The sequence below is a fragment of the Vibrio sp. TRT 2004 genome, assembly GCF_050113735.1.
Lineage (GTDB): Bacteria > Pseudomonadota > Gammaproteobacteria > Enterobacterales > Vibrionaceae > Vibrio.
This window is the reverse complement of sequence record NZ_JBNJOH010000031.1, coordinates 1-53,083: the sequence shown is the minus strand read 5'-3', so window position 1 is coordinate 53,083 and position 53,083 is coordinate 1. Positions and strand designations below refer to the sequence as shown.

The window sequence follows — 53,083 nt, the reverse complement described above, 5'->3', positions numbered from 1 at the left end:
GCTACGACGATTAATGGATGTAGCCGATCAGATCGTAGCTTCTTGATTTAGTTCCATCGATTTAAGCAACAAAGCCATTTCTCTGGCCAATTGCTCAGGTATTATTCCTTTTGAATCTTCAATCTTTAGTAGCTCAGGTCTCTTTTCAATTAATAGTTCAATTATAGGCAGATCGCCCATGCGAGTAGCCGTATGTAACGCTGTTGCACCTTCTTCGTTAATTAACGTTGCATCACAACCATGCTCTAGTATTAGATAAGCTGATTTTAAGCATCGACTAGCTGCTGCTGCATGAAGGGCTGTTCTACCCGTGAAATCTTGAAGATTCGGATCTGCGTTTGCTTTTAGTAATGCTTCTACCGTTTGATGATCTCTGTTGTTTGCAGCTAACATCAAAGGTGTCTGGAGTTTAAAGTCAGTTATATTAACGATTTCTGGCCATAATTCGATGATTTTCCTGATGCCTGTAACCATTGCACTAAATACATTACTAATTTCGTTAGCAATATCGATTTGTTTATAAGAATTTAATTTAGTACGCATTTCATAGCTCATCTTCATCATTAGAAAAATGATGCTATCTGCTTGTGGATATTTCAGTTGTTTCTTTTTTAAAGCTTTGTGTTTTTTTAGTACTAGCTCAATAGAACGTCCATTTTTTATACACTCTACGAAATCACGACTAAACTTTTCCATATCGCTAGAACAAGAAGCAAAAAGCGGTTGATAGTTAGGATAGCATTGATATAACTTTTCCCAAAAATACTCATGTAACCCACGCGAAACGTCATAAATATTAGATTCTCCTTTCAGCCCCCCCCAGTAGTACATGTCTCTAAAGTACTTTTCGTGATTATTAGGAATGAGTTTTTGGTTTGCTATAGCCAATGCGAATGCATCTCTAGCTAACAATCCTCTAAACTTTCCAAAGCTGTATTTCTTACATTCATCGATAGCCAAATTTAGATTTTTTTCTGCTTCTTTAAGCTTGTTCTGCGCAATATAATGAAGTGCTTCATAACGTAGTATATTTGCTTTTGAAAATTCAAAATCATCACAGTTTTTCGCCTCATCGAGTAAAGCAGATACCTTTTCTTCGGTTTTTGAATCAAACTTCTTAAGGAGTAGATGAGCTTCTAGTTCAAATAATATTCGCTTCATCGACTCAGTAGGTGTGGCTTCTAGAAATTTTAACCTTTCAACAATCATGTCAACTATATTAGGATTTGAATATTGATTCACCTGAATAATTCTAGCTCCATATACCACCTCAAAATCATCAATATCCTGCAATTGTTTAAATGGAGCTTTATTTTGTTTTAGCTTATCTATCAAAACATCTCTACGCATAAGGTAATTATTTGAATAATCGCCTTCTTCTTTTATAAGTTTATTTATTTTTTTAAATTCATATTCAGACGTAGGAAATATATTATCTAATATATCCTCTTCTCCAGAACGGCTAAAAATATCATTAATTCTATCTGTAGTGCTCCATGGAATACTGTGGTTATTGGCTGAGGTAAAAATTCGCAATAAATCGTACCTTAAAAAAGAAGGAAGTTGTTCTTCAAAAAACTTATTTTCCTCATGGTGTCCTAAATTTCCCTTTTGAATATGAGCCTCAAAAGTCAGGTTATATACATAGTCGTAAAGTTCAACTAACTGAAGTGTTTTATTTTCATTTAAGTCAAAACATAGCTTATCAACTTCAGGTGTTAAATACTTAACTAATTGCTCATATCCCTCTTGAATAGCTCTGGCTATCAGCAACCTCATACGTATCACTTTAGAGCTTGGTGCCTGATATCGTACTTTTAGTTTCTGTACAAAATCTTGCTGCTCCGCTGCTGAGCATTCACTCCTTAATATTAGCTTTAAGTCTTCACAATCAATAGCTATTTCATGCTGTAAGTCATCATAAGACAAACCTTTTTTTTCAATAAACTCCAGAGCCTGTTCAAATTGCGAAGACTTTTCATCAGGCTCAAAGCAGCCACAAAACTGTATATTCACTTTGTCCGAAAACGTTTTCTCGATACTTGATATTTCAGGGGTGCTCGTGCCTTTTTGCCAGTTGTAAAGATTCCTTAATACTTTCTCGTATTGATCATCACTATCTAGATCGTTGTCTAAATTATTAGCAATAGATGTTTTGGTGTTTTGGATTAAGTCGATAAGCCAATTCAAGACTTGCGGTACAGGGAGAAGAAGCTGCGTAGGTTCAATCGTAGAGTCTACGGCAGGAAGATACCAAAACCGTCCGCCAGGCATACCCTCATCCATTTTTGATTCAATTTGCCAAAATACCGTATGTCTCGCTAGAGCTGGTATGATAACCCTGGCTAAATAATGCCAAACGATTTTTCTTTGTGACGCCTTTGAAGAATAAACATTGAGTTCGATGTTCTTATGCATCAAGTAATCATCTGCAACATTGGAGATCAGGTCTTCTTTCGCTCTTTCATCAAGCCCTAAAGCATCCGCTATATCACCCAAAATACTTTCCCAAGTATTAGATAAATTATCCATCGTCATCTCGACATATTTAAACGTGCTTTTCGATTTTGAAGTCATCTGACTATTAGCGCCAAGCGCTTTAGCAATTTGAAGAAGTACCGATTCGAAGGTTGGAAAAGTAGCCACTGAATGTCCTTTTATTGTTTCGTTTTCCGCTAGAAAAAGAAATTTGATGGGGGGGGATGTTGCTTTTCATTTTTCTACAGAGCCGATTTTATCATACTGAAGCCATCTGAATACCTGAGTATAAAAAGCATGACAACAACACAATCTAGAAAAACAAAAGAACTCGTAATCAATTGGCACATGACAGAGGTCTGCAATTACAGTTGTAAATACTGTTTTGCAAAATGGGGCCGCCCCAAAGAACTCCATCGTTCAGAACAGGCAATCGCTAACTTATTGGATAAGCTAGCAGACTACTTCATCAAAGGCACTCCAGTCTTAAAAGAAAAGCTGGGGTACGAAAGTGTTCGTCTTAACTTTGCAGGAGGGGAACCAATGATGTTAGGAAATACGTTCGTTACCGCTTTGGTTCTTGCAAAACAAAAAGGATTTAAAACCTCAATCATAACTAATGGACATTACCTAATTCATGGAAAATCACCGTTGCCGAAAGATACTTTAGACATGATTGGAATCAGCTTTGACAGTCAGTACTTAAGTACACGTATGAAAATAGGAAGAAACGATCGAAAAGGGAACTCTTTTGGTGTTAATGATTTAACACATGCTCTAGCGAACCTTACACAGTCACAAACAGGAATCAAAACAAAGATTAATACTGTAATTAATAGTCTTAATTGGGAAGAGGATTTCTCTAATTTAATTTCTAGTCTAAAACCATACAAATGGAAAGTATTACAGGTCATGCCTTATGGTGATAATGAAATACTAATTTCCAAAGAACAGTTCGATAATTTTGTTCAAAGACATAGTGGATTAGGGTTACCTATGTATTCTGAGTCTAATTCTACTATGACAGAATCATACTTAATGATTAGTCCAGAGGGTTGCTTTTACCAAAATACTGCCAATAAACCTGGGTATAAATATAGCGAATGCATTAATTCATGCGGTGTGGAAAAAGCTCTTTCTCAAATAGAGTTTAATCCAATTACGTTTGCTTCAAGATATAAAGAAACCAATATAGATATTGTAGAAATCTCATAAATCTACTAACAAAAAATAAATCTAGGTTCCTTATTATAGGAGCTATAAATAATCACAAAATACTAGATGAGGAACAGATGAATAAATTTATCGTTTTTGAAGGGTTAGATGCATGTGGAAAAACAACATTAAGCTCTCTATATGCGAAAGAAATGAATACTATCGTTCATAATGCGGTAGTCCCTGAAGCTCATGATCTAAGAAAGGTCATTGACTCCTATGAGTCAAAAGAGAGTGCATTTCTATTTTTTTTGTTAAATAATTTATTGAAGAGTAACGAGGTTTCTAAAGTATTAAACGATGAAGATATCATATTAGACAGATATATATTTTCAACTTTGGCTTACCAAACAATTATGCTTGGAGAAGATATTGTCAAAAAAATTTTTGACACACTTAGAATTAATAAAAAAATACTTCTTCCAGAAGTGATCATTTTTGTTAAAGCCGATATTGAAACAATAAACAACAGAATAGAGACCAGAGGTGGTACAGTTCAGTGGTACGGCGATGCGGTTACGCAAAATAATAGTGTTGAATCAGCATATCACAAAGTTTTTGAATGGTTTGATATTCCAATTGTAGAGGTCGATACATCAGAAAAGCATGGCCGTTCGGTAGAAGAAAATTACCAACTAATGAAAGATCGGGTCGAGCACGTTCTTTCGGGAGGGAATAATTTGTACAGTTTCTAGTTCGATATCTCTCGGTGATATTGCATTAATATGCGGACACAAACGGCTCGTAAAGAAAGCCGCTTCTGCTTATGTTTGGGAGAAAATGAGCACTACTGCTCCGTGATGCGACATAAGCAAATGTAAGGTGACATTCTGGCTAGATTGAACAGCGATTTATTGCGCAAACTCATAAAGGGGCAGAAACGTGTTTGTTATACTCGCTCACTTCGCATCTGCTAAGTGGACTGACAGAGATAAAGTGACAGACTTTATTGGATTCGAACGATTATTGCTTTCCGACAGCTATTCGTTAGTTACTAACGAATAGCCAAATCACTTACGTCTCTCTAGCTTTTCAAATTCATAAAGTTTGCCAAGCTAAAAGGTGAGAATCTTGAGGGAAGTAATTCACACCTTTAGGCGGATTTTTCGTACAATTACGTGAAAATGTGAGAATGGTGAGGGATGCGTTGCTATGACTACTATCTCACACCAATTTTAAGAAAAGAAGTGTAAGGGTGTCAGGTGGTGAAGACGCACTTTACCCTGATGAAGATGACGACGACGAAGAGTAATCTCTGACATCGCACCGAATTTAAATACCAGCCACTAGGCTGGTATTTTTGTTTTGTCTCAAAGGCTGAGTATCTTTTGCCTGTTGATTCGCATTATAATCAGGCAACTTTGATCTAGGACAATATTTGCACCGATGAAACTCTCCCTTGCAGGCCTTTGGCAAGTTTCCCCACTGACTGATTTATCTATTCCACAAGATGACATCACGTTTCCAGCCCCTTTAAGTCAGGTTTTACCTAACACCTTATCGGAAGAAGACATTGCGGAGCAGGAATGGCACTTGATGCACGATATTGAAGTCGATGAAACAATGCTGAACTTCCCATCGGTAGACTTGATCATAGCAGGTGTTGATTATCACGCTGAAGTGCGCCTCAATGGTGTTGCAGTCTTCGACTGTGATAAATCTCAGCCAGTCTACAAAAAAGATATTCGTCCTTATCTGCAAATGGGTCGTAACCGTTTTGAAATTCTGTTTCTTCAAGACGAAGACGATTGGTTACTCGATGAAGAAGGCAGCAATGATCTTTGCCATTTAGGAGCCATTGACACACACAAATTTGATGAACGCATTGGCATCTGGAAGGAACCGTATTTGCAGTTCATCCGCAATGTCCGTTTGGAACATGTGGCCACTGAACAGATTTGGCATCACGGCGGAGGTTGTGAGTTTTTGGTTGATCTGCACTACAAAACCTATTTGCCTGGCTTAGTATCCGCATCGGTGAAGTTTAACGGCATGACGTATAACCTGCCCATTGACGTGCGTGATAACCATGCGAGCGCACTGTTTCAAATTGAAGCCCCGATTTATGCCGATAACGTTGCTCCAAAACTTGAGGATCTTTATTTGCTCGAGGTGACGCTAGACGGCCAAATCCAACGCTTTCACGTTGGGCTGAGTAAAGAGATGTGTGTATCCCACTATCCGCTTTAGGCGTGACTGCAATGCCAGTTAAGGGTAGCGTCCTGTTTGCGCTGCCACACCTTCTCATGGAAGTAGTAAGCGAAGGTATTAATGGTTGGCTCTATTGAGGCCATGATACCTCCAACAAATGCATCCCCAGTCATTACATAAACCACACCAAATGCGACACTAAAATGCACAACTGCAAAACTGGTTGTCTTGATTTTTGCTGAGCGCGAAAAAGATTTCAGTAACTGGCTTTTTGTCCAGATCTGCTCGTGAAAATAGAAAGCGACAGTGTTTACTGAAGGCTCGATCATCGCGATCAGGCTACCGATGATCAGATCACCTGTCAGCAGGTATGCCACTGTAAATGCAATCGTAAAGTGAAGAGATGCGAATGTTAGTGTCTTTTTCATCTTGATAGCTCGATGTTGTTGTCGATGGAGCTATTATTGATAACTATTCGCATTAATTAAATTGGCTTGTTTCGATATATTTAATAGGAAAAACCTATTAAAAAAGGGTGCCAACACGGCACCCTTTTGAAACACATAGCCAAGGTTGTTAGCCTTGTGGTTTTACTACCAATACATTGATCGGGGAGTTTTGAACCACTTTACTTGCGACAGAGCCAAGTACGACTTTGTCGATCTTCGAACGTTTGTGGCTTGGCATGACGATAAGATCGGCACCAAGTTTCTCTGCGAAATCAAGAATGGTTGAGTAAGGCTTACCTTCCGCAACATGAACTTTGTAGACGATATCTTCAGAGATGTGCTCTACCGCGAACTTTTTGAGCTGATTTTCAACATCGGCTTTCATCTTCATGGCTGCATCTTTAGGGAAGTAGCTAGCCACCATTGACATGTGAATGCCAGGCAATACATTCAAAAGGTGAACCACCGCATTTGAGTGTTTTGCGTGCCAAATAGCAAGCTCGACAGCTTTATCGGAAAAGCCTTTGTCGTTCAGATCGACAGGAACAAGAATTTGCTTATACATTATTGATTCTCTTCATTGTTACGCGCTCAGTTGTTCCTTTCGAGCTCGTCGTTTTTGGTTTAATGCAAGACCAATTAAGAGGATCAGTGCAGGTACGAACACCCACTCTTTCATTGGTCGATCCGCGGCCACGACAACCGAAGTTATCTCCCAGTCGAAATCGATCCCAGCCGCTTCGGCAGGGCTACCAAACTCAACCATATCAACAACCATGCGGCTGTCGGTGTTGTTGAGCATCAAGCCCATCGAACTGATTCTCTCATCGGCGGTGGTGGCATTATCTTCAAATGGAAGACGTACCGTTTTCGAAATGAAATCACCCTCAAGGTTTTCACCCGATACGATCAGTTCAATACTTTCGCCAACATTCAACTGCTCGGTAATTTGAGAAATTTCAGTACCTGGGTAAAGTTCTTTAGCTGGGTAAATCTGATCCCACCAATAACCCGGACGGAAGAAAGTAAAGGTTAGGAAAAGCAGCAGCACAGTCTCCCACCATTTGTTCTTGGTAAACCACCAGCCTTGTGTTGCCGCTGAGAATATCAGCATTGCTATCACAGACGATATGATCGTAAGCAATAAATGCCACCAACTATCAATTCCCATCAATAATAGCTGGGTATTGAAGATGAACATAAATGGCAAGATTGCTGTACGAATATCGTAGGTGAAACCTTGGATACCGGTTCGAATCGGGTCTGACTTTGCTATTGCAGCAGCAGCGAAAGCCGCTAAGCCCACTGGTGGAGTATCATCTGCCAGAATACCGAAGTAGAACACAAATAGATGGACAGCAATCAGTGGAATGATGAAGCCACTTTGAGCGCCTAACGTCACGATCACGGGAGCCATCAGAGTTGAAACAACAATGTAGTTTGCTGTTGTTGGTAGACCCATACCTAAGATCAAGCTGATCACTGCGGTGAACACCAGCATCATGATGATATTGCCGCCAGAGATAAACTCGACAAAGTCAGTCATTACCAAACCGATACCAGTTAGTGTTACGACGCCAACAACGGTACCCGCTGCCGCTGTCGCGACACCGATACCGATCATGTTACGTGCACCTGAGACCAGGCTTTCGGCAAGATCAACAAAACCGACTTTAGTCTGCTCAGCCACGTCGCCCTCTTTCGATAATACGGCGATTAGTGGACGTTGAGTGATCAAGATAAAGATCATAAATACCGTCGCCCAAAACGCCGATAGACCCGGAGAGAAACGTTCAACGGTTAAACACCAAACTAATACAACGATAGGAAGTAGGTAGTGCAAACCTGATTTGATGGTAGGCCCTGGATCTGGAACTTCCGTTAGTTCAGCATCAATCTCGATCGCCCCTTCTTTCGCATAGCTTGCAGATATCTTCACTAAAGCCACATAAGCAATCAGAAGTGCAACAGTGACAATTGGTGTTGCGGCATCACCAAATACATCTTTAGTCCAGCCAACACCGTAATAGACAGCCCCACTGATCACGCAAAGACCTAAGATGGTGCCAGTAAAAGAAAGTAGGCTATTAATAAATTTAGGCGTATGACGACGAGGCAGACCAGTCATGCCCGCTTTACAAGCTTCAAGGTGAACAATGTAAATTAGGGCAATGTATGAGATCAGAGCAGGCAGAATCGCGGCCTTGATCACTTCGACATAGGAAATACCCACATACTCCACCATAAGGAAGGCTGCGGCACCCATAATCGGTGGTGTTAGCTGGCCATTCGTTGAAGCGGCAACTTCAACGGCACCCGCTTTAGTACCTGGGAAACCAACACGTTTCATCAAAGGAATGGTGAATGTACCGGTTGTTACTACGTTAGCAATCGACGAGCCTGAAACAAGTCCAGAGAGACCTGATGCAACGACGGCGGCTTTCGCTGGACCGCCTCTCATGTGACCAAGTAGAGAGAAAGCGACTTTAATGAAGTAAGCGCCCGCCCCCGCTCGCTCAAGCATTGCTCCAAAGAGTACAAACAGGAAGACAAACGAAGTTGAAACACCCAGTGCCACACCGAATACCCCTTCGGTAGTCAGCCACAAGTGAGACATTGCTTTGCCAAGACTCGCACCTTTGTGAGCGATAACGTCAGGCATGTAAGGGCCGCCAAAGGTGTACAATAAAAACACAGCAGCAACGACCATCAACGGGGGACCGAGTGCACGACGAGTCGCTTCTAGAAGTAGCAGCATACCTGAGATAGCGATAGCGATGTCAAACGTGGTAGGTGCACCAGAACGGCCCGCGAGTTCGGTATAGAAAATATAGATATAGGCAGCGGAAAAACTACCCGCTAGCGCAAGCAACCAGTCAACAACTGGAATGCGATCACGTGGTGAATTCTTCATTGCTGGGTAGGCTGTAAACGCGAGAAATACAGCGAACATTAAATGAATAGAACGTGCTTCGGTATCGTTGAGTACGCCAAAGTTAAAAATGAACGGCAGAGGGGATGCGTACCAAAGTTGGAACAGTGACCAACATAGCGGCACAAACCATAGGATGCGACCTGACAGTCCAGCAGGAGCACGCGCACCAGTATCGGATTGAGCTACCATTTCTTGCACATCTTGAGACGGAGTTGTTGTCTTCGACATGTACTTAATCCTTATTATAAATGGTCCGTATATTTATGATTATGAGAACCTTTATTTTGCATCTTTCATTGTAGTGAAAAGATGAAATATTGCTCAGTTGTATGGTTTCTTGGGTATATAACGAGGTAGAGCTTCTAGAGAATGAAACTCAAAATAGAGTCTAGTATTTTAATGAATACGAGTTTTAACCAAGGAGGCGAATACCTCCTTGGTTTTCAAAGAGGGCTTACTTAAGTAGGCCGATCTCTTTGTAGTACTTCTCTGCACCTGGGTGTAGAGGGATAGAAAGACCTGATTTAACCATGTCTTCTTTCTTCAAGTTTGCAAACGCAGGGTGTAGGCGTTTGAATGTATCGAAGTTCTCGAATACAGATTTAGCAACGTTGTAAGCAACTTCGTCTGACACTTTTGTCGAAGTTACCATTGTTGCCGCAACACCAAAGCTGTTTACGTCTTTGTCTGTACCACGGTACATGCCAGCAGGAACTGTGCTGTATGCGTAGTAAGGGTTGTTTGCAACGATTTCATCGATCTTCGCACCAGTTGCTGAAACGAGTGTCGCATCACATGAAGTTGTTGCTTCTTTGATAGATCCATTTGGGTGACCAACTACGTATACGAACGCGTCGATCTTGTTGTCACAAAGAGCTTGGGAACGCTCAGAACCTTTAAGTTCAGAAGCCAGTTTGAAGTCTTCGTTAGTCCAACCCATTGCTTCCATAACCACGCCCATAGTTGCGCGGTCACCAGAGCCTGGGTTACCAATGTTTACACGCTTACCTTTAAGGTCAGTAACATTTTCAATACCAGCATCGCTACGAGCGATGATGTTGAATGGTTCTGTGTGTAGAGAGAATACAGCACGTAGCTCTTTGTACGGGCCTTGCTCAGCAAACTTACTTGTACCGTTGTAGCCATGGTACTGCCAGTCAGACTGAACGATACCGAAGTCTAGTTCACCAGCACGCATCGTGTTTACGTTGTAAATAGAACCACCAGTTGATTCTACAGAACAACGGATGTTGTGTTCTTTACGGCCTTTGTTGACTAGCTTACAGATAGCACCACCAGTTGGGTAGTAAACACCCGTTACAGAGCCAGTACCAATAGTGATGAACTCTTGAGCGTTAACTGCGCCAGCGCCCATAACAGCAGCTGCAATCGCACCAACTTTAATAAGTTTGTTCAATGCCATGAATTTCCCTTCCTTTATTCATTATTAACCCTAAGCAATTGTAGTTGCTGTGGGAGTTTCCTATAAACGGAAACGGCACCTTTTCCAATCCGTATGTTGAAAAAGCGGCTGAATAATATCAAAAAATTGGCACATAATTACACGATTGTTAAAGAATATAGACAATATGCCTAGTTGTTCTAACAATGTTTAGTGAATATTTCGAGATTAAAATCTTTTAAAATCATCGAGTTATACTCTGGCCTAAACAAAAGAATGATTTATTTAAGATGTGATCTAAATCACGCCGCTAAATTGGCGGCGCGATTTATATTTTGCTGTTTTATATGAAACTAGCCTGTGTATTCAAACAGATCACACACAGAGGCAAAGAGTTGCTCTGTAGTAATTGATAACGTTGGCGTAATGAAGATGGTATCGTCCCCAGCGACAACACCTAAAATGCCTTCTGATTTGCCCAGTGAATCGAGTAAGCGAGCAATTAACTGAGCGGCTCCCGGGCCTGTGTGAATCACAACGAGTGCATTGTTGTGGTCGATATCTAAAACCAGCTCACGCAAAGAGCTTGAAACTGTAGGCACACCAAGCTCTGCTGGAAGGCAGTAAACCATTTCCATTTTTGCATTGCGAGTACGTACAGCACCGAACTTAGTCAGCATGCGTGATACTTTTGACTGGTTGATATTCTCAAACCCTTCGTTTTTAAGAGCTTCCACAATGTCGCCTTGGGAGCCAAAACGTTCTTCTTTTAGCAGGGCTTTGAAAGCGCGAACGAGGTTATCTTGTTTTTCTGAATGGCGCATGGTTCTCTTTCTATGTTGGTGAATATAAAAAGCAAGTGAATATTCTCGCATAGCTATGCACATAGTGCCAACTTCAAGCCCAATTTCTGTCTAGCATATCACTGTAAACTTCAAGGTTATTTTCCGTAGAAATGCCTCTTAAATCTTTGTCATCAAAGGTAAAGCAGATCATAATAGCCGCAATGTGTGTAGCACGCTTTAGTTGCATTGCGCAAGGTCGCAAAGCTGACGTTAATTGATTGTAATCAGGTTGTGATTGGTTTAGCTTGAACGCAGCTGATTTTAAATCGCCCTACAAAACATATATAAGAGAATCTTCTCAAGGAGAACTACGATGAAAGTAGCTGTTATTGGTGCCGCTGGTGGCATCGGTCAAGCCCTAGCCCTTCTACTTAAAAACCGCCTTCCTGCTGGTGCAGATCTCGCTCTGTATGACATTGCGCCTGTGACTCCGGGTGTTGCAGCAGATCTAAGCCACATCCCAACACCAGTATCAATCAAAGGTTATGCTGGTGAAGATCCAACGCCTGCACTCGAAGGTGCTGACGTTGTACTGATCTCTGCGGGTGTGGCACGTAAGCCAGGTATGGACCGTGCGGATCTATTTAACGTAAACGCGGGCATCGTGAAGTCTCTTGCTCAACGCATCGCAGATGTATGTCCAAAAGCAATGGTTGGTATCATTACTAACCCTGTAAATACCACTGTGCCAATTGCAGCTGAAGTTCTTAAGCAAGCTGGTGTTTACGACAAGCGTCGTCTTTTCGGTGTAACTACGCTTGACGTAATTCGTTCAGAAACGTTTGTTGCTGAGCTGAAAGACAAAGATCCAGGCCAAGTACGTGTACCCGTTATCGGTGGTCACTCAGGTGTTACGATTCTTCCTCTACTGTCTCAAGTTGAGGGTGTTGAGTTTACGGCTGAAGAAGTAGAAGCACTGACTAAACGTATTCAAAACGCAGGTACTGAAGTTGTTGAAGCTAAAGCGGGTGGCGGTAGTGCGACTCTATCTATGGGTCAGGCGGCATGTCGCTTTGGTCTTGCTCTAGTTAAAGCACTTCAAGGTGAAGAAGTGATTGAATACGCATACGTTGAAGGTGATGGTGAGCACGCACCATTCTTCGCACAGCCAGTGAAACTAGGCAAAGACGGTGTAGAAGAAGTACTAAGCTACGGTGAGTTGAGTGACTTCGAGAAATCTGCACTAGATGGCATGCTTGAAACACTTAACGGCGACATCCAAACGGGTGTTGACTTTGTAAACAAGTAATCCAATTTGAATAATGATAAAGCCGACTTTTGAGTCGGCTTTTTTGATCCTTTTGTTTTTCCTGCTGTACTTACTGAGTAGCAGAGGAGAAAAAAGATGGATATTAGGGAGCTAGAAAAGGGCATGCTAGTTGAATGCCGTCAGGGAGTTGGAGTCGTGGTCGAGACGGATGAAAGTACGCATGCGGTCGTGATCGAAGACCGAAGCTCACATCAAAAGTTTGAAGTTGATGTTGAGGATTTGATTGATGAGCCTCAGCTTCATCATGGATGTGAACGTTACTATTAGCGAAAACAAAAAAGCGAGCATTAGAGCTCGCTTTTTTGGGGATGGCTTCGATTACTTACGTACAGCGATGGCTTCGATTTCGATACCAACATCTTTTGGTAGACGAGCAACTTCTACGCAAGAACGTGCTGGGTAGTGAGCAACATTGTGCTCATCAAAGAACTTACCGTAAACCTCGTTTACTGTGCCGAAGTCATTTAGATCTTTTACAAACACCGTTAGTTTTACGATGTCTGATACAGATAGGCCAGAGGCTTCAACTACTGCTTTTACGTTTTCTAGAGACTGACGAGCTTGTTCTGCGATGTCAGATGATACTTCACCCGTAGCTGGGTTTACTGGGATTTGGCCTGAAGTCAGTACCATGTTACCAAGGTCAACACCTTGCACATATGGGCCGATAGCTGCAGGAGCTGATTCAGTGTGAAGTACTTTAGTCATTGTTATATTCCATCTGTTTAGGGTTACTGGAAGAAAACTCAGTTTGCCGCGAATCTCGTGCTTCGTAAAGGTAAAAATCCCTGCTTGAGTTAAGCAGGGACAAATTCTTACCTTAAGTTAACTCTCAAATATTCATTAACGCTCAGTGACGATTTCACGAGAGAAAACTTTCTCACAGTACTTGCACTTCAATCGAATATCGTTGTTTTTCTCGAATACTTTAAAGCTACTTTCTACTGGCTCACCGTGTGTGATGCAGTTGGTGTTCGGACACTCAAATACATTATTCACTTGTTCTGGTAACTCGAGAGCCAGCTTCTTAACAACCTGATAGTCTTCAATTTGGTTGACCGTGGCATGCGGTGCATAAAGCGCTAATTTGCTTGCCTGCTCTTCAGTGATAAACACATTTTCGATCTTGAGTAGGTCTTTATGACCTAGGGCAGATGAAGGCAGGTTTAAGCCCACGGTTACGCGCTGTTGTGATTTATGCATTGAAAACAGCTTGAGCACCTTAATGCCAATTTGTGCTGGAATGTGGTCGATTACGGTGCCATTTTTAATCGCTTCAACCTGCAATTGAGTTTCTTTGTTCATGGTTTTTTCTCCTCGATTACAGTGTTTCATTTAGTACAAGTGCAAGTAGAGCCTGACGTGCATATACGCCATTTTCTGCTTGTTCGAAGTAATAAGCGTGTGGGGTTTTATCAACATCCACTGTGATTTCATCGACACGTGGAAGTGGATGAAGCACTTTAAGATTTTCACGTGCACCTTCTAGCATGGCTGCCGTAAGAATGTATGCGGATTTAATATGTGCGTATTCAGATTCGTCGAAACGCTCTTTTTGAACACGAGTCATGTAAAGAACGTCTAGGTCTGGAATAACACTTTCCATATCGGTGTGCAAACTGTATTGGATGCCAGCTTCGTCGAGTTCTTCGCAAATGTAATCTGGCATTGCAAGCGCCTCTGGAGCGATAAAGAAGAAGCGGATGTTGTTAAATTTTGCCAACGCTTGGGTAAGTGAGTGGACAGTACGACCATATTTAAGATCACCTACGAAAGCGACGTTAAGCTCATCCAGTCGACCTTGCGTTTCTGCAATAGAGAAGAGGTCCAGTACGGTTTGAGTTGGATGTTGATTTGCTCCGTCGCCACCGTTAATCACTGGTACACCATTAGAAAACTCAGCAGCTAGGCGCGCTGCACCTTCTTGAGGGTGGCGCATAACAAAGGCATCAACATACGAAGAGATAACTTGAACGGAATCCGCCAATGTTTCACCTTTCTTCGCCAGTGAAGTATTACCGCCATTATCGAAGCCAATGACATCACCACCAATGCGTTGGATTGCGGTTTCGAAAGAGAGACGTGTACGGGTTGATGGTTCGAAGAAGCAGCTTGCAACCACTTTGTTTTTAATTAACTCAGGTTGCGGCTTAGCCTTCAGCTCTCCAGCCGTTTTGACAATCAATTCCAGCTCTTCACGTGAAAGCTCAGGAATTGAGATAATATGCTTGTTATAAAGCGTGTTTGTCATAATCATCTTCCCAGTCATGAATTTTAGGCACAAAAAAGCCCCCCATTAAGGGAGGCTTTAGAAATCGGTGAAAATAGAAAAAACAAGTCCCAGTAAGCGTGTTGGCTTACTCACTGTAATACGCTTTTTAGAGCACGAATTACGTGGCATTGTTTTACTATCTCCAGACAAATTGCCGAGCATTATACGCTGAAGAATGGTGAACGCAAGCGATTACATCGACGGTTTTAGTGTCGAATCTTACCTAAGATTAACTACCGAGTGTGGCAACCATCACAGCTTTAATTGTGTGCATTCGGTTTTCCGCTTCATCGAAAACGATAGAGTGTTCGGACTCAAACACGTCTTCCGTCACTTCCAGTCCTTTCATTCCGTATTTCTCAGCGACTTGTTTCCCTACAGTGGTTTCATCATTATGGAACGCAGGTAGACAGTGCATAAACTTCACTTGTACATTGCCGGTTTTAGTAATCACATCCATGTTGACTTGATAGGGGGTCATCATTGCGACACGTTCATCCCAAGCTTCTGGTGCTTCACCCATGGATACCCACACGTCTGTGTACAAGTAGTCACAACCTTTTACGCCTTCTTCAACGTTTTCGGTTAAGGTGATTTTTGCGCCCGTCTGATCTGCGATCTGCTGGCAAGTGGTGACCAATTCTGCTTCTGGCCAGAACGCTTTTGGTGCGACAAGGCGGATATCCATCCCCATTTTAGCCGCGCCTACGAGTAGGGAGTTGCCCATGTTGTTGCGTGCGTCACCAAGGTAAGCGAACTTAATCTCATGCAGTTGTTTTCCACGCCCATGCTCAAGCATAGTCAAAAAGTCCGCCAGAATTTGTGTCGGGTGAAACTCATCCGTCAGGCCATTCCAAACCGGCACACCTGCGTACTGACCGAGTTCTTCAACAATGGATTGACCAAAACCACGGTATTCAATGCCATCGTACATTCGGCCAAGGACTCGTGCGGTGTCTTTCATCGACTCCTTGTGTCCGATTTGAGATCCAGATGGACCGATATAAGAGACCTGTGCTCCTTGATCAAAAGCGGCAACTTCAAAAGCACAACGTGTGCGAGTCGAGGCCTTTTCGAAGATGAGCGCAATGTTCTTACCGACCAGTTTCTTCTGTTCGGTGCCAGCATATTTGGCTTTCTTCAGATCCGCAGAGAGATCAAGCAGAAACTGAATCTCTTTCGGGGTGAAATCGAGTAGCTTTAGGAAATTTCGGTTACGTAGATTGAAGGCCATACACCAGTCCTGAATGTTGATTCGGTTTAATGGCTTTAGTTAAACATATTTAACGGCTATTTGTGAATAATTATCTTAAACAAATGCCGAGATATGAATTATATCTCGGCAAAAGTGACTATAAATTCTCTTCGGCGTATTCGGCTAGTCGGCTGCGAACCACACCATTGAGGTGAATGTTGGCACTTCCTTCAAAGTTTTTAAATCGCTCGACCATATAGGTTAAGCCAGAAGTGACGGGGGTTAGATAGTGAGAATCGATTTGTGCTAGGTTACCTGAGCAGACGATCTTAGTCCCTTCACCACAACGGGTTATGATGGTTTTGATCTGAGAAGCGGTCAGGTTCTGACACTCATCGAGCAAGACGAAGGCATTTTGGATCGAACGTCCGCGCATAAAGTTGATCGATTTGAACTGAATATTGGCTTTGTCGCAGATGTATTTCAATGAGCCTTCAGTGCAGTGATCGTTTTTATGCAATGCTTCTAATGTATCAGTGACGGCCGCAAGCCATGGCATCATTTTCTCTTCTTCACTACCCGGTAAAAAGCCGATCGCTTCACCTATGTCTGGGGTGTTTCGAGTGACGATGATTTTGTCAAAGATGCCTTTTTCTATGGTTTGCTCTAGTGCAGAGGCGAGAGCGAGTAAGGTTTTACCACTACCAGCAGCCCCAGTTAGGATCACCAGATCAATGTCTGGATCGAGTAGGGCATCTAGCGCCATTCCTTGATAGATGTTTTTTGGGGTGATATCCCAAGCGCGTCGATGCATCATTCTTTCACGGCTGAGATCTTTAATCGTGATCGTATCTTGGTCAATCTCCTCTACGCGCCCTGCGAAGTCGCTGTCCTCATCGATCATGTATTGATTGATATAAGTAGGCTCAAAGGGTTCGCGTGCGATGGTGTGATAGGTTCTGCCTGCAAGGGTTTTACTTTCGACATTTTGGACGTTGTTCCAGAACTCTCCTTCAATTTGCTGGAATCCTTTTGTCAGGTATTGCACGTCATCAATGAGCTGATCTGTGCGGTAGTCTTCAACAAACCTAACCCCAGCCCCTTTTGCCCGTAAGCGCATGTTGATGTCTTTGGTGACTAAGATGACTTCGCGCGGTGCACGTTTGTTTTGCAAATAGAGCACACCATTTAAGATGCGGTTGTCACCGGCTTTGTCGGCAAAAGCTTTGACGGTCTCTTGCAGCTCAAAGTCAGCCAGAATGGCAATGTGTCCGGTATTCTCTTTCTCTTTGTTGGTGGGGATGCCTTCGGATATCTCATCTGGAGTGGCATCTTTAAACATCGCTTCTAGTGCACGTATTGCGACACGCGCATCGCGAGCAACATCGCGTTTACTGTCCTTGATTCGGTCAAGCTCTTCAAGAACAGTCATTGGGATAACGACATCGTGTTCCTTAAATGAGTAGATGGCGAGTGGTTCATGAAGAAGAATGTTGGTGTCTAGGACAAAAATTTTCCGGTCTGTATCACCCATAAGCGTCTCCTTGCCAGTTGGCGGCCTGCTTACTCTTCAAGCTTTGCTATGAAGAGGATCTCTGCGGTTGGTTGCAGCGATGTAGCCAGGTAATCAGAGTTCGCTGATGGTTTGACTACAAAAACTGCAAACCCGTGTTGAACGTCATCCTATTTGAATGCATCAGTTGTGCCAGTCAGAAACTTGACGTGAAATGATGCTGCTCATAGATAAGTATAAACAGCTTTTTCAACACGCTCTTTTAGAAGTGCCACTGATTTCTTACACTTTGATGTCACACTCAGCTTGAGTAAAAAATTGTTGGTTTTTGAGGCCTTTGTACGTGACCAATGTCACAGCTTCAAGTAAGATTAGCGACCTTTTTCGGCGTAACGACTGACCTATTTTTCCTCGTCAGTTTCCTTTCAAGTTGCGCAAGAGTTACTAAAATAAATAGACCCATTTTCGAACAAATTTAGATGAGGTAGTCGATTCATGACATTTGCTTTGGGCCAGCGCTGGATCAGCGATACGGAGAGCGATTTAGGTTTAGGAACCGTTGTAGCATTGGATGCTCGTACTGTGACATTAATGTTTGCAGCTTCTGAAGAAAACCGCGTTTACGCTCGAAACGATGCGCCTGTAACCCGAGTGACCTTTAACGCTGGCGATGTGGTTGAAAGTCAGGAAGGGTGGTCTCTTAAAGTTGAGCAAGTTGTCGAAGACCAAGGACTACTAAGCTACATAGGTTCACGTGAAGACAGCGGTGAAGACGGTATTGTTCTGCGTGAAATTATGTTGAGCAACCAGATTCGTTTTAACAAGCCACAAGATAAGTTGTACGCGGGTCAAATCGATCGTATGGATAATTTTGTGCTCCGTTATCGTGCATTGGTGAACCAATACGAACAGCACAAGAGCCCAATGCGAGGTCTGTGTGGTATGCGTGCAGGCCTTATCCCTCATCAGTTATACATTGCACACGAAGTGGGTCGTCGTCATGCGCCACGCGTACTTTTGGCGGATGAAGTCGGTCTGGGTAAAACCATTGAAGCTGGTATGATCATTCACCAGCAAGTACTGGCTGGCCGCGCTGAGCGTATTTTGATTGTTGTACCAGAAACGCTGCAACATCAGTGGTTGGTCGAGATGATGCGTCGATTTAACCTGCATTTCTCCATCTTTGATGAAGAGCGCTGCATTGAAGCATTTGCTGACTCAGAAAACCCATTTGATACTCAGCAATATGTACTCTGCTCGCTCGACTTCTTGCGCAAGAGTCGTAAACGTTTTGAACAAGCACTGGAAGGTGAGTGGGATCTACTGGTTGTCGATGAGGCGCACCACCTAGAGTGGAGCCCAGAGAAGCCAAGTCGCGAATACCAAGTGGTTGAAGGTTTAGCGGAGCGTACGCCAGGTGTTCTATTGTTGACGGCGACACCTGAGCAGCTAGGTCGTGAAAGCCACTTTGCTCGTCTTCGCTTACTGGATTCTGATCGTTTCTTTGACTACCAAGAGTTCATCAAAGAAGAAGAGCAATATGCGCCGGTTGCTGATTCTGTTAGTGCGCTATTCTCTGGTCAAAAGCTGGCAGACGAAGCGAAAAACCAAATTACTGAATTGCTCTCTGAGCAGGATGTGGAGCCACTTTTCCGTATTATCGAAAGTGATAGCGACGAAGAAGCCAAAGCCGCTGCACGCCAAGAACTGATTGATAACCTAATGGATCGTCACGGTACTGGTCGCGTACTTTTCCGTAATACACGTGCTGCAATCAAAGGGTTTCCAACACGTAACGTTCACCTTCTGCCGATGCTGATCCCACAGCAGTACACGACCTCTATGCGTGTGTCGGGCATGATTGGTGGCAAGATGAGTTCGGAAGCTCGTGCGTTAAAGAACCTATACCCAGAAGAGATCTTCCAAGAGTTTGAGGGGGATGATTCAAGCTGGTGGCAATTTGATAGTCGTGTTAACTGGTTACTTGAAAAAATTACCGAAAAGCGCAGTGAGAAAATTTTAGTTATCGCTTCTCGTGCGAGCACTGCACTTCAGTTAGAACAAGCTCTGCGTGAGCGCGAAGGCATTCGAGCTACGGTTTTCCATGAAGGTATGTCGATTCTAGAGCGCGATAAAGCGGCGGCTTATTTTGCCCAGGAAGAGGGCGGTGCTCAGGTACTGATTTGTAGCGAAATTGGCTCTGAAGGTCGTAACTTCCAGTTTGCTAACCAACTGGTGATGTTTGACTTGCCGTTTAATCCGGATTTGCTTGAGCAACGTATTGGCCGTCTTGACCGTATTGGTCAGAACCGCGATATCGATATTCATGTTCCATACCTACAGGGTACGTCACAAGCCATTTTGGCGCGTTGGTTTGATGAAGGCCTTAACGCTTTTGCAGAAACCTGTCCGACAGGTCGCACGGTTTATGACAAATTCGCAGATCGCCTCATTGAAATGCTTGCGTCAGGCGACACGAGTGATTTAGATGATGTGATTGCTGAATCAGCGGTAATGAACAAAGAGTTAAAAGCTCAGTTAGAACAAGGTCGTGACCGTCTATTAGAAATGCACTCTAATGGTGGTGAAAAGGCGCAAGCAATCGTCGATAAGATTGCAGCAACCGACGGCGATACTAACTTAGTGACTTTCGCTTTGAGCCTGTTTGATACGATTGGTCTCGATCAGGACGACAAAGGTGAAAATGCCTTAGTCGTGACGCCATCAGAGCATATGTTGGTTCCGAGTTATCCAGGTCTGCCTTATGAAGGTGCCACCATCACATTTGACCGTGAAACTGCACTGTCTCGTGAGGATATGAACTTTATCAGTTGGGAACACCCAATGATTCAGGGGGGCATTGACTTACTGATGAGTGAAGGCGTAGGTACGACGGCGGTTTCACTACTGAAAAATAAAGCATTGCCAGTTGGTACAATGCTACTAGAACTGGTTTATAAGGTAGATGCTCAAGCGCCTAAGCGCAGCGGAATCAGTCGTTTTCTGCCAACGACGCCAATTCGCTTAATGCTGGACGGAAAAGGGAATGACCTCTCTTCACAAGTTGAGTTTGAGAGTTTTAACCGTCAACTAAGCCCAGTGGGTCGTCATATCGCAACTAAGCTGGTTTCATCGGTACAGGCACAAGTACATCAGATGATTGAAGCCGGCGATAAGCTAGTGGTAGAAAAAGTCGACGCCATTCGCAGCCAAGCTCAGCAAGAGATGCAAGCGAGCCTCAATGCAGAATTAGAGCGCTTACAAGCATTGAAAGCGGTGAACCCCAATATTCGTGATGAAGAACTTGAAGCGATTGAAGAGCAGATTAAGTTACTCACTGGCTATATTGGCCAAGCTCAGTACCAACTAGACTCGTTACGCATGATTGTGGTCTCTCACAACTAATTGGCGTCCTTTAATTGATAAACCCAGCTCTGAGCTGGGTTTTTGTCGGGTATCATTTATGGCAATGACAGAATACAACCCACCACGTGAACCGTGGGTTGAAATCGTGTTTGAAGACGAGCACATCTTAGCGGTGAATAAGCCGTCTGGTTTGCTTTCTGTTCCGGGGCGAGCAGCAGAACATTATGACAGTATGTGGTCTCGCTTGATGGAAAATTACCCTGATGTTCAGGTGGTTCATCGCTTGGATATGGATACATCCGGTCTGATGGTTTTCGCAAAGCATAAACATGCTGAAAGGGCGTTAAAGAAGCAGTTTCAGTATCGACTGACGCACAAAGTCTATTATGCGCGAGTCTGGGGGCATGTCGAGCAACAAGAAGGAGTGCTCGATTTCCCATTGATTTGTGACTGGCCGAATAGACCGCGACAGAAGGTTTGCTATCAAGATGGTAAACCATCGAAAACCATTTTCCAGGTGGTGAAACGAGAAGAGAAAACCACCATCGTTAGATTGCTACCTGTGACAGGTCGCTCTCATCAACTGCGCGTTCACATGCAAGCTTTAGGACACCCAATTGTCGGAGACGAATTTTATGCGGAGCAAGAGGCGTATGAATACTCAAATCGCCTAGAGTTGCATGCGGCGGAGCTCAGTTTTTATCATCCGCGCAGTGAATGGCTGCGTAGTATTTTTGTACCGTGTGACTTCTATCTTGAAGCAGAAGAGATGATCTTTGATTATTTTGATCCTGTGCGAAAATTACCAGACTACAAAACGCTGCCACACCAATAACTGTTTATAAGGCAGCAACAAGGAGGTTATATGTCGCTGCCAACGGTTGTTTTTCTTGATCGAGCAACCATCCCTACGCAAATTGAATTGCCATCTCTTCCATTTCCGCATCACTGGGTTGAGTACGATTTCACCACCCCAGCGTTGGTGGTTGAACGTGCTCACCAAGCAGAAGTGATCATTACGAACAAAGTAGTGCTAGATAGCAATATCTTGAGTCAACTAACTAACCTTAAATTGGTCGCTATCTCGGCTACTGGATTTAACAATGTTGATATCGACTATTGTCAGCAACATGGTATCGCTGTGACCAATGTGCAGGGGTATGCCACTCAGTCTGTACCAGAGCATGTGATTGCGATGATGTTTGCGCTTAAACGCAATTTGAAAGGCTATCACAATGATATAGCGGCAGGAGAGTGGCAACGTAATAAGCAGTTCTGTTTCTTTACTCATCCCATTAGCGATACAGCTGGCTCAACGATGGGGGTGATTGGCAGTGGAGCATTAGGGCAAGCGACAGCAGCTGTGGCTAAAGCGTTGGGGATGCATGTTGTCTTTGCGGAACGCAAAGGGATTTCTCCGTGTCGAGAAGGTTATCTGCCGTTCGAACAAGTACTCGCACAAGCTGATGTGTTAACCCTACATTGCCCGTTAAGCGAAGAGACACGTCATCTTATCGGTCGCAATGAACTGGCTGCGATGAAATCATCCAGTATCGTTATCAACACTGGTCGAGGTGGTTTGGTCGATGAAGAGGCGCTGGTGGATGCCCTAAAACAAGGTGTCATTCGTGGCGCGGGCGTCGATGTCTTTACCGATGAGCCAGCGGATGAATCCAACTCACTTATTGCCAATATGCACTTGCCAAACTTATTACTCACGCCACATGTTGCTTGGGGGAGTGATTCATCAATCCAAAATCTTGCCAATATTCTTATTGATAACATCAGTGCATTTATGGATGGGCGTGAACAAAATCGAGTTGTATAGCGCCCAATTCACTGCCCGGTTGACACCATTTGTTTCAGTCCTTGGTTGAAGAGTTTCATCAGCTCTTCGGCCTCTGGATGTGCTTTGGAAAACAATAAGTAACTGTCATTAGTGAGAAACGGTTTGGGGTTGTATGTGATCAACTCTTGGGTCTCAATTGGCATTTTGCCTAATGTGAATAGACCAATATTTTTCTCTTCAGGAACGAGCTCAACCCTTCGATATTTGAGTAACTGGAAGGCCTTATTGGGGGTTTCAACTCGGTTTATTGTAATCTCTTCATCGGCTAACATTTTGTCGAGATTGACACCGTAGCTATAACCGAGTCCCCCTCCCAAATGTTTACCTTTGATATCCGCTAAGCTCTGCCATTGGAATGGATAATCTTTACGATGGAAGAAGACAAACTGCTCTTGAGCAACGGGATCACTAAACAGAAAATACTCGGTACGCTCCTGAGCAAACATCCACACAGCCGTTGCAACAAAATCGCCTTCGCTGGCCTGTTTGTATGCGCGTTTCCAAGGGAAAAAGTGAAATTCGACCAGATAACCTTGTTTGGCAAATACGTCAGTAATTGTTTTCCCAACATACCCATAATCTTCAAGCTGTTCTCCGATAAAAGGTGGCCAGTTTCCGGCTGCAATTTTGATGATTTTTGGCTCATCAGGTGTCGATGCTTGGGATGAGAAACAGGCCAAAAGAGCACCAACGAAAGCTAAGTAGTGTTTCATGTTCTGGTCTATCCGAGTTGTTCGTCTCTTAAAATTAGAATAATAATCGAAACAAACCAAGCCCATTCAATAATATAGATGTAAATAAAAAGGCTGGTCGTTGAGACCAGCCTTGATGTTATTTAATCTAAGAGAACAAACTTATAGCGCTGCAATTGTTGCTTTTTGCTCTTCTAGCTTACTTAATGTCTCTTTGTAGCCTTCTAGTTTCTCACGCTCTTTCGCAACAACAGCTTCCGGTGCTTTAGCAACGAAGCCTTCGTTACCTAGCTTACCGTCAAGACGTTTGATTTCGCCTTGAGTCTTCTTGATTTCACCATCGAGACGAGCAAGTTCCGCATCTTTGTCGATAAGACCAGCCATTGGGATCATCAGTTCAGATTTAGCAACGAGTGCTGTTGCACACGCTGGAGTTTCTTCGCCTGACTCAAGAACACGCACTGACTCAAGTTTCGCTAAAGAAACTAGAACTTGTTTGTTTGCTTCTAGTCGAGCTGCATCTTTTTCGTTTGCCGCTTTTAGCATAACTTCAAGTGGTTTACCTGGATTGATGTCGTACTCAGCACGTAGGTTACGAATGCTGGTGATGAATGACTTAACCCACTCGATGTCATCAAGAGCTTCTTGGTTGAAGTTTGCTTCATCAAACTGAGGAAGCGCTTGAAGCATAATGGTGTCACCTTCAACGCCGTCAACAAGAGGCTTGATGCTCTGCCAAATAGTCTCGGTGATGTAAGGAATCACTGGGTGTGCTAGGCGAAGCGTCTTCTCTAGAACTGTGATTAGCGTGCGACGTGTACCACGTTGCTGAGCTTCATTTCCTTTCCATAGAACAGGTTTGGTTAGCTCTAGGTACCAGTCACAGAATTGGTTCCAGATGAACTCATAAATTGTGTTCGCTGCCATATCTAGACGGTAGTTATCTAGGTGGGCGTTGAACTCTTGCGCTGCAAGCTCAAACTGAGATTCGATCCACTTGTCTGCAAGAGAGTATTCAACTTCACCAGCACCAAAGCCACAATCTTGCTCTTCTGTGTTCATGAGTACGTAACGGCTCGCGTTCCATAGCTTGTTACAGAAGTTACGGTAACCTTCTAGACGTTTCATATCCCAGTTGATGTCACGACCAGTAGAAGCCATTGCCGCGAGAGTGAAACGCAGTGCGTCAGTACCGTATGGTTCGATACCGTTCTCAAATGTCTTACGTGTGTTCTTCTCGATCTTCGCTGCAAGTTGAGGCTGCATCATGTTGCCAGTGCGCTTCTCAACAAGAGACTCTAGGTCGATGCCGTCGATCATATCGATAGGGTCAAGAACGTTGCCTTTAGACTTAGACATCTTGTCGCCGTTTTCGTCACGGATTAGACCAGTAACGTAAACCGTTTTGAATGGTACTTGTGGTTTACCATTCTCATCTTTACAGAAGTGCATCGTCATCATGATCATACGAGCAACCCAGAAGAAGATGATGTCAAAACCCGTAACCAATACATCTGAAGGGTGGAATGTCTTCAGGTCGTCAGTGTTTTCTGGCCAACCTTGAGTACCAAACGTCCATAGTGCAGAAGAGAACCAAGTATCCAGTACGTCGTCGTCTTGGCGTAGAACCACGACTGGCGCTAAGTTGTTGTTAGCACGAACTTCTTCTTCAGAGCGACCTACGTATACATTACCGTCATTGTCGTACCATGCTGGAATGCGGTGACCCCACCATAGCTGACGTGAGATACACCAGTCTTGAATGTCACGCATCCAAGAGAAGTACATGTTTTCGTATTGCTTAGGAACGAATTGGATTTCGCCATCTTCAACCGCTTTTGTTGCCGTTTCAGCTAGAGGCGCTGTGCGAACGTACCATTGGTCTGTCAGCATTGGTTCGATAACCACACCGCCACGGTCACCGTAAGGAACCGTTAGGTCGTGATCTTTCACTTCCTCAAGCAGGCCCAGTTCGTCAAACTCAGCAACGATAGCCTTACGCGCAGCGAAACGCTCCATGCCACGGTATTTTGCTGGGATATCTGTAGAGTAAGCATCGCTTGCTTCACCGTTTGTCGTGAAGACTTCAGCCGCATCACGGATATCAGCGTTGAAAGTTAGGATGTTGATCATTGGTAGCTGGTGACGCTTACCTACTTCATAGTCGTTGAAGTCGTGAGCTGGTGTGATCTTCACACAGCCAGTACCTTTTTCCATATCCGCATGCTCATCGCCTACGATAGGGATGCGACGATCAACGATTGGAAGGATGATCTCTTTACCGATAAGATCTTTGTAACGAGGATCTTCTGGGTTAACTGCAACACCAGTATCACCAAGCATTGTTTCAGGACGAGTTGTCGCAACAACAATGTAGTCTTTGCCTTCGGCAGTTTTGACGCCGTCCGCTAGTGGGTAGCGGAAGTGCCACATATGGCCTTTTTTGTCTTTGTTTTCTACTTCTAGATCAGAGATCGCAGTGTGTAGCTTTGGATCCCAGTTAACGAGACGCTTACCGCGGTAGATAAGATCTTCTTCGTATAGACGAACGAAAACTTCTTGAACGGCATTTGATAGACCGTCATCCATTGTGAAACGTTCACGATCCCAGTCTACAGATGCACCAAGACGACGGAGCTGTTTAGTGATCGTACCGCCAGATTCACCTTTCCATTCCCAGATTTTGTCGATGAAAGCATCACGGCCATAGTCGTGTTTTGTTTTGCCTTCTTCAGCAGCAATCTTGCGCTCCACAACCATTTGAGTCGCGATACCAGCATGGTCAGTACCTACCTGCCAAAGGGTATTTTTACCCTTCATACGTTCAGCACGGATAAGTGTATCCATGATAGTGTCTTGGAACGCGTGGCCCATATGTAGGCTACCAGTGACGTTCGGTGGCGGGATCATGATGCTGTAAGCTTCTTTAGTCGTGTCACCGTGTGGCTTGAAGTAGCCTTTCTCTTCCCAAGCTTGATATAAAGCCTGTTCAATTGAAGTTGGGTTGTATGTCTTTTCCATAATCGCCTTTTTTCTCGTCATATTTGGGCTGATCGCTGTGTTAACTGCACTCGCAAACCCTAATCAAATACTTAATGTATATTCATAGGGACTTACTCACTGTTGCCTTGCTTTTCGCCCAACTATTTAGAGAAAATCTTATCTGGTTGATGGTAAATCTTAGTCAATCATTATAAGTGAACTCTCTAGAGTGGAGAGCTTAACTATAAGGATTGACCGTTAGTTGTGTTTGATTTCGATCGTTTGTAGCTGATAACCAGCTTGGCGGTAGATTTTATATCTTTCTCGCGCCAGTTGCTTGGCTTTTTCCTCGCAAGAGACGAAGTCTACCACCTCAGCAAACTTGTTCGCAAAGGTTGTCTCATTTTCAGCCAAATTTATTACTAATTGTCTGTTCCATGAAGGCTTGACCCCCTGATAGCCAATCTCGATATTGGTTGCATATCGCGGACCTTCACCGACTAGATTATGAGCCATAAATTCGCTGCTATCGACTTGCCAAAATCGTTCTGCTAACTGTTCTGCATGTGATTTATTATTGCAGTTAAGGTAGACCTTTGCTCCTTGCTTAGCAAAGTGACGAGTAAGAAACAGAATGTACTCTTCGAATCCATCAGGGGTAGCCTGATGAGATTGTTCAGCAATGAGATAAAATGTAGCGTTCGCCATGTTCTGATCCTTTTGCACACAAAGGCAGAAAATAAAAAAGGGCCTGTCGGCCCTTTTAAAGATGTTGAGGTTTATTCCTCTGTCTCTTGGCCACTGCGATTAAGCAGGAATTGGACAAGCATCGAGACTGGACGGCCCGTTGAGCCTTTTGCCGCACCTGACTTCCACGCAGTACCTGCGATATCAATGTGCGCCCAGTGGTACTTCTTCGCGAATTTAGACAAGAAGCAACCCGCAGTAATCGTGCCACCAGGGCGACCACCGATGTTTGCCATATCCGCAAATGGGCTCTTCAATTGCTCATGGTATTCATCAGCCATTGGTAGACGCCATGCACGGTCACTTGCTTGCTCAGAAGCGTTGACTAGCTCGTGAGAAAGAGGGTTATGGTTTGAGATAACACCGCTGATATGGTGACCTAACGCAATCACACAAGCACCGGTTAGCGTTGCAACGTCAACGACACAATCTGGCTCAAAACGTTCAACGTAAGTCAGCGCATCACAAAGAACGAGTCGACCTTCCGCATCGGTGTTTAGCACTTCAACCGTTTGACCGGACATCGTTGTTAGGATGTCACCTGGACGGTATGCATTGCTGCCTGGCATGTTTTCACAACCAGCTAAAACGCCGATAACGTTGATTGGCAGGTTCAGTTTCGCCAATGCCTTCATGGTACCGAATACTGAAGCCGCACCACACATGTCGTACTTCATTTCGTCCATGCCTTCGCCTGGCTTAAGTGAGATACCGCCAGAATCGAAAGTTAGACCTTTACCAACAAGAACGATTGGTTTTGCTTCTGGATCTGGGTTGCCCTTGTATTCCATGATAGACATCATAGATTCATTTTTAGAGCCACGGCCTACTGCTAGGTATGAAGTCATACCCAGTTTTTCCATCTCTTGCTCGCCAATGATTTTAGTCGTAACGCTTTCGTAATCGTCTGCTAGGCGACGTGCTTGCGAAGCTAGGTATGCAGGGTTTGCGATATTTGGTGGCATGTTGCCAAGATCTTTCGACGCTTTAACACCAGAGGCAATCGCTAGACCATGTGCGATCGCTTTTTCACCGAGGTTGAGTTCGCGGCGTGTAGGTACGTTGAATACCAGTTTACGCAGAGGGCGACGTGTTTCTGGTTTGACACTCTTGAATTGATCGAAGGTGTAAAGACCATCTTTCGTTGCTTCTACCGCTTGACGTACTTTCCAGTATGTATCACGGCCTTTAACGTGCAGTTCCGTCAGGAAGCAGACGGCTTCCATCGAACCCGTCTCGTTAAGTGTGTTGATGGTTTTTTGAATGATCTCTTTGTATTGACGTTCGCCAAGCTCACGTTCTTTACCACAACCAACGAGTAGTACGCGCTCTGATAGCACGCCTGGTACTTGATGAAGTAGGAGCATTTGCCCCGGTTTTCCTTCCAGATCACCACGGCGAAGTAGTGAACTGATATAGCCATCGCTGATTTTATCTAGCTGCTCAGCAACTGGAGAAAGGCGACGTGGCTCGAACACGCCCACAACGATACACGCGCTGCGCTGCTTCTCTGGACTGCCACTTTTTACACTGAACTCCATGCGTACTCCTACATCCTGAAGACAAATAGAACTAAATGTTAGATAATGCCGTCTTACTTGTTGATTCCTTACTCGGAACTATCCTTAAATAAGCGCATTAACAGTTAGCCAAAAAATTTAAAAATAAAAGGTTCAACGGGAAATTATAGTGATTCAATTAAAAAAACAAGTTTTGTATAGGTAATTTCAGCGTGATTATTGTTAGATATTTGATCCGCGAGACACTCAAAAGCCAATTAGCGATATTTTTCATCCTGTTTTTAGTGTTCCTCAGCCAAAAACTGATTAAGGTTTTGGCTGATGCTTCGGATGGGGATATCCCCGCGAGTTTGGTCATGCATTATGTTGCCTTGAGCATGCCGTCGATGGGCCTACTGATGTTACCTCTGAGCCTGTTCTTAGGTATTTTGCTGACTTTCGGTCGCTTATATGCGGAAAGTGAAATTACGGTTATGAATGCTACTGGCATTGGTAACAAATTCTTGATCCGTGCGGCTCTGTACCTTGCTGTCATTACCGGAGTTATTGCTGGTTTTAACTCATTTGTCTTTTCACCCTACAGCCAAGACAAATTGGTTCAGCTTCAAGAAGAAGTTGAAGCGGAAAACAGCGTCGATCTGCTTAAAAAAGGTCACTTCCAAGGCACGCCTGACGGTTCATCGGTGGTTTTCATCGATGATATTGATGGCAAACAACTTAAGCATGTTTTTGTCGCGCAGATGAGACCGCGTGACTCTATATTGCCGAGTGTTTCATTCTCGCAATCAGGTGAAGTTAAAGAGCTAAGCGATGGGCGTCAGGTTATTCGCATGTATGATGGTACTCGCTATGAAGGTGTGCCAACGCGAGTGGATTACATGGTGACGAAATTTGATCAATACGAAGGTCTGATTGGTCAACGAGATGTCAAACGTAAAGGGCGAGATTGGGAAGCGATCCCAACGCTAGAATTGATTCAAAATCCAGATCCAAGAGCGCAAGCAGAATTACAGTGGCGTATTTCTCTCGTGGTTTGTATCCCATTACTGACCATGTTGGTCGTACCTCTATCGGCGGTTAACCCTCGTCAGGGGCGTTTTGCCAAAATGGGACCAGCGATATTAATTTATTTAGCGTACTTCCTTTCGATTAGTGCAACCAAATCTGCGCTTGAAGATGGATCTATTCCAGCATTTATTGGTATGTGGCCAATCAATGCTGCACTACTGTTAACTGCAATCGGCATCAACTCGATGGACAGCATTCCTGTTCGCCGCTTTAAAGATAAATTAAGACAAAGAAAGAAGGCAGCGTAAGTCGTGTTTAAAATTCTCGATCTCTATATCGGCAAAACCATCATTGCCACGACCTCTCTAGTGCTGGCTACGTTTGTTGGCCTGTCTGCCATCATCAAATATGTTGAACAGCTGCGTAAAGTTGGCGAAGGTTCTTACGATCTTATTCAAGCACTGTTTTTTGTGCTGTTAAGTATTCCTCGTGATATTGAAATGTTCTTCCCAATGGCGGCACTGTTAGGGGCTCTAATTGGGTTAGGGATGCTGGCTTCAAGCTCAGAACTTGTGGTGATGCAGGCCGCGGGTTTTTCTAAGCTTAATATCGGTATGTCCGTGCTTAAAACGGCAGTGCCTCTAATGGTATTGGTGACATTGCTTGGTCAGTGGGGCGCCCCACAGGCTCAAAAAATGGCACGTGATTTACGAGCTTTTTCTACATCTGGTGGTGCGATCTTATCGGTGCGAACGGGTGTGTGGGCGCGTGATGCCAACGATTTTATCTTTATTGGTAAAGTCGAAGACGACAAAATCTATGGTATGAACATGTGGCGTTTTGATGCAAACAAGCGTCTCGAAAGTGTCGTCCATGCTGCGACGGTAGAGTATGTTTCTGATAATACTTGGACCATGAAGGATGTTGAGCTAACTGAGATGGTGGATGAAGTAGAAATTTCGAAGCAAAGCCTACCTGAGTACAGTTGGACGACCTCGCTAGCCCCAGATAAGTTAGCGGTTGTAACGGTAAAACCAGAAGAGCTTTCTTTGGGCGGACTTTATGATTATGTCAGTTATCTCAAGGCATCGGAGCAAGACCCTTCACGCTATGAGCTAGCGTTTTGGCGCAAGGTCACTCAGCCGTTTTCTATCGCGGTGATGATGCTGATGGCGCTCTCTTTTATCTTTGGTCCTTTGCGTAGTGTGACTATGGGTGCTCGGATTCTTTCGGGCGTTATTGCCGGATTCACTTTCTATATTTCGAGTGAGTTCTTTGGTCCTCTTAGCTTGGTTTACAACATTCCCCCAGTATTTGGTGCGGTCATGCCAAGCGTGGTATTCCTGACCATCGCATTGATGTTATTGCGTCGAAAACTGTAGTGCGAAACATATTAATAAAGGCAGCCAACTGGCTGCCTTTTTCATACCTAAAGAAGTTTCTTTAATCGATACAGCTCTTCAAGAGCTTGTCTTGGGGTGAGCTCGTCTGGATCGATGTTCGCAAGCGCTTGCTCAACTTCGCTTGGCTCTGGGATCAAGCTCAGTTGATTGGCGATGTCGACAGCAGGAGATTGGCTTGGTTTTTCACCGTTGAGGCTGAGTTGTTCGAGCTGAGTGAGTTTCGTGCGAGCATTTTTAATTACGCTCTTCGGTACGCCTGCAAGTCCAGCAACGGCAAGGCCATATGACTTACTTGCTGCCCCTTCTTGCACAGCATGCATAAATGCAATGCTGTCACCGTGTTCTACGGCGTCAAGGTGGACGTTCGCCAGATGTGGAATTTGATTCGGCAACTCAGTCAGTTCAAAGTAGTGCGTGGCAAACAAGGTCATTGAACCTAGCTGTTTTGCTAGCCACTCTGCACTGGCCCAAGCCAGAGATAGACCATCGTATGTACTGGTGCCTCGACCAATTTCATCCATCAACACTAGGCTGTTTGCGGTTGCATTGTGAAGAATATTGGCGGTTTCTGTCATTTCAACCATAAAAGTCGATCGTCCTGAAGCCAAATCATCAGATGCACCAATGCGGGTAAAAATACGGTCGATTGAGCCAATTTGTGCAGATTCAGCCGGTACGTAAGAGCCGATATGAGCCAGTAACGCAATCAAAGCGGTTTGGCGCATATACGTGGATTTACCCCCCATGTTAGGGCCTGTAATAATCAGCATCTTGCGCTTTGAGTTGAGCTCAATCGGGTTGGCGATAAAAGGTTCATCCATTACTTGTTCAACGACAGGGTGACGACCATTCTGAATGTGAATACCCGCCTCTTTTGTTAAGTTAGGGCGGCAGTAATCTAAGCTGTCGGCTCGTTCGGCAAGGTTCTGAAGAACGTCAATTTGCGATACTGCTGAGGCGAGATTCTGCATCTGTTCTAGATGAGGTAGTAATAGGTCAAATAACTCTTCCCAAAGTTGTTTCTCGACCGCGAGTGCTTTTGATTTCGAGTTTAAAACCTTGTCTTCATGCTCTTTTAGTTCTGGGATGATGTAGCGCTCGGCATTCTTTAACGTTTGGCGGCGCACATAATGGGGTGGCACAAGGTGACTTTGCCCGCGGCTGACTTGGATGAAGAAACCATGAACATTGTTGTAACCCACCTTTAGGCTGTCAATGCCGTGGCGTTCGCGTTCCTCTTGTTCGAGTTGATCAAGAAACTCGGTTGCACCATCAGCGAGTTTTCGCCATTCGTCGAGTTCCTCGTTGTAGCCAGTCGCAATAACACCACCATCACGAATAACAACGGGTGGATTCTCTTTAATTGCACGTTCGAGCAAGTCACAAACATCGTCCATTGGTGCGGCAAATTGTGCCAGCTTAACCAAATAAGGGTTGGCTAGGCTGCCCATGTTTTCTGCTAACTCTGGTAACTGCTGCATGGCAAATCGGAGACGAGCCATATCACGAGGTCGTGCACTGCGTAACGCAAGTCGTCCTAAGATACGCTCAATATCCCCGATTTGTTTGAGAACAGGATGGAGTTCAGAGTAGACAGCCTGCTCTTTGAGTTCCGTGATAGCGTTGAGACGTTGGTTGAGTGTCTCGATGTCTCGCATTGGCTGGTGTAACCAGCGCTTGAGCATGCGACTGCCCATGGCTGTCGCGGTATGGTCGAGCACTCCCGCCAATGTATTGTCTGTACCACCGGCAAGGTTATGGGTGATCTCTAGATTGCGACGTGTCGCTGCATCGAGGATGACTGAGTGATCTTGACGATCAAACGTTAAAGAGCGGATATGTGGCAGTGCGGTACGTTGGGTATCTTTTACGTACTGGATAAGACAGCCCGCAGCACACAAGCCGAGTTTGGCGTGTTCAACACCAAAGCCAACCAGATCTTTGGTACCAAACTGTTGGTTGAGCTGTTGCTTTGCCGTGTCGAGCTCAAACTCCCACACAGGGCGACGGCGGTTACCATTACGGCCGTTCATCAACTGAACAGGTTCAAAGTCCTCGGGGAATAGTAGCTCACGGGGTGCGGTACGTTGCAGCTCTGCGGCCATGGCTTCTTCGGTTTCTGGCTCCATTAACTGGAAGCGTCCAGAGGTAACGTCAAGTGTTGCGTATCCGAATTTACCGTTGTGATGGTAGATGGCAGCGATTAGATTATCTAAACGCTCAGAAAGCAGAGCCTCGTCAGTCACTGTACCCGGAGTGACAATACGCACCACGGCGCGTTCGACGGGACCTTTGCTTGTTGCGGGATCGCCAATCTGTTCACAAATAGCGACGGATTCACCAAGCTGAACGAGTTTTGCTAAGTACCCTTCGACAGCATGAAAGGGCACACCAGCCATAGGAATAGGCTCACCAGCGGATGCTCCACGCTTAGTCAGCGATATGTCTAATAGCTGAGATGCGCGCTTGGCATCATCGTAGAAGAGTTCATAGAAGTCTCCCATTCGATAAAACAGCAAAATATCTGGGTTCTCAGCTTTGAGCTTGAGATATTGCTGCATCATAGGTGTGTGTTTTTGTTCAGCTTTCACGGGCAACGTCTTTCGTTTATTTCTATTGCGGCTTAGGATACGTGAATAGCCATTCTGCGAAAAGAGAACCGAACACTTTATCTTGGCCCAGTGCCAATAAGTTAGTGAACTAACGAGTTTTTATGAAGTAGATCATATTAATGTGTAAATGGTTTCTAATTGTTAAATTGATTATGTAATCTGTGTGGTATGGTTTAAATTGTTGATATTTATATTTTTATGATTAAATTATCAATAGTTTAATTGGTATGAGTGGTGGTATAAGGCACTATTCTATAAGACTGTACACATAAATAAATATAATGAACCTAAGTGAATTTTTCTCAGTACTGACTGCATTTCCAACCAATGTTTTCTTCGTCCCTTTGGTCTTTATTTCCCTAGTGATGTTGGTTGATTTGGTATTTAACGTTGTCGAAAGCACAGTACTATCTGAGTTTGATCTTTTTGATATTGACAATATTCCTGGGGCGGGACTTCTTCTTCCTCCTCTACTTTCTAAAGTGCCATTGATGGTGGCGTTGAGTACGAGTTTTTTCATCGCCACAGTGATGTCATTTTACGTATCTCACTACAGTCAAAATTGGTTGAGTGGCGTTCTTTTAGAGGGGCTGAACGTCCTTTCTTTGCCTGTTATCGCTTATTTTTCTTTAGTCATTGCCGCTTGGCTTTTAAAGCCGTTGAGTCCACTGTTTGATAAGAAGAAGGCTTTTGCTCATGTCGAGTTTGTCGGCCTTAAGGCTCGAGTTCACAGCAGTTTAGTGACTACGGATATGGGAGAGGTAATGGTTATGCAAAATGGTAACGAGTATCTACTCGATGCGATTTGTAATCAGGGCGCTGAGTTCAAATATGGTGATGAGGTTGTGATAGTAGCTAAAACAACAGAGCCTCGTCGCTACTTAATAGCAGAAAAATAAATAGAGTTTTACAACAGGAGTTGGCTAATGGAAATTTCTCCAAGTATGGTTTTTATCGCGGTTGGCATTGGTTTAGTAATGCTTATTCTTATATTTCTTACCACGCGCTATAAGAAAGTTAGGGGGGAAGGTGATGCGTTGATTGTCAACGGCTTAGATCGTACGCGAGCTTCTTTAACTGGTACCTTTGTTTGGCCAGTAATCAATCAATTTGAATATATGGATATCACGCGTAAGAAGATCTCAGTGATTCGAAGTGGTCGTAAGGACCAAGAAGGTGAAGAGTACGAAGGGCTGCACTGTAGCGACAACATTCGAGCTGACTTGAAAGTTGACTTTTATATTGGCGTTAATCATGAAGAAGAAGATATTGTTCGAGTTGCTAAGCTTTTTACTGCTCATGAAGCATCTAACTTGGAGCGCTTGAAAGAGCATTTTCAACCAAAGTTCTCAGAAGCTCTTAAAACGGCAGTGAAGCAATTTGAATTTGAAGAGCTCTTGACTAATCGCCGTGATTTTCGCGATGCGGTAGTTCAAGTGATTGGCAGCGAGATGGATGGCTTTAAGATCTATGATGTTGTGATTGATAAAATCGATCAGACCGCATTAGATGCACACAACCCAGACAACATCCTTGATGTTGAAGGTATTCGTAAGATTTCAGCTATTACAGCACAAAAAAATACCGAAACGAATGCTATCCGTCAGGATGAGCGTACAACGATTAAAAAGAAAAATGTTGAAGCAGAAGCGAACCGTCTACAGTTGGACAAGCAAGAGCAGGAGAGCATTGCTCGTGCACAGCGAGAAATTGAAATTATTAAGGCGCAGGAAGAAGCGCTTTCCTCTGAAAAGAAAGAAGAATATCAGCGTGTTACAGAGCTGGCTAAGTTAGAGACCGAGGAAGAGGTCGCTAAAAAACGCGAAAGTGTTCAGATGGAGGTGGAGATGACTCGGATTGCGAACCAGAGACAAGTTGCCATTCAAGAAGAAGAGTTAACTCGTTCTGTAGAAACTGAAAAAGTTCGCACAGCGACAGAAGTTGCAGAAAAAGAAATGCAAAAAGAGACCACTGTGGAAGAGTCTCTTAAATCTGTAGCAGAAACACGCTCACAACGTGTCGAGATTGAACGTAAGATTGCTCGTGAAGAAGAAGAAACAGAGAACTTACGTGTCAATGAGCAGGTAAATCGTAAGAAACGCGTGACCATGGTTGAAGCTGAAGCTGCAGCTGAAGCGGCGCAACTGGAACTGCTTGTTGCGGCTCGTGCGGAGAAAGACGCAGCGAAAGAGAGAGCAGAGCGTCTATTAATTGAAAATGAAGCCAAATTGAAAGTGAAAACTCGTGAAGCAGAGAATGAGTTAGCGGTTAAGTCACGTGAAGCGGAGGCCGCATACGTTGTTGCTGTTAAACGAGCAGAAGCGGAATTTATTGCTAAAGATAAAGACGCTGCAGCAAAAGAGCGAATGGCACAAGCAGAGAAAGAGTTGATTAGTGCAACGGGTCTTGCGCAGGTTGAAGTCGATCGTGAGCGTGCTCAGGCGATTCGTGAAACGGGTGAAGCGGAAGCATACACCTTGCAAAGTGCAGGTGAAGCTGAGGCTCAGGCGCTGCGTGCTAAGGGATTAGCGGAAGCTGAGGCGCAGTCAGCTCGTTTTGAAGCGGCGCAGCAGTATGACGAACATACGCGTGAGCACGACAAGTGGGTAATGCAACTGCAGCAAGAGAAAGACTTAGAGCTGGCACGTATCGATGCACAGAAATCGATAGTGGGTGAAAATGCACAAGCGATCGCTCAGGCATTGTCACAAGCTGATATCAAGTTGTTTGGTGGTGAAGGTGTTGAACAGATTCGCCGTACTATTTTGGATGCCGCAGCGATGGACAGCAAGTTCGAAGAATCCAAAGTACTTAAACCTCTTGTTTCAGACTACATGGAGGGCAATCGTAGTTTACCTCAAGATATTAAAGATATTCTAGAAAACACCGACCTTAAAAGTAGCGATTTAAGCAATGTTGCTCTAGCGAGTTTGCTCAACTCTCAAGGTGGTGCCGCTGAACTGATGAAGAAGATTCAAAGTTCGCTTGATGTTGCTCCTGATAGCAAAGCCTAACTAAATAAACCCACTCCCGCAAAAAATCCCGCTTCGCTGTAAGCGGGATGAACAGGTATAACTATGTCAGATTTGACTCAGAAAGCTGTGAGTGAAGGTGGTGCTTATGAGGTGCTTAAATCTCGTTTGTCTCAGCAAGGTCAGCAACTAAAGTCACTCGCACACTCTTTTAATCAGCAACGTCAACAAGTATTTGGTGCCCAGGAACTAAAACTGGTTGGCAAGACCAATGTTCAAACCGATGCTCGCTGTATTCCTATCGATATGGCACAGGTGAATCAGCAATTGTTGTTTGGCTATCAAGTGCATGTCGGAATGAAAGCAACCCCAGCACTGCAAGATGTGTTTGGTTTATATCAATTACATGAAAATGAAGGAACTTTTCGTGTTGAACCTCTCCCTCTCGAGGGAAGTTTTTTGCATGACCCTCGCTTTTTACATGAGTTCTCAGAGCTATTTACCTATTATCGAGATGCTCGTTTATCGCAGATCTCTCGGCAAGAGAGTACGCTATATATCGCTTTTCAAATAGGTATGCGTGTTGAAGACCGCAAAGTCTTCCGCTTTCAGATCAACGCCAATTCTATTGAGTACCTCGATTCAGCAGGACACGCATCTTTAACGAATCCAGTGCAGCATGACTTTGACTGGATTACGACCACTCGTGATGATCATATTGTGGGTAACCATTCTCATGTTTCTATCGCTGATAAACTGTTTGTTGAATGTATTGGTGGAGACCTGACGATTAAAGTTGAGGACAATACGGAAGATGGTAAAGGAATTTACAGCGAAGAAGTTGAAGATCATCACCAAAGCGTCGCAGATGCTCAGATCCATTACGCCTTTGCGGGTGAGTTAATTGTTCTTAAAATTCGTCCCAACCGAGAGAGACAAGATCGATATTTTATCTACAATCCGTTGAATCAAATTGTCGTTAGGGCTGATGCTTTAAGCCAAAGCGCCAAATTTCTTCCTGAACAGCATGGCATTCTATACTCGCATGGTTTCATGCTCGCTAATGGTGAACATAAACAGTTTGATATGCCATGGCAGCACTTGCAGTTCTTCCAGAAAGTAGTTTCTCCCAATGGAGAAGATGTTTTGTATTTCTTTTTCAACATGTTGGAAGGCTATTACCTAGTGTTCACTTATAACATGATTGAGAAACAGTTTGCTGCTCCAATGGAAAGCCATGGTTTTAGTTTGTACCCTGATGGGCGTATGTTGGTCTTCCAGTTGTCTGAGAACACAGAGGCATCAACAATTCACCCACTACGAGTTTGGGACACGCCTTTCTCAACACCTGAGCATTACGCCAACAATAATGCGTTAGTTGATGGCTCTAACCCTTTATTTAGCTTGGGCAATGCCGAGCTCGTTCGAGCTTTATCGTCAGTCCTTTCAGTGTGTCAGTTGGCGCAAACTGAAGAAGTGACTCAAACAGCGTATGAAGTGCTGCTTAAGCAATGTCAAACGACGTTGGATCATTATCATTGGCTGAGGCAGGACTATGCACAAGGTATAGGGGAAAGAATCAGTGAGCTGATGGAGACAGCCGATAAAATCATTGATGAATTTGCGAAAGTTCAACAACTGCAAAGCCACGCTTTTCAAAGCTTAGAACAGCAACAAGTCGCCATTAATGAATTGGTAGGAAAGATTAAGCTAGCACCCAAAGAGCAGGCAAATGTATTGCTTGGTGTGCTTGCTGAAGTGAAAGGCTTAGTTGGTTCGACAATGGCTTTGCGTCAGCAACACTATGTAGATGTGGCCAGCGTAGATGAAATGTTGGTCACTTTACAGCAGCAGCGTGAATTACTTAACACGCAATTGCTCACCTTACTTCAAGATGAAAAGGCCTATCTGCCCTTCAAGCAGCAGATTAAGAAAATTGAGGCAGACTTAGAGCAGAGTGACAAAACGTCTTATCTGACGAAGCTGCAACAGCAATTAGATGGACTTAGAAGTGACCTTCAATTAGTCACCGAAGAAGTTACCGACATTGAAACGGATGATCCGACTCAGGCGACAAGGATCCTTGACCTCACTACAGAGATTTCAACCTTACTCAATAGCGTTTCTGCAAAACTGCGAAATCGAAGCAAAGGTCTTCAGAGCGAAGAAGCTCAAGCTGAGTTTAGTGCTCAATTTAAGTTGCTAGGTCAATCTGTGAGTAGTGCTATGGAGCAAGCTAACTCACCGGACGACTGTGATACTCAGCTGGCAAAACTGATTAGTCAACTGGATAAGCTCGAGTCCCGTTTCGCCGATTTTGGTCAATTCCTCGTGGAGATATATTCGAAGAGAGATGAGATTCAGTCAACGCTAGATAACCACAAACAGCATTTGATTTCCGCGCAGCAGCGTCGAGTGCAGAATTTGCTTCAAGCAGCAACAGTGACTCTAAAAAGTATTGAAAAACGAGTGGCTAAGTTTGAGGATGTTGCAGGGTTGAATAGCTATTTCGCAACCGATGCTATGGTTCTTAAGCTTCATCAGTTGTCAGAATCAATTCGTGAATTAGGTGACAGCGTAAAGTCAGACAGTTTAGATGCGAAACTGAAATCATTACAAGACCAGTCACTACGTGCATTGCGTGATAACCAAGACATCTTCGAGCAAGGCGGGAAAATATTAAGACTGGGTAAGCACCGTTTCAGTGTAAATCTGCAGGCGCTCGATTTAAGTCTAGTTGAGCAGAGCGATCAGTTATGTACTCATATATCGGGTACTGATTTTTACAACCCAATCGAGGATGAAGCCTTTCTCAAGTTGCAAAATGTCGCAAGGTTAGAGGTCGCTTCTGAAAGTGATACAGTTTACCGTTCTGAGTATCTATCTTACCTGATACTTCACTCTGCGGAGCAAAATTTGTCAGGTTTAACTTTAGATTCTTTATACAAAGCGCATACAGATAATCGATTAATTGAGCTTGTACAGCGTTTTGCTGCGCCTCGTTATCGTGAAGGGTACGTAAAAGGCATTCATGACAGCGATGCTGTACAAATATTGTCGCAATTGTTGCCAATTTATAAGAAGGCGGGATTGCTTCGTTTTGGTCAAGCTGCTAGGGCTAAAGCACTCCTATGGTTGTTAGAGCAAGAAGACGAACGACTGAATGAGATTCGCCAAAAAGCAATTAACGCTGAACTGCTGCGCGAACATTTAAATGCTTCTGAGGCTTTCAGTGCCTTGAAAGAGCATTTAGAGACTGATTTTTGTCAACAAGACGCCGGTGAGAGTGCTAGTTATCTGATTGGTGTTTTGTCACAAAAAGAAACGGGTATTCAAGTTAGCCAAGATGCCTTGGTTCTTTGTGAGGACTACCTGCAATTTCGTCGAAGCTTAGGCTGGTCGCCGACAGAGCAAACGCTTAGAGAACAGCTCAGTGATCATATGTATTGGTTGAGCGCCTACACTGATAAGAATCAACACAGCCAAGCTTTCGTTACGGAAAGTGCAATAATTGCATTGTGCAAAACGCTGTCACAGTTGCCGCTTCAAAGTGTCGATTTTTCGTTGCAATGTACAGTGTCCGGCCTGTTAGGAGAGCATGAAAGCGTCAAAGATGGTCAACTTGACTTAGTGCTGGATGATTTTCTTCAGCGTAGTGAGCGTCATCATAGTACGGTTGTACCTCAATATGAGGCCTACCTTAAGCAAAGATCCGAATTGTTAGCTGAGGCTAAACAGCAGTTTCGTCTCGAGGAATTTAAGCCGCGCCCTTTAACTTCTTTCGTACGTAATAAGCTGATTAGTGACAGTTACTTGCCACTCATTGGTGATAATTTTGCCAAGCAAATGGGCACAGTCGGTGACAATAAACGAACAGATCTTATGGGGATGCTGTTATTGATTTCACCACCTGGCTACGGAAAAACGACACTGATTGAATATGTGGCTCACAAGCTAGGGTTAGTGTTTATGAAGATCAATGGACCTTCTATTGGGCACCAGGCTACATCGCTCGATCCTGCTGAAGCCCCGGATCAAAATGCGGCTCGCGAAATCGAGAAAATTAACTTGGCATTTGAAATGGGCAACAACGTGTTGCTTTATTTAGATGATATTCAGCATACCCATCCAGAATTACTCCAAAAATTCATTTCATTGTGTGATGGTACGCGTCGAATTGAAGGGACTTGGCAAGGAAAAGCGAAAACTTACGATATGCGCGGTAAGAAGTTCGCTGTCGTAATGGCGGGCAACCCATATACAGAAACGGGTGAAGCTTTCCGTATTCCTGATATGTTGGCCAACCGAGCGGATATTTACAACTTGGGTGATATGTTGTCCGACCAAAAGCAAGCCTTTGAATTGAGCTTTATTGAAAACTCATTGACTTCAAATTCAGTGCTGGCACCGTTAGCAACACGTGATCTAAACGACCTATACCGTTTTGTTCGTATGGCTGATGGAGAAAACATTGCATTAAGTGACATGAGTTACTCGTATTCGGCAACGGAAGCAAACGAGATTGTCAGTACCATACAAAAACTGACACTGGTTCGGCAGACGGTGTTGAAGGTGAATCAACAGTATATTCAGTCAGCAGCGACAGCGGATCAATATCGAGTAGAGCCAGCATTTAAGTTACAAGGCTCGTATCGAAACATGAATAAACTGGTCGAGAAAATCTCGTCAGTGATGACTGTCGATGAGATCAATACATTACTTCAGGATCATTACCAAGGAGAGGCGCAAACTCTTGCTAGTGGAACGGAAGAGAACCTATTAAAACTGGCCGAACTGAGAGGTGATATGAACTCAGAGCAGGTTGAGCGATGGCAAGAAATTAAGCTAAATTATCAACGTCAGAAATTAATGGGAGATTCTGAAGATAGGGCCGGTCAGGTGGTTCAACAATTAGCTATGCTGAACCAAAATGTCGCCCGAATTGGCCTGGAGAGCAGCAATGAAACGTAGCCAATGGACAGAGTGGTTAGAGGCATCTTTGTCAGACTATCGCTTAGATGATAGTGAGAGAAATTTTCTTCAGAGTGAGTTAGCTGAGGGCGTGATAAATGACGAAGAGCGCTCCTTTCTACGTAATCAAAGTTTTAAACTTGCCAAAGCTGCTATGGCAGAAAACTCGGAGCCAGAAGGGGTTTTACGCTGGCTTGAGCGTGTTGTGCGGGTGCTAGACAACGTTAGCACCAATCAATCAAGCCAAGTAGCGACAAGCTGGTTCTCTCCAGGAAGACGTTGTGTATCGGGAATTATTGAGCAGCTAAAACTTGCTCGATCTTCAATTGATATCTGCGTCTTTACCATTGCTGATGACGAGTTAACCAAGCATATTCTCCAAGCGCACCAGCGTGGTGTTATGGTTCGCATCATTACTGATAATGACAAAATGTATGATAAAGGCAGCGATATTGAGTACTTAGCGCAACAAGGTGTCCAAGTGAAAATTGATACTACGCGTTATCATATGCACCACAAATTCGCTATTTTTGACCAGAAGAGATTGATTAATGGAAGCTTTAATTGGACGAGGAGTGCATCCCAATACAATCAGGAAGATATCACTTTGTCGGATGATGCACGCTTTCTAATCTCGTTTTCGAGGCAGTTTGAACAACTTTGGCAGCGCTTTCCCTGTCATCAACCTTCACAAAATTAAGGAGCTCATATGAGTGAACTAGCTACAGCTCAGGCAGAGGGGATGGAAATAGAAACAACACCGGAGGTTGTTGCGATTGCTGATCGATTTGACCCCTTTGATAGCGTGGCAACAATTACGTTTGGCCGTGAATCCTTGGAGAAAATTACTGCGTTCTCGGATTCAATTTTAAATCAGGTTCGGGTTAGAGATAGCGGAGAGGCTGGCGACATTTTACAGGCAATGGTTTCTTCGATGGACAGTAGTGCGTTTGAGCAACTTGGCGAGCGCAGTTTTCTTTCACGGCTTCCTCTGATTGGAGAAATGTTTGACTCGTTCAAAAAGTTCTCTACCAGTTTTGACTCAGTAAAGAATCAGCTGGATAAATTGGCTGACCGTTTACAGGGGCAAGAAGTGAAATTGGCTCATGATATCAACCAGCTTGATGAGCTTTACCAACATAACTTGGAGTTACTTCATGGGCTAGAGCAATATATAGCGGCAGGTCGATATAAGTTAACTCAGCTTAATGAAGAGGTATTACCTAACCTGTTAGCTAAATCTGAACAGAGTGCAGATGCCTTGGATGCTCAGCGCTATCGTGATGCGACACAAGCCGTCGCAAGATTAGAAAAGCGAGTACATAACTTGGAACTGACACGACTGGCCGCTATTCAAACAGCACCTCAGATCCGCTTATCTCAAGAAGGGAATAAGATGCTGATGGAAGATATTCAAGATATCGTCCATAACACTTTCCCACTATGGAAACGCCAGTTCTTAATCGCGATTTCTAACTATGAGAAAGAAAAAGCTCTGCAAGTAACACGTGCAGTGAAAGACTATACCAACAAACAGTATGTGAGAAATGCTGAGAAGCTTAAGGTGCTAGAAGAGCAAATTGCTGAAAACTATCAGCGTGGTATTTTGGATTTAGAGTCATTACAAACCGTCAATAAACTCACCATAGAAACCTTGAGCAATACGCTTTCTAGAGTAAAAGAGGGAAGGGAGCAGCGTGAGAAGGCTCAACGTGTTATTGAGCAGGCAGAGCAAGAATTGAAATCTGCTCTACAACAATCACTCGAAAGCTAACTATAATGAGCCACACTAGTTAATCGCTGTTGAATTTTTTTCAACAGCTGTATCACCAGATCAGGAAATCGAACATGAATCTGAGTGCCGAATTAGGGGCTCTTTTAAAATCTCAGGGTTTAGTCATTACAACTGCGGAGTCATGCACTGGTGGAGCTGTCTCCGCGGCGATTACCGACATAGCCGGAAGTTCAGGTTGGTTTGACCGTGCTTTTATCACCTATAGTAACGAAGCCAAAATGGAGATGCTTGGGGTAAAGGAACAAACGCTTGAGTCCCATGGCGCTGTCAGTGAGCAGACGGTTGAAGAAATGGTAAAAGGTGCGTTGGCCAATTCGAATGCCAACATTGGCGTATCGATCAGTGGTATTGCTGGGCCAGGAGGGGCGACAGAAGGTAAGCCTGTCGGTACAGTCTGTATTGGCTGGGCAGACAAAAGTGGCTGGTTGAAAGTGGCGACCTATTACTTTGCTGGCAACCGTTCTCAAGTGCGTCAACAGGCTGTCGAAGTGGCTTTGAAAGTACTGTACGAACAGTTGAAAAGTGACAGCTAATGATTGATCGAGTAATTTAAAGTGATTAAAAATCAGATGGATATCATCAAATTTCAAAAAAAATCCCCATAGCTATGGACACTGTATGAATCAACAGTATAATGGCTTTCATTGATTGCTTAGCAAAAAAGCTGAGCGGAAGAATTTGATTGATATTCATCAGCATTAGATGAGTCATTTGGAGAAAGTGATGGACGAGAACAAACAGAAGGCGCTCGCCGCTGCGCTAGGTCAAATCGAAAAGCAATTCGGTAAAGGTTCGATTATGCGCCTTGGTGACAACCGTGCAATGGACGTAGAAACAATTTCTACCGGCTCACTTTCTTTAGATATCGCTCTTGGTGCTGGTGGTCTGCCTATGGGTCGTATCGTAGAAATCTACGGTCCGGAATCTTCTGGTAAAACAACACTAACTCTTGAGCTAATCGCTGCTGCACAACGTGAAGGTAAAACTTGTGCGTTTATTGATGCGGAGCATGCGCTCGATCCTGTATATGCGAAAAAACTCGGCGTAGATATCGATGCTCTACTTGTTTCTCAGCCTGATACGGGCGAACAAGCACTAGAAATCTGTGATGCGCTAGCGCGTTCAGGTGCTATCGACGTAATGGTAGTGGACTCGGTTGCAGCACTAACACCTAAAGCTGAAATTGAAGGCGAAATGGGTGACAGCCACATGGGTCTACAAGCACGTATGCTTTCTCAAGCAATGCGTAAGCTAACAGGTAACCTAAAGCAGTCTAACTGTATGTGTGTTTTCATCAACCAAATCCGCATGAAGATTGGTGTGATGTTTGGTAACCCTGAGACGACTACTGGCGGTAACGCACTTAAGTTCTACGCTTCTGTACGTCTTGATATTCGCCGTACTGGTTCAATCAAAGAAGGTGACGAAGTTGTCGGTAACGAAACTCGCATTAAAGTGGTTAAGAACAAGATTGCTGCACCATTTAAACAAGCTGAGACGCAAATTCTATACGGTCAAGGCTTCAACCGTGAAGGTGAGCTAATTGATCTAGGTGTGAAGCATAAGCTGATTGAAAAAGCGGGTGCTTGGTACAGCTACAATGGCGACAAGATTGGTCAAGGTAAGGCAAACGCAGGTAAATTCCTACGTGAAAACCCTCAAGCCGCGAAAGAAATTGATACTAAGCTACGTGAAATGCTGCTTTTACCGGCAGAAGAACAGCCTGTTGAAGCTGAATTAGGCCAGATGCCAGAGCAAGAAGAATTTTAATTCTGTTTAAGTGAAATCAAAGCCCTGCGAATGCGGGGCTTTGTTATATCTAGAATTTGAAAATAAGTAAGTTATGTTTCAAAGAAAACCACCCACATTATCGAGTAAAGAAGCGGCTATGCAGTTGCTAAGCCGCCGTGATCATGGTGAGTATGAGCTTTATCAAAAACTGAGCTTAAAAGGCTATGAGGATGAAGCGATTCAAGAGGCCATCAACTTTTGCCTCGATCACAATTATCTTGATGATTTGCGTTATGCCAAAAGTCAGATACGCCAGCATGTTTATAAAGGACATGGCGAAAGAAGGATTCGCCAAGAGTTAAATCAAAAGCGTGTCGCCGAGGCTACGATAGAAAAAGCGATGCAGCAAGAGCCTCAAGATTGGTTTGAATTGGCAAAAGGTGCAGCAGAGAAGAAATTTAAAGGGATTAAAGCCAAAGACGCAAAAGAGTACGCCAAACAAGTCCGATTCCTGCAATATCGTGGCTATAGTTTTGAACAAATTAGCTATGCTTTAAATCATGAGGCGTAAGAAATTTTTTCTAATTCGAGTTCCGGTAAGAATGCCTATCCATAATGTAGCCACTATTGTTCCAGACATACTGAGCCGCTTTTTCACGCGCAATAACACCGTCTCTGAGAATGAACGTTTAAGGCAACCAGACTGCTTTTTCTACTGCTTATTAAAGCCCTATAACTTCCGATAACCGACTGTCAGGTTGTGAGAGTGCTATTGCTCTCGAGGGCTCCCCGTTCCTACAGAATAAAGAGCAAAACAGCTTGCTTGATGTAGGAATGCTCCTGAATGCACTGTATCGAATTGACAACATCGTAGCCTACATTTAACCATACGCTTTAAAGGGGAATTGGCCATATTTAGCAAAGGAGTGATGTATGCCGCAACCATGCTATTTAAAGATTATTGGCAAGAACCAAGGTTTCATTACCCACAAAGTAGGTACAGCTGACTCTATCGGGGATAGTTTTGTTGAGAATCATCTCGACGAAATTATGGTTCAAAGTGTCAAACACGTTGTTATAACTCCGACAGATATCCAAAGTGGGAAACCTAACAGTAAACGTATTCACGGTGCACTTAAAGTTACATGCGAAATAAACAGTGCTCTGCCATTACTTTATAATGCACTTTGTCAAGGTGAAACATTAGAAACCGTATCTCTTGATTGGTATCGAATGTCCGTAATAGGTAGGCAAGAAAAGTTCTTCAATACAACTCTTACCAATGCTCGATTAAGTAAAATTCAGTTGTTTTTACCTGATTCTAGGGAAACCAAAGCGAAAAGAATTCATCAGCTAGTCAATCTATTCTTTAATTATCGAAAAATAGAGTGGACGCATTTGGTGGCAAACACACATGGTTTAGACGATTGGCGAAAACCTGTAGAGGGTTAGATTATGATAAACATTACTGAATGTGAGATAGACTCAGATCGCTTATCCGTCGAAGGAGTAGACACTTTACAGCAGATAATCGATAAAATAGATAATGCAAACCTACTTACAAAAGTCATGGGTGTTATTCCTTTTATAGATATATTTCTGAAAGGGAAACCTCACGAAAAGCTTACGAATATAGCGGCATACGACTGGAAAGAGTTTTCTAGAGTGATGCGGTCTATCCACGCGGTTGAACGCAAAGTAATAGCTAAGTTAGCGTTTGATCAAGCTTTAGAAAGCACAGGAAAAGAACATGAATTTTGGAAGTGCGTTTACAACGCTATGTAGTCTAACGTTTATTTTAATTTGTCCACTAGTTCATGCGACAGTGGAGGTTGAACAGCAAATAATTTCAACTGAATCCAAAAATGCCTACAAGATTTTTTTGCAAAAAGTGGATGAATGTTCTGATAAAAAAACTCGAAATATAAATCCATACCCAATTAGCTCTTGGCTAATATCACTACCAAGAAAAAAACAGATATCTACGCTTTCATATCTACATCACTTGGCACAATATAATTGTTCAGCAAAAGAGCAAGCTATCTTAGTTGATTCATTACAAAGAAATAATGAAAAGAAAGTGATTTCAATAATGACAGAAAAAGGTTGGTTAGACGCTCCAGTTTTGAAATATGAAGCTGAGTTCACAGAGAGTGATAAGAGGTCACTACAAATATTAATTGATAAAAACTACCTCCCATTTAACGGGGTTGAGCTTGATTCAATAATTAGAAAGCTAAGACCTGAAATTGATGAAAAATGAAATGTACTAACTCCCCTGATTAAATCAACACCTCATAGATAGGCTTATGTAGCACTACTCATGAAAGCGAGCTGTGTCTGTAGCTCGTTTCTCATACGTGTTTAATTGTTCAGATATGTTTTACTGTATTCACTTAATAATCAACCGCTGGTTTCATCTCAGACCAGCCCATTACATGTGTTTGTACTATAGATGCGTTAGCCGTGTTATTCGGCTAAAGAAACGACTAAAGACACAAAAAAGTACGCTAAGTAAGTCCGATACCTGCAATTCGTGGTTATAGTTTTGAATAAATTAGCAATGCTCTTAACTCAAACGATGAGGACAAATCACGAACTAACACCTTAATCTGCGGATTTGTCGCGATTTATCGAATCAGGAGCCTCTTTTCTGCGAGAAAACTAGTCGTAGCGTGAACCATGATCTACAATAGCGCAAAAATTTCACTCGACTATTTTTCAGGAAGAGCTGCATGTACATGAGCACTGATGAGGTTCGTAACGCGTTCCTTAAGTTCTTTGAAAGCAAAGGACACCAAATCGTAGACAGTTCATCGTTGGTTCCACATAACGATCCAACCCTGCTATTCACAAACGCAGGTATGAACCAATTCAAAGATTGCTTCTTAGGCGCAGAAAAGCGTGCCTACACACGAGCAACTACGGCTCAGCGTTGTGTACGTGCGGGTGGTAAACACAACGACCTTGAAAATGTGGGTTTTACAGCTCGTCACCATACTTTCTTTGAAATGCTAGGTAACTTCAGCTTTGGTGATTACTTCAAAGAAGATGCGATTGCGTTTGCATGGGAATTCCTCACTGAGACATTAAAACTGCCTACTGATCGTCTACTGGTAACGGTTTACGAAACAGATGACGAAGCATTCGAAATTTGGAACAAGAAAGTAGGTGTTCCCGCTGATCGTATTATCCGTATCGGCGATAAAGAAGGCGGTAAGCAGTACGAGTCTGACAACTTCTGGACTATGGGTGACACAGGTCCTTGTGGTCCATGTACTGAAATTTTCTACGATCATGGTGAGCACATCTGGGGTGGCCGTCCAGGTACACCTGAAGAAGATGGTGACCGTTTCATCGAGATCTGGAACAACGTATTTATGCAGTTCAACCGTCATGCTGACGGCACGATGGAGCCGCTACCAAAACCTTCGGTAGACACGGGCATGGGTATCGAGCGTATCTCTGCAATCATGCAAGGCGTCCACTCAAACTACGAAATCGACGTATTCCAAAAACTAATCAAAGCAGCCGCTGAAACCATCGGTTATGAAGATTTGTCTAACCAGTCTCTACGCGTGATTGCTGACCATATCCGTTCTTGTTCATTCTTGATCGTTGATGGTGTCATGCCTTCGAATGAAGGGCGTGGTTATGTCTTGCGTCGTATCATCCGTCGTGCAGTTCGTCACGGTAACAAACTTGGTGCGAAAGGCGTATTCTTCCACAAACTGGTAGGTGTTCTTGCTGAAGTCATGGGCAGTGCTGGTGAAGAGTTGAAGAAACAACAAGCGGTTGTGGAAAAAGTTCTACGTATCGAAGAAGAGAACTTCGGTCGCACGCTAGAGCGTGGTATGGCGATTCTGAATGAAGCGTTAGATAACCTAGAAGGCAAAGTGCTAGACGGTGAAACCGTATTCAAACTTTACGATACTTACGGTTTCCCTGCTGACCTGACAAACGACGTTGCACGTGAGCGTGATTTCGCTATCGATGAAGAAGGCTTCGAGAAAGCGATGGAAGAGCAGCGTCAGCGTGCTCGCGAAGCCGGTCAGTTCGGTACAGACTACAACGCAACCATCAAAACGGAAGCAGAAACAGAGTTTTGTGGCTACGCTGGTACTCAAGGTGAAAGCACTGTAGTAGAAATTTTTGTTGAAGGCGAAGCGGCTGATACTTTGTCTGCGGGTGACAAAGCCATCATCGTTCTTGGTGAGACTCCGTTCTATGCTGAATCAGGTGGTCAATGTGGTGATGCTGGTCTTGTGAAGACGGAATCGGGTCTATTCAAAGTTGAAGACACACAAAAACTCGGTAATGCGATTGCTCATCATGGGGTCATGGCTGAAGGCGTCCTAGCTAAGGGTGACCAAGTTGAAGCGGTTGTCGATGCAGAGCGTCGTGCAGCGATCTCACTAAACCACTCGGCAACGCACTTACTGCATGCAGCACTAAGACAAGTTCTTGGCGAGCACGTAACGCAGAAAGGTTCTCTCGTTAAGCCTGAAAACCTACGTTTTGACTTCTCTCATCTTGAAGGGGTAACAGCGGCTGAACTTAAAGAAGTTGAGCGTCTAGTCAATGCGCAAGTTCGTCGCAACCACGTTATCGAAACCAATGTCATGGACATCGAATCTGCGAAGCAGAAAGGTGCGATGGCACTCTTCGGCGAGAAGTACGATGATGAAGTTCGCGTGCTATCGATGGGCGAGTTCTCTACTGAGCTCTGTGGTGGTATCCACGCATCAAACACCGGTGATATCGGTCTATTCAAGATCATTTCAGAAGGTGGTATCGCAGCAGGTATTCGTCGAATTGAAGCGGTAACCGGTGAAGCAGCACTTGACGCAATTGAAGCACAACAAGCTAAGTATGAAGAGAAACTGGCTGAATCTGCTTCTAAAGCGAAAACGCTAGAGAAGGAAATCCAGAAGCTGAAAGACAAGATGGCTGCAGCAGAAAGTGCAAACATCATGGGTAAAGCTCAGGAAATTAATGGCGTTAAAGTACTGATTGCTGCAATGGAAGGTGCTGATAGCAAGAACCTACGTACTATGGTTGATGACATCAAAAACCAAATGGGTAGTGGTGTTGTGATGCTTGCAAACATCAGTGATGGCAAGGTTGGTCTAATTGCGGGCGTAACTAAAGATCTGATCGGCAAAGTGAAAGCCGGAGACCTTGTTAAGATGGTTGCAGAACAAGTTGGTGGTAAAGGCGGTGGTCGTCCAGATATGGCTCAAGCGGGTGGTACTGACGTGTCTGCGCTACCAAAAGCGATCGAAAGTGTTCAGCCTTGGCTAGAAGAACGCCTATAGACATCGAATATTAAATGATAACGCTCAATCAGTTCTTTGATTGAGCGTATTTTTTTTGAGCTAACCAAGTGGTTTAATTAGTCGTCTAAAAGACGGTTAAATAGGCCGCTTGGTTTTTGTTATAACTACTGCAAACAATATTCAACATATTGAATGTGGTCCGAATGAGACTTTGGTCTTGGGAAGGTGAAGACTGGTGAAAAAGCCCCTTATCGTGCAAAAGTTTGGTGGAACATCTGTAGGTTCCGTAGAAAGAATTCATACAGTAGCCAAACACATCATTAAGGCGAAAAATGATGGTAATCAAGTTGTCGTAGTTGTCTCTGCGATGTCTGGTGAAACAAACAGACTAATGGATTTGGCTAAACAAGTAGACAGTGTACCTACTGCTCGAGAACTTGATGTTTTGCTCTCTGCTGGTGAACAAGTGTCCATGGCACTACTGGCAATGACTTTAAATAAATTAGGTCATTCTGCTCGTTCACTTACCGGAGCACAAGCGAACATTGTGACGGACAATCAACACAATGACGCGACGATTAAACATATTGACACTAGCGCGATAGATGAACTGTTAGCGCAAGACCAAATTGTCATAGTGGCAGGTTTTCAAGGTATCAATGAAAATGGGGATATCACCACCCTGGGAAGGGGCGGTTCTGATACCAGTGCTGTTACTCTCGCAGGTGCGTTGAGTGCAGATGAGTGCCAGATATTTACCGATGTTGATGGTATTTACACTTGCGATCCTAGAGTCGTTTCTTCGGCGAAGAAACTGGATGTCATTGATTTTCCTTCGATGGAAGAGATGGCTCGTAAAGGCGCAAAAGTGCTTCATTTACCATCGGTTCAATACGCTTGGCGTAACAGTGTACCATTGCGAGTGCTGTCGACGTTTGACACTAACAACGGCAGCTTAGTCAAAGGGGAGCAGTGTTTGGCCTCGGTATGTGGCGTCGCTATTCAACGTGATATGTGTCTGATCAAGATTGAGAAAGATGCGCTTTGCGGTTTAAAAACACAGTGCCAGATGATAGGTGTGACGATTTGGAATGTGATCGAGCAAGCAGAATGGGTAGGTGTAGTGATAAAACACGATGCTTATGCAAAACTGGAACTGGTTTTCAACGACAAAATCCGTAATAGTGAATCGGTAAGCTTGTTGACCGCAGTAGGCCTTCATGTCGAAGGACTGGTTGAAAGGTCATACGCTTTGCTCTCAGAACAGGGGATCGATATTGAGCATTATGCGGTAAACCCACAATCGCTGATGCTAGTGTTGCAACCCGAATGTGTCGACAAAGCGGCGAACATACTGCATGATGCTTACATTACGTCTTCACAGGCACTCGATTGCCAACAAAAACATGCCTTTTTAGGTTAGATTCGAACCACAATAGAGTTTACGAAAATATCACTTTTGTTGGATAATAGCTTTGTAGCAAGATAAATCAGAGATTACTCAAGGAGCACAGAATGCTAATTTTAACTCGCCGCGTTGGCGAAACTCTAATGATCGGTGATGAAGTCACAGTAACTGTACTGGGTGTTAAAGGTAACCAAGTACGTATCGGCGTAAATGCACCGAAAGAAGTGTCTGTTCACCGTGAAGAAATCTACATGCGCATTCAGGCAGAAAAAGGTAATGGTAACGTTGCATCTGGCAACTACTAATTACACAAATAGGCTGACGATTTGTCAGCCTTTTTTGTAATGTGAAGGCACCTATTTACAGTAAAAAGAGCGAATTAGCACCGCTTTGATTAAATAGCCAACGGTTGGATGTTTTTTTGCTAATTTTGCCAAGAAAGTGTTTGACATATTTTTGGTAAATCGTAATATGTGCCTCCGCAAGACGGTGAGGTGGCCGAGAGGCTGAAGGCGCTCCCCTGCTAAGGGAGTATACGGTTTGTAGCCGTATCGAGGGTTCGAATCCCTCCTTCACCGCCATTCTTGCTTCTTCTTTCTAAGAAGAATTGTTCTTCGGAACAGCTTTAAAACAAACTTTCTTTAGCAAGAAAGCATAGCGCGTCCTTAGCTCAGCTGGATAGAGTACCTGGCTACGAACCAGGCGGTCGGAGGTTCGAATCCTCCAGGACGCGCCATAATTTCCTTACCAGGGAATAAAACGGTGAGGTGGCCGAGAGGCTGAAGGCGCTCCCCTGCTAAGGGAGTATACGGTTTGTAGCCGTATCGAGGGTTCGAATCCCTCCCTCACCGCCATTAATTGGCTTATGGCCAATTTTTTTGTTTTAAAGCCCTGTTGTTTCAAAGAATCAGTGTGATATACTTCACAACTCTCGTTTTTCGAGAACACTGCGCGTCCTTAGCTCAGCTGGATAGAGTACCTGGCTACGAACCAGGCGGTCGGAGGTTCGAATCCTCCAGGACG

The 53,083-nt window shown here is 43.9% G+C and carries 40 protein-coding genes and 3 tRNA genes; 27 read left to right on the top strand and 16 right to left on the bottom strand.

Annotated elements, in window-relative coordinates:
• Positions 1 to 27: 27 nt before the first annotated feature.
• Positions 28 to 2,646, bottom strand: coding sequence for an ankyrin repeat domain-containing protein (locus ACQEXR_RS13315; RefSeq protein WP_054395013.1), 2,619 nt, complete (start codon positions 2,644 to 2,646; stop codon positions 28 to 30).
• Between the two features lie 129 nt (positions 2,647 to 2,775).
• Between ACQEXR_RS13315 and ACQEXR_RS13310 the strand changes: the two genes are divergently transcribed.
• The 3 genes from ACQEXR_RS13310 (at position 2,776) to ACQEXR_RS13300 (ending at position 5,883) form a co-directional block, all read left to right on the top strand.
• On the top strand, positions 2,776 to 3,693 hold the full coding sequence (locus tag ACQEXR_RS13310; RefSeq protein ID WP_054395014.1) for a viperin family antiviral radical SAM protein: 918 nt from the start codon (positions 2,776 to 2,778) through the stop codon (positions 3,691 to 3,693).
• A 77-nt stretch (positions 3,694 to 3,770) separates the two neighbouring features.
• Positions 3,771 to 4,388: a deoxynucleoside kinase gene (locus ACQEXR_RS13305; RefSeq protein ID WP_054395015.1), complete on the top strand. Its 618-nt coding sequence runs from the start codon at positions 3,771 to 3,773 to the stop codon at positions 4,386 to 4,388.
• Positions 4,389 to 5,079: 691 nt separating this feature from the next.
• Entirely contained in the window at positions 5,080 to 5,883 is an 804-nt protein-coding gene (locus ACQEXR_RS13300; protein WP_427020510.1) for a glycosyl hydrolase 2 galactose-binding domain-containing protein, read from the top strand.
• Here ACQEXR_RS13300 and ACQEXR_RS13295 read toward each other — a convergent pair.
• From ACQEXR_RS13295 to argR, 5 genes are all read right to left on the bottom strand, one after another.
• Positions 5,880 to 6,272, bottom strand: coding sequence for a DUF2061 domain-containing protein (locus ACQEXR_RS13295; RefSeq protein WP_427020509.1), 393 nt, complete (start codon positions 6,270 to 6,272; stop codon positions 5,880 to 5,882). The genes ACQEXR_RS13300 and ACQEXR_RS13295 overlap by 4 nt on opposite strands.
• A 148-nt stretch (positions 6,273 to 6,420) precedes the next feature.
• Positions 6,421 to 6,858 carry a universal stress protein gene (locus ACQEXR_RS13290; protein ID WP_427020508.1) on the bottom strand — a complete coding sequence of 146 codons (438 nt, stop codon included), beginning with the start codon at positions 6,856 to 6,858 and terminating at the stop codon, positions 6,421 to 6,423.
• A gap of 18 nt (positions 6,859 to 6,876) precedes the next feature.
• Positions 6,877 to 9,456 carry a TRAP transporter permease gene (locus tag ACQEXR_RS13285; RefSeq protein WP_426951951.1) on the bottom strand — a complete coding sequence of 860 codons (2,580 nt, stop codon included), beginning with the start codon at positions 9,454 to 9,456 and terminating at the stop codon, positions 6,877 to 6,879.
• A gap of 226 nt (positions 9,457 to 9,682) precedes the next feature.
• Complete coding sequence (locus ACQEXR_RS13280) at positions 9,683 to 10,651, bottom strand: TAXI family TRAP transporter solute-binding subunit (RefSeq protein WP_427020507.1); 969 nt, start codon at positions 10,649 to 10,651, stop codon at positions 9,683 to 9,685.
• A 332-nt stretch (positions 10,652 to 10,983) separates the two neighbouring features.
• Entirely contained in the window at positions 10,984 to 11,454 is a 471-nt protein-coding gene (argR, locus tag ACQEXR_RS13275; RefSeq protein ID WP_269377972.1) for a transcriptional regulator ArgR, read from the bottom strand.
• A gap of 334 nt (positions 11,455 to 11,788) precedes the next feature.
• Here argR and mdh point away from each other — a divergent pair, with 334 nt between their 5' ends.
• Together mdh and ACQEXR_RS13265 are read left to right on the top strand one after the other, a co-directional pair.
• Positions 11,789 to 12,724, top strand: a complete 936-nt coding sequence (gene mdh / locus ACQEXR_RS13270; RefSeq protein ID WP_427020506.1) for a malate dehydrogenase — start codon at positions 11,789 to 11,791, stop codon at positions 12,722 to 12,724.
• Between the two features lie 96 nt (positions 12,725 to 12,820).
• A complete protein-coding gene (locus tag ACQEXR_RS13265; protein ID WP_138971929.1) occupies positions 12,821 to 13,012 on the top strand; it encodes a hypothetical protein in 192 nt (63 codons plus the stop codon).
• A gap of 51 nt (positions 13,013 to 13,063) precedes the next feature.
• On the opposite strand, the gene ACQEXR_RS13260 is transcribed toward ACQEXR_RS13265, so the two are convergent.
• The 5 genes from ACQEXR_RS13260 to ACQEXR_RS13240 form a co-directional block, all read right to left on the bottom strand.
• Entirely contained in the window at positions 13,064 to 13,453 is a 390-nt protein-coding gene (locus tag ACQEXR_RS13260) for a RidA family protein (RefSeq protein WP_269377974.1), read from the bottom strand.
• A gap of 135 nt (positions 13,454 to 13,588) precedes the next feature.
• On the bottom strand, positions 13,589 to 14,050 hold the full coding sequence (pyrI, locus tag ACQEXR_RS13255) for an aspartate carbamoyltransferase regulatory subunit (RefSeq protein WP_138971931.1): 462 nt from the start codon (positions 14,048 to 14,050) through the stop codon (positions 13,589 to 13,591).
• Positions 14,051 to 14,066: 16 nt separating this feature from the next.
• Positions 14,067 to 14,996, bottom strand: coding sequence for an aspartate carbamoyltransferase (gene pyrB / locus ACQEXR_RS13250; RefSeq protein ID WP_138971932.1), 930 nt, complete (start codon positions 14,994 to 14,996; stop codon positions 14,067 to 14,069).
• A gap of 250 nt (positions 14,997 to 15,246) precedes the next feature.
• On the bottom strand, positions 15,247 to 16,251 hold the full coding sequence (locus ACQEXR_RS13245) for an ornithine carbamoyltransferase (protein WP_427020505.1): 1,005 nt from the start codon (positions 16,249 to 16,251) through the stop codon (positions 15,247 to 15,249).
• A gap of 118 nt (positions 16,252 to 16,369) precedes the next feature.
• Positions 16,370 to 17,746 carry a PhoH family protein gene (locus tag ACQEXR_RS13240; protein WP_138971934.1) on the bottom strand — a complete coding sequence of 459 codons (1,377 nt, stop codon included), beginning with the start codon at positions 17,744 to 17,746 and terminating at the stop codon, positions 16,370 to 16,372.
• A gap of 474 nt (positions 17,747 to 18,220) precedes the next feature.
• Between ACQEXR_RS13240 and rapA the strand changes: the two genes are divergently transcribed.
• Genes rapA through ACQEXR_RS13225 form a run of 3 tightly spaced genes read left to right on the top strand, consistent with a single transcriptional unit; the run spans position 18,221 to position 22,919 of the window.
• Entirely contained in the window at positions 18,221 to 21,130 is a 2,910-nt protein-coding gene (rapA, locus tag ACQEXR_RS13235) for an RNA polymerase-associated protein RapA (protein WP_269377978.1), read from the top strand.
• Positions 21,131 to 21,188: 58 nt separating this feature from the next.
• On the top strand, positions 21,189 to 21,926 hold the full coding sequence (gene rluA / locus ACQEXR_RS13230; RefSeq protein ID WP_138971936.1) for a bifunctional tRNA pseudouridine(32) synthase/23S rRNA pseudouridine(746) synthase RluA: 738 nt from the start codon (positions 21,189 to 21,191) through the stop codon (positions 21,924 to 21,926).
• Between the two features lie 30 nt (positions 21,927 to 21,956).
• Positions 21,957 to 22,919: a D-2-hydroxyacid dehydrogenase gene (locus tag ACQEXR_RS13225; RefSeq protein WP_427020504.1), complete on the top strand. Its 963-nt coding sequence runs from the start codon at positions 21,957 to 21,959 to the stop codon at positions 22,917 to 22,919.
• A gap of 8 nt (positions 22,920 to 22,927) precedes the next feature.
• Here the strand turns inward: ACQEXR_RS13225 and ACQEXR_RS13220 are convergent, their stop codons facing one another.
• From ACQEXR_RS13220 to pepA, 4 genes are all read right to left on the bottom strand, one after another.
• A complete protein-coding gene (locus ACQEXR_RS13220; protein WP_427020503.1) occupies positions 22,928 to 23,653 on the bottom strand; it encodes a substrate-binding periplasmic protein in 726 nt (241 codons plus the stop codon).
• A gap of 141 nt (positions 23,654 to 23,794) precedes the next feature.
• Positions 23,795 to 26,653 carry a valine--tRNA ligase gene (locus ACQEXR_RS13215; RefSeq protein ID WP_331417752.1) on the bottom strand — a complete coding sequence of 953 codons (2,859 nt, stop codon included), beginning with the start codon at positions 26,651 to 26,653 and terminating at the stop codon, positions 23,795 to 23,797.
• 219 nt (positions 26,654 to 26,872) lie between these two features.
• The gene (locus ACQEXR_RS13210; protein WP_427020502.1) at positions 26,873 to 27,322 is read right to left on the bottom strand and encodes a DNA polymerase III subunit chi; all 450 of its coding nucleotides are present in this window, start codon (positions 27,320 to 27,322) and stop codon (positions 26,873 to 26,875) included.
• A gap of 71 nt (positions 27,323 to 27,393) precedes the next feature.
• Positions 27,394 to 28,902, bottom strand: coding sequence for a leucyl aminopeptidase (gene pepA, locus ACQEXR_RS13205; protein WP_138971941.1), 1,509 nt, complete (start codon positions 28,900 to 28,902; stop codon positions 27,394 to 27,396).
• Between the two features lie 191 nt (positions 28,903 to 29,093).
• Here pepA and lptF point away from each other — a divergent pair, with 191 nt between their 5' ends.
• Both lptF and lptG read left to right on the top strand, forming a co-directional pair.
• Positions 29,094 to 30,197 (top strand): LPS export ABC transporter permease LptF, encoded by a 1,104-nt coding sequence (gene lptF / locus ACQEXR_RS13200; RefSeq protein ID WP_331417754.1) that lies wholly within the window; start codon positions 29,094 to 29,096, stop codon positions 30,195 to 30,197.
• A 3-nt stretch (positions 30,198 to 30,200) separates the two neighbouring features.
• Positions 30,201 to 31,271, top strand: coding sequence for an LPS export ABC transporter permease LptG (gene lptG, locus ACQEXR_RS13195; RefSeq protein ID WP_138971942.1), 1,071 nt, complete (start codon positions 30,201 to 30,203; stop codon positions 31,269 to 31,271).
• A gap of 47 nt (positions 31,272 to 31,318) precedes the next feature.
• Here the strand turns inward: lptG and mutS are convergent, their stop codons facing one another.
• Positions 31,319 to 33,883, bottom strand: coding sequence for a DNA mismatch repair protein MutS (mutS, locus tag ACQEXR_RS13190; RefSeq protein WP_427020501.1), 2,565 nt, complete (start codon positions 33,881 to 33,883; stop codon positions 31,319 to 31,321).
• Between the two features lie 302 nt (positions 33,884 to 34,185).
• On the opposite strand from mutS, the gene ACQEXR_RS13185 reads away from it, so the two are divergent.
• The 17 genes from ACQEXR_RS13185 (at position 34,186) to ACQEXR_RS13105 (ending at position 52,914) form a co-directional block, all read left to right on the top strand.
• Entirely contained in the window at positions 34,186 to 34,803 is a 618-nt protein-coding gene (locus tag ACQEXR_RS13185) for a DUF1449 domain-containing protein (protein WP_427020500.1), read from the top strand.
• A gap of 27 nt (positions 34,804 to 34,830) precedes the next feature.
• Positions 34,831 to 36,918 carry a peptidase gene (locus ACQEXR_RS13180; RefSeq protein ID WP_427020499.1) on the top strand — a complete coding sequence of 696 codons (2,088 nt, stop codon included), beginning with the start codon at positions 34,831 to 34,833 and terminating at the stop codon, positions 36,916 to 36,918.
• Between the two features lie 63 nt (positions 36,919 to 36,981).
• Positions 36,982 to 41,847, top strand: coding sequence for a DNA repair ATPase (locus tag ACQEXR_RS13175; protein ID WP_427020498.1), 4,866 nt, complete (start codon positions 36,982 to 36,984; stop codon positions 41,845 to 41,847).
• A complete protein-coding gene (locus ACQEXR_RS13170) occupies positions 41,837 to 42,547 on the top strand; it encodes a phospholipase D-like domain-containing protein (protein ID WP_427020497.1) in 711 nt (236 codons plus the stop codon). The genes ACQEXR_RS13175 and ACQEXR_RS13170 overlap by 11 nt, the downstream gene beginning before the upstream one ends.
• 9 nt (positions 42,548 to 42,556) lie before the next feature.
• Positions 42,557 to 43,621, top strand: a complete 1,065-nt coding sequence (locus ACQEXR_RS13165; protein WP_427020496.1) for a toxic anion resistance protein — start codon at positions 42,557 to 42,559, stop codon at positions 43,619 to 43,621.
• Between the two features lie 74 nt (positions 43,622 to 43,695).
• Positions 43,696 to 44,175, top strand: coding sequence for a CinA family protein (locus ACQEXR_RS13160; RefSeq protein WP_427020495.1), 480 nt, complete (start codon positions 43,696 to 43,698; stop codon positions 44,173 to 44,175).
• A gap of 190 nt (positions 44,176 to 44,365) precedes the next feature.
• Complete coding sequence (gene recA, locus ACQEXR_RS13155; RefSeq protein WP_331417758.1) at positions 44,366 to 45,412, top strand: recombinase RecA; 1,047 nt, start codon at positions 44,366 to 44,368, stop codon at positions 45,410 to 45,412.
• A gap of 73 nt (positions 45,413 to 45,485) precedes the next feature.
• A complete protein-coding gene (gene recX / locus ACQEXR_RS13150; protein WP_427020494.1) occupies positions 45,486 to 45,944 on the top strand; it encodes a recombination regulator RecX in 459 nt (152 codons plus the stop codon).
• 362 nt (positions 45,945 to 46,306) lie between these two features.
• Positions 46,307 to 46,825 (top strand): Hcp family type VI secretion system effector, encoded by a 519-nt coding sequence (locus tag ACQEXR_RS13145; RefSeq protein ID WP_427020493.1) that lies wholly within the window; start codon positions 46,307 to 46,309, stop codon positions 46,823 to 46,825.
• A gap of 3 nt (positions 46,826 to 46,828) precedes the next feature.
• Positions 46,829 to 47,158, top strand: a complete 330-nt coding sequence (locus ACQEXR_RS13140; RefSeq protein ID WP_331427272.1) for a hypothetical protein — start codon at positions 46,829 to 46,831, stop codon at positions 47,156 to 47,158.
• Positions 47,124 to 47,636, top strand: coding sequence for a hypothetical protein (locus ACQEXR_RS13135; RefSeq protein WP_426951936.1), 513 nt, complete (start codon positions 47,124 to 47,126; stop codon positions 47,634 to 47,636). Before ACQEXR_RS13140 ends, ACQEXR_RS13135 begins: the two co-directional genes overlap by 35 nt.
• 472 nt (positions 47,637 to 48,108) lie before the next feature.
• Positions 48,109 to 50,691, top strand: coding sequence for an alanine--tRNA ligase (alaS, locus tag ACQEXR_RS13130; protein ID WP_426951935.1), 2,583 nt, complete (start codon positions 48,109 to 48,111; stop codon positions 50,689 to 50,691).
• 196 nt (positions 50,692 to 50,887) lie between these two features.
• Positions 50,888 to 52,075, top strand: coding sequence for an aspartate kinase (locus ACQEXR_RS13125; protein ID WP_427020492.1), 1,188 nt, complete (start codon positions 50,888 to 50,890; stop codon positions 52,073 to 52,075).
• 92 nt (positions 52,076 to 52,167) lie between these two features.
• On the top strand, positions 52,168 to 52,365 hold the full coding sequence (csrA, locus tag ACQEXR_RS13120; protein WP_004415691.1) for a carbon storage regulator CsrA: 198 nt from the start codon (positions 52,168 to 52,170) through the stop codon (positions 52,363 to 52,365).
• 183 nt (positions 52,366 to 52,548) lie between these two features.
• Positions 52,549 to 52,641 (top strand) — tRNA-Ser (locus tag ACQEXR_RS13115).
• A 78-nt stretch (positions 52,642 to 52,719) separates the two neighbouring features.
• A tRNA-Arg gene (locus ACQEXR_RS13110) sits at positions 52,720 to 52,796 on the top strand.
• A 25-nt stretch (positions 52,797 to 52,821) separates the two neighbouring features.
• Positions 52,822 to 52,914, top strand: a tRNA-Ser gene (locus tag ACQEXR_RS13105).
• Positions 52,915 to 53,083: the final 169 nt, after the last annotated feature.

Excerpts from the sequence above, each read along its gene's own strand:
- ACQEXR_RS13310 (WP_054395014.1), top strand. The coding sequence starts at position 2,776 with ATGACAACAACACAATCTAGAAAAACAAAAGAACTCGTAATCAATTGG.
- ACQEXR_RS13305 (WP_054395015.1), top strand. The coding sequence starts at position 3,771 with ATGAATAAATTTATCGTTTTTGAAGGGTTAGATGCATGTGGAAAAACA.
- ACQEXR_RS13300 (WP_427020510.1), top strand. The coding sequence starts at position 5,080 with ATGAAACTCTCCCTTGCAGGCCTTTGGCAAGTTTCCCCACTGACTGAT.
- ACQEXR_RS13295 (WP_427020509.1), bottom strand. The coding sequence starts at position 6,272 with ATGAAAAAGACACTAACATTCGCATCTCTTCACTTTACGATTGCATTT.
- ACQEXR_RS13290 (WP_427020508.1), bottom strand. The coding sequence starts at position 6,858 with ATGTATAAGCAAATTCTTGTTCCTGTCGATCTGAACGACAAAGGCTTT.
- ACQEXR_RS13285 (WP_426951951.1), bottom strand. The coding sequence starts at position 9,456 with ATGTCGAAGACAACAACTCCGTCTCAAGATGTGCAAGAAATGGTAGCT.
- ACQEXR_RS13280 (WP_427020507.1), bottom strand. The coding sequence starts at position 10,651 with ATGGCATTGAACAAACTTATTAAAGTTGGTGCGATTGCAGCTGCTGTT.
- argR (WP_269377972.1), bottom strand. The coding sequence starts at position 11,454 with ATGCGCCATTCAGAAAAACAAGATAACCTCGTTCGCGCTTTCAAAGCC.
- mdh (WP_427020506.1), top strand. The coding sequence starts at position 11,789 with ATGAAAGTAGCTGTTATTGGTGCCGCTGGTGGCATCGGTCAAGCCCTA.
- ACQEXR_RS13265 (WP_138971929.1), top strand. The coding sequence starts at position 12,821 with ATGGATATTAGGGAGCTAGAAAAGGGCATGCTAGTTGAATGCCGTCAG.
- ACQEXR_RS13260 (WP_269377974.1), bottom strand. The coding sequence starts at position 13,453 with ATGACTAAAGTACTTCACACTGAATCAGCTCCTGCAGCTATCGGCCCA.
- pyrI (WP_138971931.1), bottom strand. The coding sequence starts at position 14,050 with ATGAACAAAGAAACTCAATTGCAGGTTGAAGCGATTAAAAATGGCACC.
- pyrB (WP_138971932.1), bottom strand. The coding sequence starts at position 14,996 with ATGACAAACACGCTTTATAACAAGCATATTATCTCAATTCCTGAGCTT.
- ACQEXR_RS13245 (WP_427020505.1), bottom strand. The coding sequence starts at position 16,251 with ATGGCCTTCAATCTACGTAACCGAAATTTCCTAAAGCTACTCGATTTC.
- ACQEXR_RS13240 (WP_138971934.1), bottom strand. The coding sequence starts at position 17,746 with ATGGGTGATACAGACCGGAAAATTTTTGTCCTAGACACCAACATTCTT.
- rapA (WP_269377978.1), top strand. The coding sequence starts at position 18,221 with ATGACATTTGCTTTGGGCCAGCGCTGGATCAGCGATACGGAGAGCGAT.
- rluA (WP_138971936.1), top strand. The coding sequence starts at position 21,189 with ATGGCAATGACAGAATACAACCCACCACGTGAACCGTGGGTTGAAATC.
- ACQEXR_RS13225 (WP_427020504.1), top strand. The coding sequence starts at position 21,957 with ATGTCGCTGCCAACGGTTGTTTTTCTTGATCGAGCAACCATCCCTACG.
- ACQEXR_RS13220 (WP_427020503.1), bottom strand. The coding sequence starts at position 23,653 with ATGAAACACTACTTAGCTTTCGTTGGTGCTCTTTTGGCCTGTTTCTCA.
- ACQEXR_RS13215 (WP_331417752.1), bottom strand. The coding sequence starts at position 26,653 with ATGGAAAAGACATACAACCCAACTTCAATTGAACAGGCTTTATATCAA.
- ACQEXR_RS13210 (WP_427020502.1), bottom strand. The coding sequence starts at position 27,322 with ATGGCGAACGCTACATTTTATCTCATTGCTGAACAATCTCATCAGGCT.
- pepA (WP_138971941.1), bottom strand. The coding sequence starts at position 28,902 with ATGGAGTTCAGTGTAAAAAGTGGCAGTCCAGAGAAGCAGCGCAGCGCG.
- ACQEXR_RS13185 (WP_427020500.1), top strand. The coding sequence starts at position 34,186 with ATGAACCTAAGTGAATTTTTCTCAGTACTGACTGCATTTCCAACCAAT.
- ACQEXR_RS13180 (WP_427020499.1), top strand. The coding sequence starts at position 34,831 with ATGGAAATTTCTCCAAGTATGGTTTTTATCGCGGTTGGCATTGGTTTA.
- ACQEXR_RS13175 (WP_427020498.1), top strand. The coding sequence starts at position 36,982 with ATGTCAGATTTGACTCAGAAAGCTGTGAGTGAAGGTGGTGCTTATGAG.
- ACQEXR_RS13170 (WP_427020497.1), top strand. The coding sequence starts at position 41,837 with ATGAAACGTAGCCAATGGACAGAGTGGTTAGAGGCATCTTTGTCAGAC.
- ACQEXR_RS13165 (WP_427020496.1), top strand. The coding sequence starts at position 42,557 with ATGAGTGAACTAGCTACAGCTCAGGCAGAGGGGATGGAAATAGAAACA.
- ACQEXR_RS13160 (WP_427020495.1), top strand. The coding sequence starts at position 43,696 with ATGAATCTGAGTGCCGAATTAGGGGCTCTTTTAAAATCTCAGGGTTTA.
- recA (WP_331417758.1), top strand. The coding sequence starts at position 44,366 with ATGGACGAGAACAAACAGAAGGCGCTCGCCGCTGCGCTAGGTCAAATC.
- recX (WP_427020494.1), top strand. The coding sequence starts at position 45,486 with ATGTTTCAAAGAAAACCACCCACATTATCGAGTAAAGAAGCGGCTATG.
- ACQEXR_RS13145 (WP_427020493.1), top strand. The coding sequence starts at position 46,307 with ATGCCGCAACCATGCTATTTAAAGATTATTGGCAAGAACCAAGGTTTC.
- ACQEXR_RS13140 (WP_331427272.1), top strand. The coding sequence starts at position 46,829 with ATGATAAACATTACTGAATGTGAGATAGACTCAGATCGCTTATCCGTC.
- ACQEXR_RS13135 (WP_426951936.1), top strand. The coding sequence starts at position 47,124 with ATGAATTTTGGAAGTGCGTTTACAACGCTATGTAGTCTAACGTTTATT.
- alaS (WP_426951935.1), top strand. The coding sequence starts at position 48,109 with ATGTACATGAGCACTGATGAGGTTCGTAACGCGTTCCTTAAGTTCTTT.
- csrA (WP_004415691.1), top strand. The coding sequence starts at position 52,168 with ATGCTAATTTTAACTCGCCGCGTTGGCGAAACTCTAATGATCGGTGAT.